General features: G+C 46.5%; 53 protein-coding genes and 1 tRNA gene (2 of these 54 running past the window's edge). 21 read left to right on the top strand and 33 right to left on the bottom strand.

Annotated features, from left to right (window positions below; all coding sequences use genetic code 11):
• Positions 1 to 93 carry the 5' portion of a cupin domain-containing protein gene (locus ICE90_RS09330; RefSeq protein ID WP_323485126.1) on the bottom strand. Its footprint begins 594 nt before the window's first position, so only the first 93 of its 687 coding nucleotides appear in the window; it begins with the start codon at positions 91 to 93; its stop codon lies beyond the left edge, outside the window.
• Positions 94 to 243: 150 nt separating this feature from the next.
• Here ICE90_RS09330 and ICE90_RS09325 point away from each other — a divergent pair, with 150 nt between their 5' ends.
• The 3 genes from ICE90_RS09325 (at position 244) to senB (ending at position 2762) form a co-directional block, all read left to right on the top strand.
• Positions 244 to 939: an SDR family NAD(P)-dependent oxidoreductase gene (locus tag ICE90_RS09325; RefSeq protein ID WP_216192156.1), complete on the top strand. Its 696-nt coding sequence runs from the start codon at positions 244 to 246 to the stop codon at positions 937 to 939.
• Between the two features lie 31 nt (positions 940 to 970).
• Positions 971 to 1642: a DsbA family oxidoreductase gene (locus ICE90_RS09320; protein WP_216192154.1), complete on the top strand. Its 672-nt coding sequence runs from the start codon at positions 971 to 973 to the stop codon at positions 1640 to 1642.
• 163 nt (positions 1643 to 1805) lie between these two features.
• Positions 1806 to 2762: a selenoneine biosynthesis selenosugar synthase SenB gene (gene senB / locus ICE90_RS09315; RefSeq protein ID WP_216192152.1), complete on the top strand. Its 957-nt coding sequence runs from the start codon at positions 1806 to 1808 to the stop codon at positions 2760 to 2762.
• Between the two features lie 11 nt (positions 2763 to 2773).
• Here the strand turns inward: senB and egtD are convergent, their stop codons facing one another.
• The 16 genes from egtD to rpsU form a co-directional block, all read right to left on the bottom strand.
• Complete coding sequence (gene egtD, locus ICE90_RS09310; RefSeq protein WP_370624665.1) at positions 2774 to 3706, bottom strand: L-histidine N(alpha)-methyltransferase; 933 nt, start codon at positions 3704 to 3706, stop codon at positions 2774 to 2776.
• A gap of 29 nt (positions 3707 to 3735) precedes the next feature.
• A complete protein-coding gene (gene phnE / locus ICE90_RS09305) occupies positions 3736 to 4530 on the bottom strand; it encodes a phosphonate ABC transporter, permease protein PhnE (protein ID WP_215320760.1) in 795 nt (264 codons plus the stop codon).
• Positions 4527 to 5303 (bottom strand): PhnE/PtxC family ABC transporter permease, encoded by a 777-nt coding sequence (locus ICE90_RS09300; RefSeq protein ID WP_370624664.1) that lies wholly within the window; start codon positions 5301 to 5303, stop codon positions 4527 to 4529. The genes phnE and ICE90_RS09300 overlap by 4 nt, the downstream gene beginning before the upstream one ends.
• 53 nt (positions 5304 to 5356) lie before the next feature.
• Complete coding sequence (locus tag ICE90_RS09295) at positions 5357 to 6142, bottom strand: phosphonate ABC transporter ATP-binding protein (RefSeq protein ID WP_370624663.1); 786 nt, start codon at positions 6140 to 6142, stop codon at positions 5357 to 5359.
• Entirely contained in the window at positions 6139 to 7011 is an 873-nt protein-coding gene (locus tag ICE90_RS09290) for a putative selenate ABC transporter substrate-binding protein (RefSeq protein WP_216192148.1), read from the bottom strand. Before ICE90_RS09290 ends, ICE90_RS09295 begins: the two co-directional genes overlap by 4 nt.
• A 39-nt stretch (positions 7012 to 7050) precedes the next feature.
• Positions 7051 to 8091 (bottom strand): selenide, water dikinase SelD, encoded by a 1041-nt coding sequence (gene selD, locus ICE90_RS09285; RefSeq protein ID WP_216192146.1) that lies wholly within the window; start codon positions 8089 to 8091, stop codon positions 7051 to 7053.
• A gap of 59 nt (positions 8092 to 8150) precedes the next feature.
• The gene (locus ICE90_RS09280; RefSeq protein ID WP_216192144.1) at positions 8151 to 9299 is read right to left on the bottom strand and encodes an SUMF1/EgtB/PvdO family nonheme iron enzyme; all 1149 of its coding nucleotides are present in this window, start codon (positions 9297 to 9299) and stop codon (positions 8151 to 8153) included.
• A 293-nt stretch (positions 9300 to 9592) separates the two neighbouring features.
• Complete coding sequence (locus tag ICE90_RS09275; protein ID WP_216192142.1) at positions 9593 to 9901, bottom strand: hypothetical protein; 309 nt, start codon at positions 9899 to 9901, stop codon at positions 9593 to 9595.
• A 2-nt stretch (positions 9902 to 9903) separates the two neighbouring features.
• Positions 9904 to 11106 (bottom strand): DUF1501 domain-containing protein, encoded by a 1203-nt coding sequence (locus ICE90_RS09270; RefSeq protein ID WP_216192140.1) that lies wholly within the window; start codon positions 11104 to 11106, stop codon positions 9904 to 9906.
• Between the two features lie 2 nt (positions 11107 to 11108).
• Complete coding sequence (locus tag ICE90_RS09265; protein ID WP_216192135.1) at positions 11109 to 12566, bottom strand: DUF1800 family protein; 1458 nt, start codon at positions 12564 to 12566, stop codon at positions 11109 to 11111.
• Positions 12567 to 12843: 277 nt separating this feature from the next.
• The gene (locus tag ICE90_RS09260) at positions 12844 to 13884 is read right to left on the bottom strand and encodes an STAS-like domain-containing protein (RefSeq protein WP_216192133.1); all 1041 of its coding nucleotides are present in this window, start codon (positions 13882 to 13884) and stop codon (positions 12844 to 12846) included.
• Positions 13885 to 14180: 296 nt separating this feature from the next.
• A tRNA-Ile gene (locus tag ICE90_RS09255) sits at positions 14181 to 14257 on the bottom strand.
• Positions 14258 to 14269: 12 nt separating this feature from the next.
• Positions 14270 to 16837, bottom strand: a complete 2568-nt coding sequence (rpoD, locus tag ICE90_RS09250) for an RNA polymerase sigma factor RpoD (protein ID WP_216192131.1) — start codon at positions 16835 to 16837, stop codon at positions 14270 to 14272.
• 234 nt (positions 16838 to 17071) lie between these two features.
• Positions 17072 to 19048: a DNA primase gene (dnaG, locus tag ICE90_RS09245; protein WP_216192129.1), complete on the bottom strand. Its 1977-nt coding sequence runs from the start codon at positions 19046 to 19048 to the stop codon at positions 17072 to 17074.
• A 49-nt stretch (positions 19049 to 19097) separates the two neighbouring features.
• A complete protein-coding gene (locus ICE90_RS09240; protein WP_215320821.1) occupies positions 19098 to 19544 on the bottom strand; it encodes a GatB/YqeY domain-containing protein in 447 nt (148 codons plus the stop codon).
• 128 nt (positions 19545 to 19672) lie between these two features.
• Complete coding sequence (gene rpsU, locus ICE90_RS09235; RefSeq protein WP_011903537.1) at positions 19673 to 19885, bottom strand: 30S ribosomal protein S21; 213 nt, start codon at positions 19883 to 19885, stop codon at positions 19673 to 19675.
• A gap of 77 nt (positions 19886 to 19962) precedes the next feature.
• Between rpsU and tsaD the strand changes: the two genes are divergently transcribed.
• A complete protein-coding gene (tsaD, locus tag ICE90_RS09230) occupies positions 19963 to 21036 on the top strand; it encodes a tRNA (adenosine(37)-N6)-threonylcarbamoyltransferase complex transferase subunit TsaD (protein ID WP_215320823.1) in 1074 nt (357 codons plus the stop codon).
• Positions 21037 to 21048: 12 nt separating this feature from the next.
• On the opposite strand, the gene folE2 is transcribed toward tsaD, so the two are convergent.
• From folE2 to xseB, 4 genes are all read right to left on the bottom strand, one after another.
• Complete coding sequence (folE2, locus tag ICE90_RS09225; protein ID WP_216192126.1) at positions 21049 to 21876, bottom strand: GTP cyclohydrolase FolE2; 828 nt, start codon at positions 21874 to 21876, stop codon at positions 21049 to 21051.
• 25 nt (positions 21877 to 21901) lie between these two features.
• Positions 21902 to 23803, bottom strand: a complete 1902-nt coding sequence (gene dxs / locus ICE90_RS09220; RefSeq protein WP_215320827.1) for a 1-deoxy-D-xylulose-5-phosphate synthase — start codon at positions 23801 to 23803, stop codon at positions 21902 to 21904.
• Positions 23804 to 23874: 71 nt separating this feature from the next.
• The gene (locus ICE90_RS09215; RefSeq protein ID WP_215320830.1) at positions 23875 to 24771 is read right to left on the bottom strand and encodes a polyprenyl synthetase family protein; all 897 of its coding nucleotides are present in this window, start codon (positions 24769 to 24771) and stop codon (positions 23875 to 23877) included.
• Positions 24772 to 25005: an exodeoxyribonuclease VII small subunit gene (gene xseB, locus ICE90_RS09210; protein WP_216192122.1), complete on the bottom strand. Its 234-nt coding sequence runs from the start codon at positions 25003 to 25005 to the stop codon at positions 24772 to 24774. It lies immediately after the preceding gene.
• Between the two features lie 162 nt (positions 25006 to 25167).
• On the opposite strand from xseB, the gene ICE90_RS09205 reads away from it, so the two are divergent.
• Together ICE90_RS09205 and ICE90_RS09200 are read left to right on the top strand one after the other, a co-directional pair.
• Positions 25168 to 26274 carry an SRPBCC family protein gene (locus ICE90_RS09205; RefSeq protein WP_216192120.1) on the top strand — a complete coding sequence of 369 codons (1107 nt, stop codon included), beginning with the start codon at positions 25168 to 25170 and terminating at the stop codon, positions 26272 to 26274.
• A gap of 70 nt (positions 26275 to 26344) precedes the next feature.
• A complete protein-coding gene (locus ICE90_RS09200) occupies positions 26345 to 27175 on the top strand; it encodes a sulfurtransferase (RefSeq protein WP_216155068.1) in 831 nt (276 codons plus the stop codon).
• A gap of 6 nt (positions 27176 to 27181) precedes the next feature.
• Here ICE90_RS09200 and ICE90_RS09195 read toward each other — a convergent pair whose 3' ends face one another.
• From ICE90_RS09195 to polA, 3 genes are read right to left on the bottom strand one after another with little or no spacing between them, the layout of a single operon-like run.
• A complete protein-coding gene (locus ICE90_RS09195) occupies positions 27182 to 27964 on the bottom strand; it encodes a ZIP family metal transporter (RefSeq protein WP_370624667.1) in 783 nt (260 codons plus the stop codon).
• Positions 27961 to 28836: a dienelactone hydrolase family protein gene (locus ICE90_RS09190; protein ID WP_216192119.1), complete on the bottom strand. Its 876-nt coding sequence runs from the start codon at positions 28834 to 28836 to the stop codon at positions 27961 to 27963. The genes ICE90_RS09195 and ICE90_RS09190 overlap by 4 nt, the downstream gene beginning before the upstream one ends.
• A 36-nt stretch (positions 28837 to 28872) precedes the next feature.
• On the bottom strand, positions 28873 to 31698 hold the full coding sequence (polA, locus tag ICE90_RS09185; protein WP_216192118.1) for a DNA polymerase I: 2826 nt from the start codon (positions 31696 to 31698) through the stop codon (positions 28873 to 28875).
• Between the two features lie 137 nt (positions 31699 to 31835).
• Here polA and ICE90_RS09180 point away from each other — a divergent pair, with 137 nt between their 5' ends.
• The 3 genes from ICE90_RS09180 to ICE90_RS09170 are packed head-to-tail and all read left to right on the top strand — an operon-like array spanning position 31836 to position 33959.
• Positions 31836 to 32186, top strand: a complete 351-nt coding sequence (locus tag ICE90_RS09180; RefSeq protein WP_255533348.1) for a hypothetical protein — start codon at positions 31836 to 31838, stop codon at positions 32184 to 32186.
• A gap of 22 nt (positions 32187 to 32208) precedes the next feature.
• A complete protein-coding gene (locus ICE90_RS09175; RefSeq protein WP_215320843.1) occupies positions 32209 to 33183 on the top strand; it encodes a homoserine kinase in 975 nt (324 codons plus the stop codon).
• Positions 33180 to 33959, top strand: a complete 780-nt coding sequence (locus tag ICE90_RS09170; protein WP_216192117.1) for a BPSS1780 family membrane protein — start codon at positions 33180 to 33182, stop codon at positions 33957 to 33959. The genes ICE90_RS09175 and ICE90_RS09170 overlap by 4 nt, the downstream gene beginning before the upstream one ends.
• An 8-nt stretch (positions 33960 to 33967) precedes the next feature.
• Here ICE90_RS09170 and ICE90_RS09165 read toward each other — a convergent pair whose 3' ends face one another.
• A complete protein-coding gene (locus tag ICE90_RS09165; protein ID WP_216192116.1) occupies positions 33968 to 36334 on the bottom strand; it encodes a UvrD-helicase domain-containing protein in 2367 nt (788 codons plus the stop codon).
• Between the two features lie 24 nt (positions 36335 to 36358).
• Here ICE90_RS09165 and ICE90_RS09160 point away from each other — a divergent pair, with 24 nt between their 5' ends.
• Both ICE90_RS09160 and galU read left to right on the top strand, forming a co-directional pair.
• Positions 36359 to 39250, top strand: a complete 2892-nt coding sequence (locus tag ICE90_RS09160) for a valine--tRNA ligase (protein WP_216192115.1) — start codon at positions 36359 to 36361, stop codon at positions 39248 to 39250.
• Between the two features lie 22 nt (positions 39251 to 39272).
• The gene (gene galU / locus ICE90_RS09155) at positions 39273 to 40163 is read left to right on the top strand and encodes a UTP--glucose-1-phosphate uridylyltransferase GalU (protein WP_215320851.1); all 891 of its coding nucleotides are present in this window, start codon (positions 39273 to 39275) and stop codon (positions 40161 to 40163) included.
• Positions 40164 to 40253: 90 nt separating this feature from the next.
• On the opposite strand, the gene ICE90_RS09150 is transcribed toward galU, so the two are convergent.
• Both ICE90_RS09150 and alaS read right to left on the bottom strand, forming a co-directional pair.
• Positions 40254 to 40499, bottom strand: coding sequence for a sulfurtransferase TusA family protein (locus ICE90_RS09150; protein ID WP_216860890.1), 246 nt, complete (start codon positions 40497 to 40499; stop codon positions 40254 to 40256).
• Positions 40496 to 43120 (bottom strand): alanine--tRNA ligase, encoded by a 2625-nt coding sequence (gene alaS / locus ICE90_RS09145; protein ID WP_216192114.1) that lies wholly within the window; start codon positions 43118 to 43120, stop codon positions 40496 to 40498. Before alaS ends, ICE90_RS09150 begins: the two co-directional genes overlap by 4 nt.
• Before the next feature lie 121 nt (positions 43121 to 43241).
• Between alaS and ICE90_RS09140 the strand changes: the two genes are divergently transcribed.
• From ICE90_RS09140 to ICE90_RS09130, 3 genes are all read left to right on the top strand, one after another.
• Complete coding sequence (locus ICE90_RS09140) at positions 43242 to 43700, top strand: tripartite tricarboxylate transporter TctB family protein (protein ID WP_215320855.1); 459 nt, start codon at positions 43242 to 43244, stop codon at positions 43698 to 43700.
• 18 nt (positions 43701 to 43718) lie between these two features.
• Entirely contained in the window at positions 43719 to 45221 is a 1503-nt protein-coding gene (locus ICE90_RS09135; protein ID WP_215320857.1) for a tripartite tricarboxylate transporter permease, read from the top strand.
• An 84-nt stretch (positions 45222 to 45305) separates the two neighbouring features.
• The gene (locus ICE90_RS09130; RefSeq protein WP_216192112.1) at positions 45306 to 47078 is read left to right on the top strand and encodes a glutamine--tRNA ligase/YqeY domain fusion protein; all 1773 of its coding nucleotides are present in this window, start codon (positions 45306 to 45308) and stop codon (positions 47076 to 47078) included.
• On the opposite strand, the gene ICE90_RS09125 is transcribed toward ICE90_RS09130, so the two are convergent.
• Positions 47059 to 47955: an SDR family oxidoreductase gene (locus ICE90_RS09125; RefSeq protein WP_255533347.1), complete on the bottom strand. Its 897-nt coding sequence runs from the start codon at positions 47953 to 47955 to the stop codon at positions 47059 to 47061. The genes ICE90_RS09130 and ICE90_RS09125 overlap by 20 nt on opposite strands.
• A gap of 27 nt (positions 47956 to 47982) precedes the next feature.
• Between ICE90_RS09125 and ICE90_RS09120 the strand changes: the two genes are divergently transcribed.
• Positions 47983 to 49023 (top strand): 2Fe-2S iron-sulfur cluster-binding protein, encoded by a 1041-nt coding sequence (locus tag ICE90_RS09120; RefSeq protein WP_216192111.1) that lies wholly within the window; start codon positions 47983 to 47985, stop codon positions 49021 to 49023.
• 77 nt (positions 49024 to 49100) lie between these two features.
• Complete coding sequence (locus ICE90_RS09115; protein WP_216155097.1) at positions 49101 to 50294, top strand: acetylornithine transaminase; 1194 nt, start codon at positions 49101 to 49103, stop codon at positions 50292 to 50294.
• Positions 50295 to 50297: 3 nt separating this feature from the next.
• On the opposite strand, the gene ispH is transcribed toward ICE90_RS09115, so the two are convergent.
• Entirely contained in the window at positions 50298 to 51239 is a 942-nt protein-coding gene (ispH, locus tag ICE90_RS09110) for a 4-hydroxy-3-methylbut-2-enyl diphosphate reductase (protein ID WP_216192109.1), read from the bottom strand.
• A gap of 3 nt (positions 51240 to 51242) precedes the next feature.
• Positions 51243 to 51689: a peptidylprolyl isomerase gene (locus ICE90_RS09105; RefSeq protein WP_215320866.1), complete on the bottom strand. Its 447-nt coding sequence runs from the start codon at positions 51687 to 51689 to the stop codon at positions 51243 to 51245.
• A 30-nt stretch (positions 51690 to 51719) separates the two neighbouring features.
• Here ICE90_RS09105 and radC point away from each other — a divergent pair, with 30 nt between their 5' ends.
• The 3 genes from radC to rpmG all read left to right on the top strand — a co-directional run bounded on the left by radC (position 51720) and on the right by rpmG (position 52972).
• Positions 51720 to 52415: a DNA repair protein RadC gene (gene radC, locus ICE90_RS09100; RefSeq protein ID WP_370624662.1), complete on the top strand. Its 696-nt coding sequence runs from the start codon at positions 51720 to 51722 to the stop codon at positions 52413 to 52415.
• Positions 52416 to 52559: 144 nt separating this feature from the next.
• Positions 52560 to 52793, top strand: coding sequence for a 50S ribosomal protein L28 (gene rpmB, locus ICE90_RS09095; RefSeq protein ID WP_011903570.1), 234 nt, complete (start codon positions 52560 to 52562; stop codon positions 52791 to 52793).
• 11 nt (positions 52794 to 52804) lie between these two features.
• On the top strand, positions 52805 to 52972 hold the full coding sequence (rpmG, locus tag ICE90_RS09090; RefSeq protein ID WP_015421876.1) for a 50S ribosomal protein L33: 168 nt from the start codon (positions 52805 to 52807) through the stop codon (positions 52970 to 52972).
• A gap of 89 nt (positions 52973 to 53061) precedes the next feature.
• On the opposite strand, the gene ICE90_RS09085 is transcribed toward rpmG, so the two are convergent.
• The 3 genes from ICE90_RS09085 to purN are packed head-to-tail and all read right to left on the bottom strand — an operon-like array spanning position 53062 to position 56469.
• Positions 53062 to 54255, bottom strand: a complete 1194-nt coding sequence (locus ICE90_RS09085; protein WP_216155099.1) for an acyl-CoA desaturase — start codon at positions 54253 to 54255, stop codon at positions 53062 to 53064.
• A gap of 28 nt (positions 54256 to 54283) precedes the next feature.
• The gene (locus ICE90_RS09080) at positions 54284 to 55843 is read right to left on the bottom strand and encodes an RsmB/NOP family class I SAM-dependent RNA methyltransferase (RefSeq protein WP_215320873.1); all 1560 of its coding nucleotides are present in this window, start codon (positions 55841 to 55843) and stop codon (positions 54284 to 54286) included.
• Complete coding sequence (gene purN / locus ICE90_RS09075) at positions 55840 to 56469, bottom strand: phosphoribosylglycinamide formyltransferase (RefSeq protein WP_215320875.1); 630 nt, start codon at positions 56467 to 56469, stop codon at positions 55840 to 55842. The genes ICE90_RS09080 and purN overlap by 4 nt, the downstream gene beginning before the upstream one ends.
• Before the next feature lie 39 nt (positions 56470 to 56508).
• Here purN and ICE90_RS09070 point away from each other — a divergent pair, with 39 nt between their 5' ends.
• Positions 56509 to 57459 carry a bifunctional riboflavin kinase/FAD synthetase gene (locus ICE90_RS09070; RefSeq protein ID WP_216192107.1) on the top strand — a complete coding sequence of 317 codons (951 nt, stop codon included), beginning with the start codon at positions 56509 to 56511 and terminating at the stop codon, positions 57457 to 57459.
• A protein-coding gene (ileS, locus tag ICE90_RS09065) for an isoleucine--tRNA ligase (RefSeq protein WP_370624666.1) crosses the window boundary here: on the top strand, positions 57434 to 57671 show its 5' end (the start). It continues 2642 nt past the right edge of the window; the window shows 238 of its 2880 coding nt (coding positions 1-238); the start codon lies at positions 57434 to 57436; its stop codon lies off the right edge, out of view. Before ICE90_RS09070 ends, ileS begins: the two co-directional genes overlap by 26 nt.

The raw sequence follows: 57671 nt of genomic DNA, 5'->3' as shown, positions 1-57671 counted from the left end.
ACGCCGCTCAACTCCTGGCTCAGGACTGGGGATCCAAGGCAAATCATGGTGGTTAATGACGACTCGTTGGCTGTAATCAGAATTGATATTCACTTGGTACATCTCGCATGTTCAAACATACCGAAGCATAACAAGCAAATAGAGTATCTGCTTAAGAAACTAAGGCAGGAGCGTACGCTCAGAACCATTCTGAGATAAAGTCTTTGATAGACTAAATTGATTTAACGCCCTTAAAAAAACTGTATGAGCCTACTTCCCAATCTATTTAATGCCCTCATCATTGGGGCCTCGGGCACTATTGGATCGCATTTTGTGAGACTCCTAGAAAGCAATCCATCTTGCTCCAAAGTGATCGGTATACATCGCAATTCTCCCAATGCTATTGACTACCATCATCCAGAGACTATTGAGGCTTGTGCAAACAGTCTGGCTGAGTCAGGACCATTTCAATTAATCATCAATACAATTGGAGCGCTGCACTCGGAACAATGGATGCCAGAAAAGAAATTGGATGATTTGAATCCGGCCCAATTAACGGAAATGTTCAACACCAACACTATTGGTCCAGCATTAACAATTAAGTACTTTTCTAAACTCTTGGACCCAAAACATAGCGTTATGGCGACACTATCTGCCAAGGTTGGCAGTATTGAAGATAATCGACTAGGTGGTTGGTATAGCTACAGAGCCTCAAAAGCCGCACTCAATATGATTATCAACACAGCATCAATCGAGTTCACAAGAACTAAGCCCAATACTGCGTTGATTGCCCTTCATCCTGGCACCGTCAAATCTGGACTGTCACAACCTTTTCGTGGTCAGCAAATTGGCAGGGATCCTCTTGAGGCTGTGACTGATATGTTCAATGTCCTTGCGAACGTAAATAAGGAAGATTCAGGGAGCTTTCTAACATACTCAGGTGAAAAGCTGCCTTGGTAAAAAATATATAGGCTTACGTGGAATAAACCTTATGAAAAAAAAGATCAAAATAGATTATGTATCGGATGTTGCTTGCCCATGGTGTGCTGTAGGCCTAGGAAATCTCAATCAGGCAATCTCGCAATTAAGCGATAAAGTGAATTTTGAAGTGCACTTTCAACCCTTTGAACTCAATCCAAATATGCCCTTAGGTGGTCAAGATGCGATTGAACATCTTACTGAAAAGTATGGTTTAACTGCTGCACAGGTCAAAGCCAACCAATCCAACATTCGAATCAAAGCCTCAGAAGCTGGATTTGAGTTTCATCCGGAAGGTCGCAAGCGGGTTTACAACACATTTGATGCGCATCGTCTTTTGCATTGGGCGGGCATAGAGTTTGGGCTTGAGAAGCAAGCGATTCTAAAAACAGAATTGTTAAACACTTACTTTTGCTTAGCAGTTAATTTGGATGATCAGAAAAATTTATTAGATGCAGTAAGTCGATCTGGTCTCGATATATATAGAGCTCAAGAGATTCTCAAAAACGGTGAATTTACTAAAGAAGTTCGTGAGGCAGAGGCTTTTTATATAAATGCCGGCATAAGCTCCGTGCCCTCAATCATTCTTAACGATCAATATCTTTTGCAAGGGGCCCTACCTTCCGAGTCCTTCATAAATGCATTTGAACAGTTAATCGCCAAAGCAGCTTTAGAAAAAACATAATTGATGTTCATCTATATCTCTAATCGGGTTAGCGAACCTCCAGATTCTTATACCCACAGGCATAAATCATGGCAATGGATTCGCTTCATACGCATCTTTACTATCTACCCTAGAATCACCTAGTACATTACATTTAAACCTAGGCAAACTCGGATTTATTGACTTGAAATTACGTATTGAAATCGTAACGCCTGCACCCCCTGGCACCCTGCACGGAAACCGCATTACTGCTTTACGGTGGCATCGATTCTTGTCACGCCTCAATTACCAAAGCACTGTTACAGAGCAATGGTCTAGAAAGCCATGTGATGTTTTGATTGCACTGCACGGTCTACGAAGCCATGACTCTATTCAAAGGTATAAAAAAGCCTATCCCAATTATCCAGTCATATTAATCATGACTGGTACGGACATCTACCGAGACCTAAAAAACTCCACTAAAGTTATCAAGTCAATGGAGATGGCTGATGCGATTGTGGTTCTTCAACCAGATGCCATCCAATCCTTACCTAAGAAATTTCATCATAAAGTCCAAGTGATTTACCAGTCAGTAAAAGGCATCACTAGAAAGTCGCCACCAAAACGTCATTTTTTAGCCAGCATCATTGGCCATCTGCGGTCTGAAAAAGATCCCTTTTGTGCGGCGCAATGCCTATCTTTGCTACCCTCAAACAGCAAGATTCAGCTGGTACAACTCGGCAAGGCAATGAGTCCTAAGTTTAAAAAGCAAGCACTCTCTATTGAAAAAAACGTTATGCGTTATAGATGGTTAGGCCAACTGAGTCACTCTAAAACGCTTCAGTGGCTCTCCCGCTCACACGTGTTGATCATATCCAGCATTATGGAAGGTGGCGCCCATGTGGTGTCCGAAGCCATTGCTATTGGCATCCCAGTAATTGCATCAGACATTCCAGGTAATCGAGGCTTACTGGGAGATGCCTACCCCGCCTACTATCCAGTAGGCGATAAAGTTGCTTTAAGCAAACTACTAACCAAGGCTGAAACCAATCCAGCCTTTTATGAAAAATTGTGCAGGGCGATTGCCTTGCGTCAGAAGATTGCCAAACCAGAATTAGAGCAAAAATCTATTCAAAAGCTCATTAAAAGCCTGATTAAATAATCAATCAGGCCCTATGCTGTCGCATAAGCTACCAAAAAGTAGCAATTTGGATCAGTCCAGAAGTGTACGGCTTTAAAACCGGCACTCATTAAAAGAGATTCAAATTTTTCTTGCGTGTACTTATAGCTATTTTCAGTATGAATAAGCGCACCGCTATCAAAATGCCTTTCACCACCGGGGAACGAAACCAATTGATCCTGAGTAGATCGAAGATACATTTCGATTCGAGTAAGTTGCTCATTAAAAATTGCGTAGTGCTCCCAATTTTCTAAATTGAAGTCCGTTTTAACTAGGCGATTGAGGTGCAACAGGGTATTTTTATTAAAAGCCGCAGTAATTCCAAGGGCATCGTTATAAGCTCGAGATAGAACTGCGTGATCCTTAACCAGATCAACTCCGATCAATAAACCCCCATCACCTTGGCAAACTTTCACAATATTTTTGAATAGTCCTAGCGCAGCATCTGGGTCAAAATTTCCGATAGAAGAGCCTGGATAAAAGAAGGTTTTCTTTCGACCCACCAAATCAGGAAACGCCATTTCTTCCTGTAAATCACAGGTTTGTGCCTGCATCTGAATTTTTGGAAATTCTTTTTGCAAGCCTGAGATAGCCCGCTCTAAAAATTCTTTTGAGATATCTAGCGCCCGATATTCTTTGGGTAATAGGGTGTCAAATAATGCGCTACCCTTTTCACAGTTACCAGCCCCTAAGTCCAACAAAACATCGCACTTTCCAATCGTCAAAGCCATTGCTTCGCCGTATTGCACCATGATTTGTTTTTCAGTTCGGGTTGGGTAATACTCCTCCAAAAAAGTAATTGCCTCAAATAAGTGCGAACCAATTTCATCATAGAAAAACTTTGGAGATATTGATGGCTGCTCTTGTGAAAGACCAGCAATAATTTCATCAGTTAATTTTTGATCGGGTAAATTGTCTTGACTCACTTCAATATTCCTTTTTCATGTTACCTAATTTAGCCAAGACTGTGCATTTGCACTCTACGAAGCTTGTTGCTAATCATGTCTACAGCTATAACTAAGATAAGCATCGCTATGATCACTGTTGAGGCTTGCTGCTCATGTAATAAAGAGAGTTCGTAGTACAGAATTTGTCCAAGACCCCCTGCACCAACAAATCCTAATATCGTGGCCATACGTATATTCATTTCCCAACGATAAAGACTATAAGAGAGCAGTTGAGAATAGATCCCTGGTAAAGCCCCATAAATAAATGCTTGAGCATTACTTGCCCCAGCCAATCTCAGAGCTTGCGTTGCATTGGGAGAGTGATTTTCCAGGGTCTCGCCAAATAAACGCCCCAGCACTCCTGTGGTGTGCAAGGCGAGCGCTAGGGTTCCAGCAAATGGTCCTAAACCTACTGCTAGTACCATTAATACCGCCCAAACAAGCTCTGGCACCGAGCGCAAAAAATTTAAGAAAAAACGGGTTGCTACTTTTGCGCTACGACCAAACTGTCCAGCTGCTGGTAGCGCCAGAAAAAGGCTCGCAATTGCCGCTAATAAAGTGGCCAAGGCAGAAATGGCCAAGGTCTGCAATACACCACTCCACACCTTCTGTAAAAAAGATGGTGAGAGATCTGGTGGAAAAAAGCGTCCTGTATAAATAACAACATCACTCATAGCTTGTTTAGTAAACAAAGCCAGAGGATTAAATGAAAGATAAACAAAGCTCACCACAATAAAAAGCGCAATCAGCACAAGCGTAATGAGACACTTTAGACAAAATTCGCGAGCAGGATAGTGGTTCATGCGAGTTGCCGACGAATGATGAGACTGATGTAGTCAGCGAGTAAAACAAGCAGCAAAAATACGATGAGAATGGTAGATACTTCACCACCGTTGAGCATCTTCATTGACTGGTCCATAAGCTGTCCTAAGCCACCAGCACCTACAAAGCCCATGACAACCGAGGCCCTAACTGCGCATTCCCAGCGATAGATTGTGTAAGAGGCTAGCTCTTGTGAGGCGCCTGGCAATAACCCATATAAAAATGCATTGATACGGCCGCTACCTAACATTATTAGCGCTTTAGCAGGTAGGGTGTTTTCAGTCTCTAAGATTTCGGAATACACTTTTGCGAGCATGCCACCATAGGTAATAGCAATTGCTAGCACGCCTGCGATTGGGCCCAAACCAAACACTCTCACCAACAGCAAGGCCCATACAATTTCTGGAATACCTCTGAGTAATAACATCAGCATTCGGGCAAGATATCTACCGAGTTTCGCAATGCGATGACCAGAAGCAGGACCAATACGTGAAATCGATAGGCTATAAGTGATGATGAGGCCCAGTGGAATTGCCATCAGCATTGCCAGAGCAATGCCTGCAGTTGCCATGGCTAAAGTCTCTAAAGTGGCCTTAAACACTAGCGCTAAAAATGATGCCTGAAGATTGGGTGGGAAAAACTGAATTAAGAAGTTAGTAAAAACTTTGAGGTTGCTAGCTTCAAATAATGCAAATACATCAAACTGTGCCAATTGCATCATTGGCCATAAGATTGTTAATACAATACACGTCACCACAAAACGCCTGAGCGCATCTGGATCCCTAAAATAGACCACTCTTTTCATGGTTATGTATTCGGACTACCTTGTTTTGGCAGAATACCGCGTTCAGATACATATAACTGTTGTAGCAAGCTCTCACTCACATCGGATGCTGGCAAGTCAAAAAAGACCTCCCCATCCTTTAGCCCAATAACTCTTGGGAACCACCGTAAAGCAATGTCCACTGCATGAAGGCTGGCCACAAAGCAAGCATCCCTGGTGCGAGCATCCTCTAAAAGGCGCTGAATTGTTAAATCAGAAAGAACAGGGTCCATTGCTGATACTGGCTCATCAGCCAGCAATAAATAAGGCTTCTGGTACAGCACGCGCGCGACACCCACTCTTTGCAATTGACCTCCAGACAGGCGGTCACAACGATCAAAGAGGCGGTCGGCGAGATCGAGTTTTTGCAGACATAACTGCGGACCCGCGATATCTACCGGATAGATTAATGACAGAAGAGATTTCCAGAGCGGCCACTGACCAAGACGACCAGCTAAGACGGCGGTAATCACTCTTTGTCTTGGTGGGATCGGAGCTGCTTGATGAACTAAGCCTATTTGAGAGCGTAAACGGCGTAATCGCCCTTTTGAAATCGCCCATGGATCAATGGCCAATACCGATATCGATCCAATACTAGGGCGCAGTGAAGTCGCTATCAAATTAAGCAAGCTCGTTTTGCCAGAGCCAGATGATCCAATAATCGCAATTGATTCACCAGCTGAGGCGCTAATGTTGATATTTTTTAGCGCCTCTTTGCCATTGCTATGACTAAAACTAACTTGCTTAAATGCAAATGCTATTTTTTTCACTTAATTAAACCAGCACCAATTGCAGCCTTTTCAATTTCATCGTAGTTGGATGATTTAGTAGGAATATATTTGCTAGCCCTCTGAAGATCCATTAATTCTTTTTGAGCAGGATCATTGGCATTCAGCTTTAAAAATGCATCGCTAATTTTTTTAGTTACCGCTGCATCCAAACCACCTCGTACGGTCCAGTTGTAATCATGGTACGGAGGCGTTGTATACAGAACTTTTACTTTTTCGGTATTAGGATTTTTAGCATCAGACAATTTATCCCAAACAGATGCATTTAAAGCGCCAGCATCTGCTTTACCGCTAGCAACAAATGCGACTGTTGCGTCATGGGCTCCAGAAAAAGCAATACTCTTAAAGTCTTTATCTGGGTTAATGCCTGCCTTCATTAGGTAAAAACGCGGCATTAAATGGCCTGAAGTAGAGGATGGCGAACCAAAGGCAAAGGTCTTGCCCTTTAAATCTGTCAAAGTCTTTGCCGAGCTAGCCTCAGGAATAATAAATTTACTCGTAAATTTTTCATCTTCAAGACGCTGAATGATCGGCTTGACGGCGCCATTCGTACGAATTTTTGCTTGAATATAAGTAAAACCGCCTAACCATGCCATATCGATTTTATTTGTTGCCAGCGCCTCAACAACTGCGGCGTAGTCTGTCACGGGCGTAAATTCGACTTTCATGCCCGTCTCTTTAGAAAGATATTCGCCTAAAGGAAGAAATTTTCTTTGTAACTCAGTTGGTGATTCATCCGGAATCGCGGAGACACGTAAGACGGCTTGCGCCTGAGCTGGAAGCGTGAACATGCTAAAGCAAAGCGTTGCTAAAACAAGGCCGAGTGAAAATTTCAAAGTGTTTAGTTTCATATTGTTTGGATACTTTCTATTGAATTAAAGAAGTAGAGCTTAGGCTACAGAAACGCCTGAGCCCTGTACAAATTGACCTATTTTTTGAGCTTGGCTAAATCCATCTGCTCTGAGTATTTCTAATACCTGCTCGGTTGCTTCTGGACTGCAAGAGATTAATAAACCGCCACTTGTTTGAGGATCAGACAAGAGGTTTTGCTGCCACTCATTCAAATGAGAGGCCATCTGTATTTCATGACCATAACCCAGCCAGTTACGTGGTGATGCGCCAGTAAAGATACCTTCTTTTACCAGCTTGACCGCCTCAGAAACTACTGGAATAGAGTCCCACTGAATCTGAGCTGAAAGCTTTGCTCCACGGCACAGTTCCAATAAGTGCCCTGCTAAGCCAAACCCTGTCACATCCGTAAGCGCATGCACGCTATCGAGTTGGGATAGCGCGACGCCAGGTTTATTCAGCTTAGTCGTTAAGGCAATCATCTCCTGATAGGCAGAGTCAGAAAGCTGCTCTTTTTTCAGCGCAGCAGAAAGAATGCCTACACCCAAGGGCTTGCTAAGGATGATGCTATCCCCTAACTTTGCACCACTATTACGCTTTAGTTTTTTAGGGTCTACTACGCCAATGGCAACCAAGCCATAAATCGGCTCTACAGTATCAATCGAGTGACCACCGGCAATCATAATCCCAGCCTCTGCACACACCGACTCACCGCCAGCAGTGATTTGCTGAATGACCTCTAAAGGAAGGACATTGATTGGCATGCCCAATAGCGCTAGGGCAAAAAGAGGTTGGGCGCCCATAGCGTAAATATCTGAAATCGCATTTGTAGCTGCAATTCGCCCAAACTGATAGGGGTCATCGACAATCGGCATAAAGAAATCTGTGGTCGCCACGATCGCTTGATGTTCGTTGATTTGATAAACAGCGGCATCTTCATTGTTATCAGAGCCTGCCAGTAGTGCAGCAGGTATCTGGCGAATAGGAGATGATTTCAGAATATCACTCAAAACACCTGGCGCAATTTTGCAACCACAGCCTCCTCCATGAGAGAGGGAGGTAAGACGACCGTTATATGTCATGTTGAAGAACTCAATTTAAAAGTAAGAGGATGGCAGCTAAGTATGTGAGCTTACCTAATTTATGCCAAACAGGTACGAAAGCCGCAAAAAAAATCACTGCGGGAAGGTAGGTAAAAATTACGAAATTGGGGGCGACGCAGATAGTCAGGAGTAAATACACTCCAACCCTTCAAAACCCGATGTCTGCTATCAAACCATGGGGCCGAATAATCTTGATAAGGATCAGCGCTAAAGCCTGCAAATGGCATAAAAGCACTACTTGTCCACTCCCATAAGCCTGAAGGATGCCAATTTGGAGGGGGAGACAGCATTAATGCGGTGAGTTCATTCTCAGTAGGCAGGCGAAGGCCTCGCCACAAACAATACCGCTCAGCATCTTGAGCGGATATATGTCGAACAGGTACTTGCAAATCCATTGCCAACCACTGATGAAACGATCTTTCATACCACCGACCGCCCTCTTGTTTCCAATGCAATGGTGGGTCCACTAATGAGCTCATACCCGAATCTCGATGCGCCTCTAAAAACTCTAGATACTGCCCGTTACTTACCGCATGACTAGAAATTGAAAAATGGGGAACCGTCACTTCGTGCTGCCATTTTTCATTATCGAAAATAAAGCCTGAATGTGGAGCTGATCCCAGTTGAATTTGACTTGCAGACATATCAATATAAGTTGGTTCTAAGCCATTCGCCCGCAGAAAAGCTTCTGACCCCCTCTCAACCGGCCATGCATATGCCAAATGCTGCCATGTATAAGCAAATGCCTCATTGTGCATATCTTGATGAAAAAGCGCTAACTGCAGAAAATAGGCCTGTTCAGGAGTCAAAGATCCTGATCTAAGAATGGCATAAGACCGCTCGGTCACATCTGAAAAATAATTTAGGAGGATATCAAGTGATGGCAATTGAACTTGCCAGCGATCATCATGAACGATTCCAGATGAATTAAATAAAGCATCCGCATCTGGGAGGAGGGATGGATTGGATTGAAGCCCATGTCGATGCACCCAAAACTCTTGAAACCAAATGAGATGGCCAAACTCCCAATGCGGGGGATTTACATTGGATGAAAGAGAGACCGTTTCTTGCCCTTTGCTTAGATTGCTAATGACGGTGCGCGTAATCAGCGCCGAGTGCTCCAAGGCATTCAATAGAGTCTGAGCCGACGGCCATGGATCGTACTGCAGAAAGTCGGGTTTGGTCATTTAGCTGAAATTGACATTATTAAGAGAGCTTATTGGTACCTAATTCTACTGAATTCATCCATTATTGCGTAGCCCATCCGCATGAGAGCAATCGAGGAATAAATAAATGTAATGCTAAAAAAATACCAACCCGAAGGTTGGTATTTTCATTTCTGGTGGACCCACCAGGACTTGAACCTGGGACCAAAGGATTATGGGAGCAGAGACCCATGATAGAGCCATATAAACAGGGGGTCTAAGGGTGGTCAGCGTCGGCGTGTAAGCACTTGTGCGATAAAAAACACATCCCCCAATTAATCAAATGTAAAACGCTTTCGTAGGGCTGCATTACCACCAGCCGCGCGATTGGTCGAGCCACCATTGCCATTAATTATCAAACTAGTGTCTTTGGTTTGTGTTTTACTGGCTGGAGTTGAGAAGGATAAAGCTTGGCTTTCATTGGTATCCCCCTCATTCTTGGAGGCACTATGAATCACGGTGTTATTTTTTTGAACAGGAAATACCCTTGCTTTATCCACATCCCCGATTTCATCATTTGCTGATGCAGCCCGTATGACTTGAAAAAAGAAAAAAGTAGCAACCTTAAATCTATTGATTTTCATGATTACGCTTTTTGATAACTGAAGGCTTGATTTAAAAACTTTTGGTAATCTGTAGTAACAGCTAGGTCAACGCCTCGATCCAGTCGTTCGGTACTCAGCCCAGGCCACAGACCCATTACCCGACCGCCAGGAAAATTACTACCCATAATGAGTCCAAGAGATCCGTGGCCATGATCAGTTCCGTTACTTCGATTACTGCGCAAACGTCTTCCAAACTCAGTCATTACCACCAATGTATAGGGTTGTTTTTTAGCTTCCATATCTTCAGAAAATGCCGCAAGACTTGTGCTCAGATTTTTAATCTGTCCATTGAGCCTACTGGGCTGATTTTCATGCGTATCCCACCCTGACTGATCTACCCAAGCATACTGAAGACCTACGTTCGCATCTATTAATCTAGCAACAGATCGAAGCCCAACACCTGGATCAGCATTCGGATAAGCAGTTTTCCCAGCGCTTTCATATGGCATCGGTTTATTAGATCCTTTGGTGAGAGTTTGATTAATGAAATCTAAATTACTCAGATGATCTTTGATCCAAGGTGCAGATACTGTGTTGGAGTCTGCATTACATAATGCACTGACAGCATTGAATCCCCCTATGCCATTTGGCAATGCGACTCCATTTTGAATGTCTCGCACCGCAATAGCTCTATGGGCACCCTGCATTGATCGTGGTGAATTATTATTCCCTGCAAATAGCGGAACTAAATTTTTCTGAAATCGATCTTTCGTAATAATTTGCCTTGCCATCCACCCTAAATCATCAGGCAATGTATTTAGGGAATTTACACCGCGCTCCATAATTTCTTGGGCCTCAAAGTGCGAGCGAGTCTCGTCCATAATGCCCAGAGCCGGCCATGCAATCAATTTTCTCTGAGCAAATAAATTAGCTAAAGGCGCCGCCTCCGGATGCCAAAATAAATTAGCACCCCCTACTTTGACCTTTCCGCTGCTTGCTTCTAAAGAAAAACGCATCTCTGGCGGCCTTGCTGCCAAGAAATTTTCATCCTCGAGCGGCGACAAAATAGACAGTCCATCAGCACCACCTCGTAAAAATACCACGATGAAGGGGTGCAACATCTGCGGAGGCACCAATACCCCATTAGGTTTTTTTTGATCTAGCGAGAAAGCAACATCACTAATACCGAAAAGAGAAGTGGTTAGGCTTATTTTTAAGAACTCACGGCGGTCAATATGACTCATATTCATATCTGCTCTCCCGCTGAAAAATCCGGTTCAATTGCCTCAGTCTGAAATGATGGCGAGCAAGCAAGGTAACCCACCATTTTTCTAGCTACTTTTGGATCGCTTATGCGCTCAAATCCAGTTAAGCCTTGTGAACGGATAAGCGCCTGAGATAATTCTGGTCTTGGTTGACCAAACAATGGGGTTTCCCAGCGCGCTAAAAGTTGGCTATAAGTAGGGCCAGAAGAAAGATTGGTGAAAGGATTCCATTCACCAGTACCCCACCAATTTTCAGAAATCCCTTGAATCAATACGATCCTCTGTTTGAGATATGCGGCAGATAAATTCCATTGCAAACCATCTGGCGGACCTTCAGGCGAAACCCAGCCATATAAAGCAGGGCCCGCAGACTCGACTTGAGACAGAATTTTTCCATCAGAGATGTCAAATGGCAGGTTTACTGCATTCACGAAAGCAGCAACAAGGCGCATGGGTTTTCTTACTTTTTGACGACCCTCTTTGGGTATGGATGAGGCTAGCTTTGCAATGTGCTTAGAAAGAAGGTTTAATTGATTTGGCGTGTTTCGATGCTCTACAAATACAGCTTGTGCACTTTGAATCATCTTTTCTGATGGCTCGTCATTAATCATTCGCTTAATTAACTTACGCATTAAATGTTGTGCAGTAGCAGGATGAAAAGCGCATAAATCCAAAACTTTTTTACCATCCTTCATGGGCCCGCTATAGGGATTAAATTCACTTGCCAGAATTCTTTTCTGGTAGTTGTCGTGCCATGACTCTAGATAAATAAATTGGCCCGTCTTTGGAAGACTTTGTCCGCCGCCAATACCGGTACCATCCTCTACTGTCCAGCCAGTAAAAGCCCGAGCAGCCTCATATACATCTTGATCTATATAACCTTTTGGCTTGCCCTGAAGCGCCCCAGGCACTTCGCGCCACTGAGCATATAGATTATTCAAATAGGCATGACGCCCTAAGGTGTGTAATTCAAACAATTCTCTTGCGTAATTCTCATTCGCACTTCCTGCGCGAGAACTTTTATTATTTAAGTAATACAGCATGCAAGGATGGGTCGCGGTCTCTTCTAGAAATTTTCTAAAGTTGCCAAAAGCATTCCTCCGAATGACTTCTTTCTCCCAATGCGGAAGAAAGGCGCCGACATTCTGCTCATACCCATAGACAGAAAAATGATCTCGCCAAAAACCGATCCACTCTTCTTCCCAATAGCTTTTTGATTGAATAGCCTGCAGCAAGGCAGAAGCTTGAATCTCTTTTCTAGGACGAGATCTCTCGGGGGGCGGCAGCAAATCATCCTTACCCGAATATTGAAAAAGCATTGGGATGCTGGCGTTTAGTAAACTGAGAGGGCGCAATTCATCAACCGCAGGATAGTCTCTACCATCCCTAAATTTGCCTGCAGGATAGCGCTCCCGAAGAAGCACTTGGTTGATATTCAATTTAAGCGCCTTTTACAAACCGACAACTAAGTATCCAACAAAATGACAAAAGTGGATACCCTATGGGAACTCAACGTTAATGTAGGTCGCCAAGTTTACGTCTGCAGCTTAATGGTTGAAAAAAATACCAACCCTTGGGTTGGTATTTTCATTTCTGGTGGGCCCACCAGGACTTGAACCTGGGACCAAAGGATTCCAGTTTGTGTAATTTTCATTACCCCCTAGACTGTGCCCTCATCATATCGATTGCTCGACTTAAATGGGTGCCGTCTAGTCTCTACCCTAAATTACTTTGGGCGGCTTTAATCATTCTTTTAACCTCCAGACTCTCATTAATAGAGTGAATAGTAATTTGAGGATTTTGATTTACAAAAACACGAAATACTTCATCTGCGAATGCCTGACCAATTGACTCAACACCCTTAAAGTCCAATAACACTGTCTTAAAACGATCCACGCGATTTAGAATTCTTTTCGCCTGCGAACGCGAAATAAGCTGCCCACCTTCATATAGAGCTAGTTTCACCGGAACAATGGTTTTATTAAATGCGTAATCCTCGTCTTCCGTTCCGCTAAAACTATCAAATACTTCACGCAGCGTTCTTTGGGAGTTGAGTGCAATTTTCATGATCACCCGCGTGCCTTTATGACTCTTTTCGTTATGAAGCAAGAAGTTCATATCCGAACCATCAGCATGCGTAAAAACTAAATCGCCAGAGAAAATAAAAAATTCATCAAAGGCTCGGGATGAGAAAAAGATTCCTTGCCCAGTATGATTACTTGGATCGGTAGTGAGCTTACCTTTACTCAATTCCAAAATAGACTCTCGTGGATCGTGTAGCTTTAATAATCTAGCAATATGGTTAAAAATTCCCTCGCCATTATCAACAATTGATATTGAAACAAAATCAGGCGTTCTTTCTACATTGATGTAGACCTCAGTGCCCTCCGAATGATCAATGGCGTTGTTTAGCATTTCAGTAAAACCGTAATGACAAATATTGGCAATTTCTTTAGGCAAGCCATTAAATATTTCACCAAAATCACGTGAATAGACTTCAGACTCCTCTAGCCCCTTTAATTTAAATAGGCCATCATGAAATCGTTTTACGCCTAACTGATATACACGCGCCTTCGTGCTGCCGCTGGAAGCTAAAAATCCATCCTTAACTAATGCTGCAAAATGAGCATGGATAGCCTGCCTAGTAAGACCAAACCTTTCCATTGCGACATGAGCTAAATCGTGTTGATTGGCTTTAACGCCATCTACCAAAAACTGACGTACTTCTTGGGAGCGCTTTGTATTGGCAAATTTCATATCTATTTTTGTAAAGTTTTATGAAATTATTGTAAAGTTTTATGAAATTATTGTAAAGTTTTTGGTTATGGATTGACAAGAAATCCCGAATAAATAGCATCCATATGCGCTCTGAGGCCCTTTTAACCTCATTCACCATCAAGTCAAGCTGAGTCTCTTTGGTGGTTGCCCGTATCCACCTGTTATCCACCTTATAGCGACATTGCCATACGGCACTATGCTCGCGTTGATAAGCGTTACTTAAAGCATCGCTCAAATGACAAACCCCCATCATTGCTGATGAGGGTTTGCTTTTCTGGTGGGCCCACCAGGACTTGAACCTGGGACCAAAGGATTATGAGTCCTCTGCTCTAACCAACTGAGCTATGGGCCCGTTAGTCTTGGATCAATCTTCCTCGAGGAAGGTCTTGAGTTTATCGCTACGGCTTGGGTGACGCATTTTTCTCAGGGCCTTAGCTTCGATCTGACGGATACGCTCACGAGTCACGTCAAACTGCTTGCCGACTTCTTCGAGAGTGTGGTCAGTGCTCATCTCAACACCAAAGCGCATACGCAATACTTTTGCTTCGCGTGGTGTCAATGAATCGAGAACGTCTTTCACCACATCACGCATAGAGTCATGCAATGCTGCTTCTGCTGGAGCCAAGGTATTGCCGTCTTCAATGAAGTCGCCCAAATGAGAATCTTCATCGTCACCAATTGGTGTCTCCATAGAGATAGGCTCTTTAGCAATCTTCATGATCTTGCGAATCTTGTCTTCAGGAATCTCCATCTTCAGCGCCAAAGTTGCTGCATCTGGCTCATGACCAGTTTCTTGCAAGATCTGACGGCTGATACGGTTCATCTTGTTGATCGTCTCGATCATGTGAACAGGGATACGGATCGTACGTGCCTGGTCAGCGATAGAGCGAGTAATCGCCTGACGAATCCACCATGTTGCATAGGTGGAGAACTTATAGCCACGACGGTATTCAAACTTATCTACCGCTTTCATCAAGCCGATGTTGCCTTCTTGAATCAAGTCCAAGAACTGCAGGCCACGGTTGGTGTATTTCTTAGCGATGGAGATTACCAAGCGTAAGTTGGCTACTGTCATCTCACGTTTCGCTTCACGGGCACGCTTCTCGCCAGCGATCATCTGCTTGTTTACTTCTTTTAATTCTGGAAGTGGAATAACGACATTCTTCTGAATATCAATCAACTTCTGTTGCAATTCTTGAATTGCAGGGACGTTACGCTCCAAGAGCGCGCTGTAAGGCTTGTTCTCTTTAAGCAACTTCTCAGTCCAAGTCAAATTCATAGACATCTTAGGGAAGTCTTTTAATACTTCGCTACGATTAACGCCGACTTTGTCCACCAACAGGCTAACGATGCCACGCTCAAGTTTCCATACCTGGTCCACTTGGGAACGCATGGTGTCGCATAACTTCTCAACACTCTTCGCTGTCAAACGGAAACCAAGCAACTCAGCGCGAATTGCTTCTTGTGCCTTCAGATACGCAGGACAGTTATAACCATCCTTATCAAACGCACGGCGCATCTTGTCAGCTTGTGTACGAACGATGGCAAACTTCTCTAAAGAAATCTGCTTTAACTCTTCTAATTGCTTGGCATTCGCTGTTGCAGCACCGCCACCACCGCCGCCGCCTTCGTCTTCGCCGCCCTCTTCATCGCCTTCTTCAGCATCCGGATCAATTTCTGGCTCTTCAGGTCCAAGCTTAATATCTTCTGCGTTTGGATCAACCAAGCCATCAACAAACTGGTCAATCTCCATCTCGCCACTAGCAATCTTGTCAACGTTGCTCAGAATCTCCGCAATCGTTACAGGGCAAGCAGCCAAAGCCATCACCATATCTTTGAGACCGGCTTCAATCTTCTTCGCAATGACGATTTCGCCTTCGCGAGTTAGCAAATCGACTGTACCCATCTCACGCATATACATACGTACTGGATCGGTAGTGCGTCCGAATTCTGAATCAACTGTAGATAAAGCAGCTTCAGCCTTTTCTTCAGCCTCTTCTTCGGAAGCTGCAGCTTCTGTGTTGTCAGACAGGATTAAGGTTTCGGCATCGGGCGCTTGTTCGTAAACAGTAATACCGATGTCATTGAGCAGGCTGATTAAAGTCTCTAATGCATCCGCATCAGACAACTCGTCAGACATTACATCATTCATCTCACCATGGGTTAAGTAGCCCTTGGACATACCCATCTTGATCAAAGTCTTCAAACGAGCACGACGTAACTCTTGCTGCTCTTCAGTACCCAATTGCTGTGCTGCGAATTCCTTTAAAAGCGCCTTCTCTTTAGCCTTACGCTCACGCGCTTTTTGACGATCCGTTAATACTGGCTCTGCATTTTCTGCAGGGGCATCCGCCTTGGCTTTACGGCCACGCTTCTTCTCTTCCTCAGCTGCTGGCACCTCAACTTCAGCAACCTGGGCTTTTTTACCTTTGGCTTCTTTAGTTTCCTTTACCGCTTTAGTTGGTTCAGCTTTGGGTGCAGGTGCAGGCGTAACCTTATCTTTTTTTACTGACTCAACTTTGACTTCTGCTTTTGCTGCTTTCACAGGAGCTTTGGCAATCGGCTTTGCAGGTACTTTTGCCACTGGCTTTACAACTGCTTTTATTGGTTTTGCTGGTGCCTTAGCTGGGGCTTTAGGAGCTGGCTTTGCAGCAGCTTTTACTGGTTTAGCTGGTGCCTTAGCTTTTGGAGCTGGCTTAGCAGGTGCCTTAGCTTTAGGCGCTGGTTTTGCAGCCGCTTTTACTGGTTTAGCTGGAGCTTTCGCTTTTGGAGCAGGCTTGGCTGGTGCTTTAGCTTTAGAAACTGGTTTTGCGGCAGCCTTTACTGGCTTAGCTGGGGTTTTTGCTTTGGCCACAGGTTTTGCAGCGGCTTTTATTGGTTTAGCTGGAGCTTTCGCTTTTGGAGCTGGTTTTTTGGTCTTGGTATTCGGCATTTATTAGCACTTACTCACATTACTGTTATTGATATCGACTGATGAAACACAGCCCCGTAGTAATTCACTTACCCACTTACCCCAAATTTCATCAAAATAAAGCGCAAGTGGCTGAATTAAATCGGTTTTTTCTTGGGAACAGAGGATTATAGTCGATTGCAACTTTTTTACCCCCGTAACACTTAAAAATATGGGGTAATTTCAGTGGATTTCTAGAGGTGCTTAGGGAAATTCTTAGGAGAATTTCAGCTTTTCGCCCAATTCTCGATAACGGGCTTTGTCTTGCTCAGAAGCAGTGCTTCCGGAGATCTTTTGGGCGATTTCGGTCATTTCTTGCTTGAGATGGGTTAATTCCAGTTTTTTGAATGCCCCCTCAAGATCTGCAGCTGCACCCTCTAACTCCAAATCAGAGCCCATTACGCGGTTTCTCAAGACTTCATACAAAGGAGCCAACTCGCTACGAGAGAGTTGATCTTGGAACATCGCAAATGCACCGGCACCTGCGATCGCTGGTTTATTACCTTCACCTGGAATGAGCTCAATCAAATCACACTGCGATAAAAGATCTTGCATCAATGCATGGGCTTTTGCTGATCTTTGCTCTGCTGCCTTCAATGCAAGCGCGCGCTTGTTTCGATCCAAAGCTTTCCCTAAATGCGGAAACTGAATAATGACTCGCAACATTTGCTCGGCTAAATCGGTTGGCGCTTTAGGTGGTTCAATATTTTGAGCAGCTACTCTTTTTGCAGAACCTTTAGATGCTTGCCAAGGGGCGCCCTGACGATTGCCATTATTAGAAAAATTATTTTGGCTATTTGGGTTGCTTTGATTACCTTGTCCACCTTGATAGCGCGCCTGTACTGGCTGATACGTAGTTTGACGAACCGGTGCAGGCGCTACTGTTAAACCACAAAATGCTTCTAGTTCCGCAGGGGTGGTATTGGTACGAATAGCAAGCTCACGCAAAATTTGCGTACGTAAGGCAATGGGGGGCATCGACAGTAAAAGCGGCTTAGCAGCATGATGCGTATGGGCTCGACCTTCTGGGGTAGTTTGCTCGTGACCTTCACTAACAACCTTAAAGAAGAAGCTAGAGATAGACATGGCTTCTTTAATGATCTTCTCAAAAGCAGGTGCGCCATAAGCACGAACATAACTATCAGGGTCATGCTCCGTCGGCAAGAATAAGAAACGAATTTCTTTATCGTCAGACATGAGCGGCAAACATGCTTCAAGTGCACGTTGCGCAGCACGTTGACCGGCGGAGTCACCATCAAATGAGAAAACCACTTTATCGGTTTGTCTGAGTAGCATGCGCACATGGTTTGCAGTACAAGCTGTACCTAAAGTAGCAACCGCATTAGGGAATCCCAATTGCGCTAAAGCAACGACATCCATATAACCTTCGCACACCAAAACATATTCTTGCGCACGAATCGCTTGTCTGGCCTCAAACAAGCCATAGAGCGTATTGCCTTTAGAAAACAATGGCGTCTCAGGAGAATTTAAATACTTTGGTTCACCTTGATCCAGAATGCGCCCACCAAAGCCAATGGTTTGACCTTTGGGATTACGAATAGGAAACATAATGCGGTCACGGAAACGGTCGTAACGCTTTACATTCGCGCCTTCGGACTGCTCACCCTGAATAAGCAAGCCGCCTTCCACCAAGGTCTTCGCTATCTCATCGTTGGAGTAAGCGCCAAACACCGCCTCAAGACTCTGCCAGCCGTCAGGCGCGTAACCCAAGGCATAACGCTTAGCAATCTCACCGGTAAGTCCGCGACCTTTTAAATACTCAACTGCCCTAGTGTTGCCCTTCAGCTGCTGGCGATACCAATCGGCAGCAGCGCTCATCACCTCACTCAATGCCATTGCTTGCTGCTGTCTTGCTACATCATTTGCAGTGCGCTCTTCGCGAGGCACATCCAAGCCTGCGGAACGCGCAAGATCTTCAATAGCATCCACATATCCAAGCCCGGAATATTCCATTAAGAAACTAATGGCAGAGCCATGAGCGCCACAACCAAAGCAGTGATAAAACTGTTTAGTAGGCGATACCGAAAAGGAGGGGGATTTCTCTGAATGAAAGGGGCACAAACCCTGAAAGTTCGCGCCCGCTTTTTTTAACTTAACGTGCTGCCCAACCACATCAACGATATCAACCCGATTTAAAAGATCGGCAATGAAGGATTGTGGAATGAGCGCCATGTAGCCAGTATGAAAGGATTTTGCTTTCTTGACTAGCTACTGAGTTTGCTTACTTCGCCAATGCGGCTTTTACCAAGCCAGATACTTTTCCCATATCTGCTTTGCCAGCCAATTGACCTTTGAGTACGCCAATGACCTTACCCATATCCTGTGGGCCTACAGCGCCAGTCGAAGCAACGGCAGCAGCTATTGCAGCCTCTACTTCAGCATCGGATAACTGCGCAGGCAAGTAGGTTTGCAAAATCACCATCTCAGCAGTTTCAATCGCAACCAAATCGTCGCGATTGGCTTTTTCAAACTGAGAGATCGAATCTTTGCGTTGCTTAATCATTTTTTCGACAGTCGCAATCACACCAGCATCGTCAACCACAATGCGCTCATCGACTTCGCGTTGCTTAATCGCCGCCAACAAAAGACGAATCGCTCCTAGGCGCTCAACTTCTTTAGCGCGCATAGCATTTTTCATATCTTCGGTGATTTGATCTTTTAGACTCATGGCTTTATTCCTGGTGTTGAATATAAAACGTCGAACATTTAATAATGGTGATTAAAAAGCAAAAACCCGCTGCGTTTCACCGTCAGCGGGTTTCAAAGCCTCTCGGTGAGGAGAGCTTTTAAATTCTATTAGTAAAGCTTCTTAGGCAACATTTGGCTGCGAATACGCTTGTAATGGCGTTTAGCAGCTGCAGCTTTCTTGCGCTTACGTTCAGCCGTTGGCTTCTCGTAGAACTCGCGTGCTCGCAAGTCTGTCAAAAGGCCATTCTTTTCAATGGTGCGCTTAAAACGGCGCAATGCCACTTCAAATGGTTCGTTTTCGCGGAGGCGGACTGTAGTCATACTTATTTAACTCGTATATGCTCGATAGATATCGAAAAATTAACTGAATTGTGATTCTAGCACGGCTAAGTAAAAAAATGATTGTTTTAGGAATAGAAACTTCTTGTGATGAGACCGGGGTGGCTTTATACAACACCACGCCTTGGGAAGAGGGTAAACCGGCCTTCCAGGGCATATTAGGCCAGGGCTTGCACTCCCAGATCGCCATGCACCGGGACTATGGGGGTGTTGTCCCCGAATTAGCCTCCCGCGACCATATTCGTCGTGTTTTACCCCTCTTAGACCAATCCTTAGCCCAATCTGGTCTCAAATTGGCCGATATTGACGCCGTGGCATTCACTCAGGGCCCCGGATTGGCTGGCGCCCTCCTGGTAGGAAGCGCTTTTGCTAAATCCCTAGCCCAAGGCCTCAATTTACCGTCTATAGGGGTACATCACCTCGAAGGACACCTACTTTCCCCGCTTTTGGGCCAAACCGCCCCTCAATTCCCCTTTATTGCCCTACTGGTATCTGGTGGCCACACGCAACTCATGAAAGTCTCCGGAATTGGTCAATACGAGCTCCTTGGCGAAACCTTGGATGATGCGGCGGGAGAAGCCTTTGATAAGACGGCCAAATTACTAGGCCTGGATTACCCCGGTGGCGCAGCTATTTCTAAATTGGCAGAGGAAGGTCGCCCAGGTATTTTTGATTTACCTAAACCCATGCTGCACTCTGGTGATTTAGATTTTTCTTTCTCGGGATTAAAGACGGCCGTCCTCAATCAAGTGAAAAAGTTTGCAGAAAAAAATATTGCGAATCCTTCAGAGGTCGCACAATTTCATGCGGATCTTGCGAGAAGTTTTGTTGACTCCATCGTGGCAGTTCTTGTCAGCAAGTCCGAGAAAGCGCTCAAGCAAACGGGTTGTAAACATTTAGTGCTCGCAGGTGGCGTTGGCGCTAATTTGCAACTACGCGCCGCACTCAATGACAAAGCGAAACGCAATGGTTTTGAGGTACATTACCCACCGCTTGAGCTATGCACCGATAACGGCGTGATGATTGCTTTTGCTGGGGCACTGCGGATGATCGAAAAAAATAATGGCTCCACAACTTCTGGGGCCTTTGACATCAAACCCCGCTGGGATTTACAAAGCAACAATCTGAAATAGATTTATTGCTTGTTATTTCTGATGACTGATTCTGGCAAATGCACTGTGGTTGTGAATAGATTCAAAATTCTCAGCCTCCACTACAAAAGAGCGAATACGCTGATCAGCCTTGAGATTGCCGGCCACATCACGCACTAAGTCTTCTACGAACTTCGGGTTGCTATAAGAATGCTCAGTAACCCATTTCTCATCAGGACGCTTCAGCAATCCCCACAATTCGCTAGATGCTTCACTCTCAGCAGCGGCAACTAAATCCTCCACCGTCATCTGCGTTCTGGAATCCAATGCCACAGTCATGGTGACGTGCGAACGTTGATTATGGGCGCCGAACTCAGAAATCTCTTTTGAGCAAGGGCACAAACTCATTACTGGAACTTGTGCACGCAAACCCAATTCAACATCAGAACCGCCTGTTGCATTTTGCTTGGCTGTTGCCATCCAAGTGACTTCGTAATCCATCAAGCTTTCTACGCCAGAGACCGGTGCCACTTTTTTAACGAAGTGCGTATAAGTAAATTGCACGTGACCTTCTTTAGCGTCGAGCAAAGGCAACATATCGCGTACCAAGGCAACAATGGTCGTGCTATCCACAGCCGCATCTTGTTTTTGGAGAAGCGCCATGAATCGTGACATGTGCGTACCCTTTATATGCGCGGGTAATGCCACATCCATCTCAAAAGTTCCAACCGATGGAAAGCTACCTGTCTTGCTACGAATGGTCAGTGGATGACGTACGCCACGAATGCCAACTTGCTCAATAGGTAGTGCGCGCTCATCCAAGGTGGATTGCACGTCAGGCATTGCGCTGGCTTTCAGAAATGCGGGATTCAAGTCATTCATAGCTCTATTTTCAGGCAAAACCGGCTTATTTGCCTACCAGCGCAGAATTTACGGTCAATATTGCTGGAAAACGTTGTTTGATAGAGTTGGCAATACCCTCAACGTCCAAGCCACACTTGGTCATTAGCAGACTGTAGTCACCATGCTCGATAAATTGATCAGGAAGACCTAATTGCAAGAGGGGTTTCTGAATACCAAGGTTCGAGAGCGCTTCTAAACAAGCACTGCCAGCACCGCCAGCAATAGCCCCATCCTCAATCGTCACAAAATAATCATGATCGGCTGCTAACGATTGGATGAGATCCATATCGAGCGGCTTTACAAATCGCATATTGGCCACCGTTGCATTAACCCCTTCGGCCACTTCAAGCACTGGGTAGAGCAAAGTGCCAAACGCCAATATCGCCACACGTTGACCAGCAGGCGCAGTGGATTTACGACGAATCTCACCCTTACCAAATGGCAGAGTGCGTAATTCTTTAGACGGGATAGTGCCAACACCTGCACCACGCGGATAGCGCACCGCGCTTGGATGTGGCTGATGAAAGGCAGTGGTCAACAAGTCGCGGCATTCCGATTCATCTGCCGGCGTCATCACCAGCATATTTGGAATACAACGTAAGAATGGAATGTCATAAGCGCCAGCATGAGTAGCACCATCAGCACCAACGAGACCAGCGCGATCCAATGCAAACAACACCGGCAAATCCTGTATCGCCACATCATGAATCAATTGGTCATACGCGCGCTGCAAGAAAGTAGAGTAAATCGCCACCACTGGCTTCATACCTTCGCATGCCATACCGGCTGCAAAAGTGACCGCGTGCTGCTCGGCAATACCGACGTCGTAATAACGCCTAGGGAAGCTCTTCTCAAACTCAACCAAGCCGGAACCCTCTCGCATTGCTGGAGTAATGCCAACCAATAAAGGATCTGCATGCGCCATATCGCATAACCACTCACCAAATACTTGAGTAAACGTTTTTTTGCTGGCAGCTGATTTTTTAACGCCCTCTTCAGGATTAAATTTACTAGGACCGTGATACAGCACAGGATCGGCCTCAGCTAACTCATAGCCCTGACCTTTTTTAGTAACTACATGCAAGAACTGCGGACCACGACCTTCTAAAGCTAAGCGACGCACGTTCTGCAGCATCGGGATCAAGGCGTCTAAATCATGGCCATCAATCGGGCCGAAATAATTAAAGCCAAACTCTTGGAAGATTGTTGATGGAGAAACCATCCCCTTGGCATGATCCTCAAGGCGTTTTGCAAATTCACGCAAAGGGGGTGCAATTGATAAAACACTATCAATACCTTTTTTAGTCGCCGAATAAATATTGCCACTAAGTAATCTAGCCAGATGGCGATTGAGGGCGCCCACGGCAGGGGAAATCGACATGTCGTTGTCATTCAGAATCACTACGAGCGGTAAGTCGTCATACACACCAGCATTGTTCATGGCTTCGAAAGCCATACCACCGGTCATGGCACTATCGCCAATCACTGCTACAGCCACATGTCGTTCACCCTTGGTTTGAAACGCACGCGCCATACCCATGGCCGCAGAAATACTAGTGGATGAATGGCCGGTACCAAAAGCATCAAACTCACTTTCAGAGCGATGCGGAAAGCCTGATAAGCCCTTGTGCTGACGCAAGCTACCCATACGTTCACGACGTCCAGTCAGAATCTTATGTGGGTAACTTTGATGTCCAACATCCCAAACGATACGATCGTGCGGGGTATCAAATACGTAGTGCAAGGCAATAGAGAGCTCTACCGTTCCCAAGTTGGATGACAGATGTCCGCCCGTCTTGGATACAGAATCCAAGACAAACTCGCGCAACTCATCCGCTAAAGCCGGTAGCTCTTCGCGGGAGAGTTTTTTGAGATCGTCGGGGGAGTTAATGGAATGTAAAGTCATTGAACCTAAATAATCTGTACTGATGAATTTCTCTTATTTCTCTTATTTCTCTTATTTCTCTTATTGCTCTCTTACTTGCCGCGATTGACAACCAAGAGAGCTAAATCTTTTAATGCTTGTGCAGATGCACCAAAGCTATCTAAGCTAGCGATTGCGGTTTCTTGTAACTCTTTAGCCTGCTTCTGTGCATAGTCTAAACCCATCAAGGTCACGTAGGTCGGCTTATTGGCAGCGGCATCCTTGCCAGCTGTCTTACCCAAGGTGTGACTATCCGCAGTGGCGTCCAGCACGTCATCCACAATCTGAAACGCCAATCCCAGGGACTTTGAGTAATTTCCCAAATGCGCCATTTGCGTTGGCTTTAGGCGGGCAGCAATACCGCCTAATTCCACGGCGCATGACAACAAAGCGCCTGTTTTCATAGCATGCATTTGGTTTAGACCATTCAAGTCTAATTTCTTGCCAACACTTTCTAAATCAATTGCCTGACCGCCGGCCATGCCGCGGGAGCCTGAGGCAGCCGCTAATGCAGAAATCATGTTGAGGCGAACTTGCGCATCATAATTTGCATTAGCCAAAATTTCAAAAGCGCGCGTTTGTAATGCATCCCCAACGAGTAATGCTGTTGCTTCATCAAAAGCTTTGTGCACTGTCGGACGACCGCGACGCAACTCATCATCATCCATGCATGGCAAATCATCGTGTACCAATGAATAAGCATGTATACATTCAATTGCGACAGCCGCAGCATCCAATGATTCGGTACTTTCGGCGTTATTGCCAAGTTGTCCTGCGGCATAAACCAATAAGGGGCGAATACGCTTGCCGCCACCTTGCGCTGCGTAACGCATAGCCTCATGTAAACGATGTGGCGTAGTTTGGGCGGAATCGAGCAAGCGATCTAACGCCAACTCAGCTCGCTCGGAGTGAGAAGTAATCCACTCCTGAAATTGAAAAGCAGTGCCCAATTAAGCCTCGAACACTCGAACCTGTTGCTCAACCAGGGCCAACATCCCCTGACATTGCTTTAGCAAGGCTGCGCCGCGTTGATAGGCTAACAGGGTTTCTTCTAGGGAAAATTTGCCAGATTCCATATCGGAAATGAGCTTTTCAAGCTCTTTAACGGCTTGCTCATAGCGCAAATCGGGGTCAATTAGGACCTCAAGACCGGGTTTTTGACTCTCTGACTTCTTGGCTGGCATAAGCTGGATTCCTTCGCATTTCCCACACGGATAGCCCTATATATTAAAGCGAGAAGCCGTTTGGATGGGTATAATCCACCCCTTCCTTTCCAATATCGATCCGTCGATGGTTGGATTGGTTATTCCGCTTAGCTTCGGCTGACGTTTTCGGGGGTGGGGAGAATGACTAATCTGGCTACCGCGCAGAAGCTTGCGCCGTCCAATTTGCAATTGCCGGTTTCGGCATATTTTGACGCTGACCTGTATCAGCGGGAAATTGAACTGCTTTTTAAGCAGGGCCCCGGCTATGTTGGTCACGAACTGATGGTTCCTGAAATGGGCTCCTATCAAACTTTAAGCGCAGAAAACGAAGGTCGCATACTTGTTCGCAATGAGTCTGGAGTAGAACTGCTTTCCAATGTTTGTCGCCATCGTCAAGCATTGATGCTCAATGGTCGCGGTAAAGCTGACAATATTGTTTGTCCATTACATCGCTGGACCTATGACTTAGGCGGCAATTTATTAGGCGCCCCTCACTTTGAGGATAAGCCCTGTTTAAATCTTGGTAAGTCCCCGCTACAAAATTGGCAAGGCTTGTTATTCGAAGGTCCTCGCGATGTGCGCACCGATCTTGCCAAGCTGGGTGTTGCCGATGACCTCAAGTTTGAAGGTTATGTTCTTGACCATGTTGAAGTACATGAATGCAACTACAACTGGAAAACATTCATCGAGGTCTATCTCGAGGACTATCACGTTGTGCCATTTCATCCGGGTCTTGGAAAGTTTGTTTCTTGCGAAGATCTGCACTGGGAGTTCGGCGATTGGCATAGCGTTCAAACCGTGGGCATTCACAAAGATTTACAAATTCCAGGCTCACCAACCTATCGCAATTGGCATGAAGCTGTACTTCGTCAGTTTGACGGCAAAGCCCCACGCCATGGTGCCATTTGGCTTACTTACTATCCAAATGTCATGGTGGAATGGTACCCAGGCGTTCTGTGTGTATCAACACTGCACCCAATGGGTCCCGGTAAAACGCGCAATATTGTTGAGTTCTACTATCCAGAAGAAATCGCTTTGTTTGAGCGTGAATTCGTGGAAGCAGAACGTGCTGCCTATATGGAGACTTGCATCGAAGATGATGAAATTGCTGAGCGCATGGATCAAGGGCGTGCAGCACTACTAGCTCGCGGCATTAATGAGGTCGGCCCCTATCAAAATCCAATGGAAGATGGTATGCAACATTTTCATGAGTGGTATCGCCGAGTCATGAACTTCGAAGGTGCATAATTAAAATAAGCTTCACGGTTACATTAATACCCTTTATTAATAACCCTCATCACCAAAAATAGGAAGCATCATGACTCCTCTAATCTCAGCTAACCAGTTAGAAGAAATCATTAATAGTGGTGAAAATGTATTGCTCTGTGACTGTCGCTTTGATTTAGTCGACCCACTGATCGGCAAAAAATCCTACGAAGAAAGTCATATTCCTGGTGCCATTTATGTAGACCTCGATAAAGATCTCTCAGGAAGCAAGACTGGCACGAATGGCAGACATCCCCTGCCTAGTCCAGAGGCCTGGGCTCAAACTAAAACGCGTTTGGGCATCAACCCCAATACCTTAGTGGTTGCCTATGACAAACAAGGCTCCGTCTATGCCAGCCGTTTGTGGTGGATGCTCAAGGCAACAGGGCACGCTAATGTTCGGGTACTAGATGGCGGCTTAGATTCTTGGAATGGCCCCATGGGTTCTATTCCAAGAGCGCCCACCCCTTGCACAGAAGCCATTGGAGTGATGCCTTATGCGGGGCTAGTTCTAGTTGATGATGTAGTGGCTGATCTAGAGACAAAGAAAAACAAAATCATCGATGCACGCACTGAAGATCGCTTTCATGGTCAAAATGAAACGCTTGATCCAGTTGGTGGCCATATTCCGGGAGCGATGAATCGCTTCTTTAAAAATAATCTCAATGCGACTGCATTCAAAACTCCTGAGCAATTATTCAAAGAATTTTCAGAATTCCTCGGGACCACTAAAGCCTCTGCAGTGATTCATCAATGTGGATCTGGCGTCACCGCTTGTCATAATCTTCTAGCGATGGAGCTTGCTGGCTTTAAAGGCTCGCGCCTGTATGCAGGTAGCTGGAGCGAATGGTGCGCAGACCCCAAAAGGCCTGTTGAGCTTTAAAGCTTGTTAGTGCAATAAGGACAATAGGATCACAAACCCTACGCCACAAGCAATCAAGACCGTCTGACGTAAAGACTCGACCCAGTGAGGGCGACGGTGCATTTGCGGGATGAGATCACTCACTGCAATATAAATAAAACTACTAGAAGCAATCACCAATAAATATGGCATCGCTGCATGCGCTTTTTCTAAGAAGAAATAAGCCAATACGCCACCCACTACTGCTGATAAACCGCAGATAAGGTTGTACAACAAGGCTCGTGCACGGGAAAAGCCAGCATTTAACATGACAATGAAATCACCGATCTCTTGCGGGATTTCATGGGCAATGATCGCAATGGCCGTAAAAATACCCACTTGATGGTCGGCCATAAAGGCTGCAGCAATCAAGATGCCATCTACGAAGTTATGAATACCATCGCCAACCAAAATCATCCAGCCACTACGCCCAGCATTTTCTGCATCATGGCCATGGTGATGGTGGTGCCCATCACCTTCGTGATGGTGGTCGTGTCGCAATAATGCGATCTTCTCAAGCAAGAAGAAACCCAATAACCCAGCAAGCAAAGTAGCAAATAAGAACTGAGGTTTTGCACCTTCCATGCTAAATGCTTCAGGCAAGGAGTGGAGTAAAGCGGTTGCTAGCAATATGCCGACCGATAGGCTCACCATATTGTTGACCATCTTGGAGAGCATGGCCAAAGAACAGCTTGCGGCCACCAAGACGCTAGCAGTTCCCGCTAACGCAGTCACCAGGAGAATACTTTGTAAAACAGTCATCGAGCTTATGCCACTCCGTTTTTCTGAAACCAGGCTAGGCACTTTTCCCAACCATCTTTCGCAGGACCTTCACGATAGCTTGCGCGGTAATCAGCATGGAATGCATGGGGGGTATCTGGATAAACTACAAATTCACAAGCCTTGGCGACAGGATTCTTGGGGGCGGCCTCTGCCAAAGCTGCGCGCATTTGATCAATACTCTCCAAAGAAATTCCGGTATCAGCGGCGCCATACAAGCCGAGCACTGGCGCCTTTAAATCAGCAGCAATATCTATAGGATGGCGAGGATTGCCCTCAGTCTTCTCGCCGATCAGACGACCGTACCAAGCTACACCGGCACGCACCTGCGGCAAGGTTGCGGACAACCAAGTAATACGACCACCCCAACAGAAGCCAGTAACACCGACGCGCTTTAAGTCACCGCCATTTTTGCCAGCCCACACTAAAGCAGCTTGTAGATCATTTAAAACCTGAGCATCAGGAGTCTTGGCCACAATATTAGTCATAATTTCAGCAATAGTGCCGTAAGTATTAGGGTCGCCTGCGCGCGTAAAAAACTCTGGGGCAATCGCAAGATATCCCAACTTTGCAAAACGTCTGGTGACATCAGCAATGTATTCGTGCACACCAAAAATCTCGCTCGCCACAATAATAATGGGCAAAGAGCCTTTCGCTTTTTCAGGTCGAGAGACATACGCTGGTAACTGAAAGCTACCAACGGGGATCATCTGCTCACCAGCTTTAATGCCTTTGAAATCCGTTTCAATAGCCGCAGCCATGACAGGCTCGGATGCCCCTACAAATCCAACCCCAATAGCAGTCACGCCAATTGCAGATGTTTTCATAAAATTGCGTCGACTATTTTGAATGTCTTTACTCATTACCTTATCTCCTGGCCTGCATTTCTCATTGAATACTTAGTGCGCCTCTTCCCAATTATCGCCAATCCCAATACTAACCACCAAAGGCACCTTTAACCGAGCGACATTGCACATCAAACCGGGTAATTTGGCCTGTACTACTTCAAGCTCATCAAAAGGCACATCTAGGACCAACTCATCATGAACCTGTAGTAGTAGCTTGGTTTTGAGCTGCTCTTTTTCGAGCCAATCCTCAACTGCGATCATGGCCAATTTGATTAAGTCAGCTGCGGTGCCTTGCATAGGGGCATTAATTGCTGCCCGCTCAGCACCTTGGCGTCGCGGACCATTGGAGCCCTTGATCTCTGGCAACCAAAGACGTCGCCCAAAGACCGTCTCTACATAACCATTCTCTCTTGCTTCGAGACGTGTACGCTCCATATATTGAGCCACCCCTGGATAACGATCGAAGTATTTGGCTATATAGTTTTGCGCAGCAGAACGCTCAATACCTAAGTTGCCAGCTAACCCAAAAGCGCTCATACCGTAAATCAGGCCAAAGTTAATTACCTTGGCGTAACGACGTTGCTCAGAGTTGACATCATCCAATGGAACACCAAAAATCTCTGCTGCAGTGGCTTGGTGAACGTCCTTACCCTCTTTAAATGCCGTTAAGAGATTTTCATCTTCGGCGATATGTGCCATGATGCGCAACTCAATTTGGGAATAATCTGCCGACAACAATTTACATCCGTCTGCTGGAACAAAGGCCTCACGAATACGACGCCCCTCTTCTGTGCGCACTGGAATATTTTGCAAGTTTGGATCGCTTGATGCTAGGCGACCTGTGACTGCAGTAGCTTGAGAAAAGTTCGTATGAACGCGGCCCGTCTTGGGATCGGCCATGCGAGGAAGCTTCTCAATATAGGTGGACATTAGCTTTGCTAAGCTGCGGTAATCCAAAATGCGCGCAGGCAAGGGATAGTCTTCCGCTAACTTCTGCAACACTTCTTCATCGGTAGAGGGTGCGCCTGAAGGCGTCTTTTTAATTACCGGAAGCTCAAGTTGTCCAAATAAAATTTCTGCGATCTGCTTAGGTGACTGAATATTAAAAGGCTGACCTGCTAGCTTGTGAATTTCGCCTTCTAACTCAAGCAAACGTTTGCCCACCTGCTGGCCTTGTTTGGCCAACAATCCTGAATCAATCCGAATGCCGTTACGCTCCATGATTCCGAGCACACGCATAGCGGGCATTTCTACCTTTTCGTAGATATAGAGCAAGCCTGAGTTTTCCTGAATCTGCGGCCATAACTCCAAATGCAGGCGCAAAGTTATGTCAGCATCTTCTGCCGCATAGTCTGTTGCTATTTGGAGATCGACTTGATCAAAACCAATTTGGTGAACACCTTTGCCGCACACCTCTTCATAGCGAATGGTTTTCATGCCCAGATGGCGTTCAGCCAAGCTGTCCATATTGTGGGGCATGTGCGACTCAAGCACATAAGACTCCAGCAAGGTGTCAAATGCAACACCCTTTAGGGTAATGCCATAGTTTGCAAAGATATGGGCGTCGTACTTTAAATTTTGGCCTACTTTTAAACTCGTTGTGCTTTCCAACCAAGGCTTCATACGCGCAAGCACTAGGTCACGATCAAGTTGTACTTCACCGTTGCGGTGAGCAACTGGAATGTAACAAGCTTCACCCGGCTTTACTGATAAAGAAATTCCAACAAGTTCTGCCGCAAGCGCATCAAGACTAGTAGTTTCCGTATCAACTGCTGTTAATTCAGATGCCTCAATCTTCGTTAGCCACCTCTCTAAACTCGCTTCATCCACCACGCATTCGTAGTGACGCTCAACTGCATCTTGCGAGTCTCGAGTTGCTTGTGATAAATCCTTGGTCGGCGAGCTGGCAATCACGCGGGTCTTTTTTTCCTCATCAGTACCTGTGCCAGAAGAAGAAATTGGACTGCCTGCTAAATCAAATTCGGCCATCTCACCTTTATTCTCTGGGCTTGTAAGCTTCTTTTCAACGTCACGCAACCAAGTCTTAAATGCATAGCGCTCAAATAATTCACGTAATAAAGGAGCATCTTCAGACTTAGCATGCAAGTCATCTAAGCTTGGTAAATGGGGTGATAAATCACAATCAGTTTTTACCGTAATGAGTTGACGAGCTTGCGGCAACCAAGGAAGCGTTACGCGTAAGTTTTCACCAACTACGCCTTTAACTTGATCTGCATTTGCCATCAAGTTATCGAGATTACCAAATTCCGCTAGCCATTTATTGGCTGTCTTTGGTCCCGCCTTTGGAACACCTGGCACGTTATCAACGGTATCGCCGATGATGGATAAATAATCCACAATCAATTCTGGTGGTACACCAAACTTTTCTTTGACACCTTCAATATCGAGCTTCTCATTTGTCATCGTATTAATAAGGGTGACCGAAGGATTTACCAATTGCGCTAAATCTTTATCACCAGTAGAAATAATGGTTTCCCAACCTGCTTGGGTAGCTTGGCAAGCCAAAGTCCCAATCACATCGTCAGCCTCTACACCAGATACCATCAATACCGGCCAACCCAAGGCCTTCACCATGGCATGAATTGGCTCAATCTGTTTAACCAAATCCTCAGGCATGGGGGAGCGATGTGCCTTGTATTCTGAGTACATTTCGTCGCGGAAGGTCTTCCCCTTAGCATCAAAAACACAGGCAATATGGTCGGCCTTAAGCTCAGACCGAGCCCGGCGCATCATATTCACCATGCCATAAATAGCCCCAGTGGGCTCTCCAGCCCCATTTCTGAGGTCTGGCATGGCGTGGAAGGCGCGATAGAGGTAGCTAGAACCGTCTACCAACAAGAGTCTATGTTTAGTCATACCGCAATCGTACAATCTAGTTGTGAATTGCCTACAGGTCTGGTTAAGGAACCGTCCGAGAGTAGGCTTAAAAAGGTGAAAAAATGCATTATTTAACGAACTTAATTAGCCACTCAATAAGCCAAAGCCTAACCCTAATGAGTTTTTTGGTGGTTTTTGGACTTTTTGGCACGACTGCAGCCCACGCTCAGAATAACAGCCAGGCACTGAGCCCATCGGAATTAAACCGTATCAATAGTCAGCCACTCGCACCTGCGGTGAGCGCAAGTGGCGCGACATCCAACCCTGAGCAACGCAAGCCAAACTATCAATACCGAGATAAAAACGGCACCACTGTAACCGAATACAAAGATGTCAATTCTCCAACGCAGGTAGATGTAAAAACGCCCTATACCAGTTATGAAATGGCGCCACCTACAACAGTAATGCCAGGACCCCCAAAAGATACCGATCTGATCAGCGTTCCTAGCGTCAGCATTCCCTTTTAACTTAAAAAGCATTTACTGATTTATGGCTGTATTTACCCCGATCGAGCTTGAGGATATTTCTCAATGGATTGCTCAAGACTTTGATATCGGCCAAGCCACTGAAATTCGTGGCATTCATGGTGGTATTGAAAACTCTAATTTTTTCTTAGATACCACTAAAGATGGCAAGAAGCAGGAATATGTTTTAACAATCTTTGAAAGATTATCTGCGGAACAACTTCCTTTCTACTTAGAGTTAATGCGCCACCTAGCAAACAAAGGTGTGCCTGTACCCAAGCCGATCGAGAATAAACAGGGCAACATTCTTTTTGCCCTCAAAGGCAAGCCGGCAGCCATTGTTACCAAGCTACCAGGCCTTTCCAGACTCCAACCAGAAGCCAATCATTGCGCTCTTGTTGGCGAGATGCTAGCGAAGATGCATTTGGCTGGAAAAGATTTTCCAAAGTCCCAAGAGAATCTTCGTAGCCTTGCTTGGTGGCAGAAAACAATACCTTCGGTATTACCAAACTTAAGCACGCCCCAGAAAGAGCTCATTACTCATGAGTTACAAACTCAAGAGGAATTTTTTGCCTCAGGCACCTATGATGGATTGCCGCAAGGGGCGAGTCATTGCGATCTCTTTCGCGACAATGTTTTATTTGATCCCAAAGGATCTGATATCTCTCAAGATCATTTGGGTGGCTTCTTTGATTTTTACTTTGCTGGCACTGATAAATGGCTATTTGATATCGCCGTCACTGCCAATGATTGGTGTCTTGCAGATAACAAGCAAGATTTAGATCCTGCTCGCTTAGACGCGTTCATGAAAGCCTATCAGTCAGTTCGCCCTCTCACCAAAGAAGAGCAAGCTAGCTGGCCACTCATGTTGCGTGCAGCAGCTTTACGCTTCTGGGTTTCAAGACTCTGGGACTTCTATTTGCCGCGTGATGCGCAGATGCTAACCCCGCATGACCCTACGCACTTTGAACGCATTCTTTTAAGTCGCCGCTCACTATGAAACTGAATTCCGTAGCACCCAAAGAAGGCTACACCTGGATTAGACAAGGCATTTGGCTCTTTAAACAAAATCCCTTGGGCTTTTTAATGCTGGTCTTTATGTACGTCTTTGCAGCGCAACTAGCAGTCGTCATTCCAGTGATTGGCGTCTTTGCAGTTCTTCTGCTCACGCCAACTCTTTCTGTTGGATTCATGACCGCTTGCCGCCAAGGCATTCAAAAGGAGCGCATTAGGCCGATGGTCTATTTGATCGCCCTGCGGTCAAGTCTTATTGTGCGAAAGAGAATTCTGCAATTAGGCCTGGTATATGCCGGCATGATTTTGTTGCTCAGTTTTATCTTGAGTCTCTTGGTTGACTTTGAATTACTCTTGCCATTAATGACTAGCGATAAACCCATCACACCCGAGGCTTTACGTCAGGTTTACTTGGTGCTTTTATTTGGCGCCATACTGTACATACCAGTAGCAATGTTGATGTGGTTTTCACCAGTCTTAGTTGCATGGGCCGATATGTCTGTGCCACAAGCACTCTTCTCTAGCGCATTAGCGTGCTGGGCCAATAAAGCCGCGTTCTTTCTGTATTTAGCTATTTGGAGTGCCATTCTGATTGCCATTCCGCTAACAGTGGGAATGATTTTTGATGCGCTTGATCTGGGGCAGGCAGCCTCGTTCATCATCGCCCCGATTTCTATGGCGGGCTTGACGATAATGCACTGCTCTTTTTATGCGACTTGGAAAGCTTGCTTCACAGAAGATGAAGTGGTGTTGCCTATTTAATTGATTTATCAGTCAATCGCAGCAAGCTTTGCAATACTCAGCTGTAACCACTTGATGCCATGACGCTTGAAATTAACCTGCGCCCTTGCATCGGCATCCACACCCTCTAAACCAGTCACGCGTCCTTCACCGAACTTCGTATGAAACACATTCTGCCCAATGGTGAACGGGTAATTTCCGCGAGGCGGAGAGGCCAGTCTTTTCACTTCCATCGAAGCTGAACCAACTCGCTTCGCCGGTCTTTGACGTTCAGAACCTGAATCAAAAAAATCATTCGACTCATATTCGCGTTGACGGGTATAGCCATCTTGCCACGTGGATCCCGATCTTGAGCTGCCACCACCCCAGCGAGCATCTCTTGCTTTAGGGGTGAGCCATTTCAATGAATCGGATGGAAGCTCTTCTAGGAAGCGGGAAGGCATGTTGTAGCGTACCTGGCCATGCAACATCCGTGATTGAGTGTGTGAGAGATACAGACGCTCCTTGGCACGTGTAATCGCCACATACATCAAACGTCGTTCTTCCTCCAAGCCGTTTTGCTCATTCACACTGTTCTCATGGGGAAATAAACCCTCTTCAAGACCGGTAATGAACACTGAAGTGAACTCTAAACCCTTGGCTGAGTGCACCGTCATTAACTGCACAGCATCTTGTCCGGCTTGGGCTTGATTATCGCCAGCCTCTAATGAGGCGTGGGATAGGAAAGCGGCCAAAGGTGAAACCTCGATAACGCCGGGAGCATTTTCCCCCGGCAACATTGCGGCGGCTGCATCTTGACCGTAACCTTCCTCAGCAATAAAGGCAGTGGCAGCGTTAATCAATTCCTGCAAGTTCTCGACGCGATCTTGTCCTTCACGCTCAGAGAGGTAGTGCTGAATCAAGCCACTATGCTGAATTACAAATTCGACTGTTTCTGGCAAAGTGTTGTGACGGGTGGCTTCACGCATGTGGTCTACTAAACGCACAAATCCACTTAGCGCAGCACCGGCTTTACCTTCTAAAGTAGAGGCAGCTAGGTATAAAGAACATTGTTGTGCCCTGGCAGCATCTTGCAAGGCTTCAATTGATCTCGCCCCAATTCCGCGGGTTGGAAAATTCACTACTCGAGAGAATGAAGTGTCGTCATTTGGATTCTCGAGCAAGCGTAAGTAGGCGAGCGCATGTTTAATTTCAGCGCGCTCGAAGAACCGCAAACCGCCGTACACACGATACGGAATACCCGCAGAAAATAATGCGTGCTCAATAATGCGTGACTGTGCATTGCTGCGATAGAGTAAAGCTACTTCAGTGCGCTTGATGCCACTATTGACTAAAGCCTTGATCTCGTCCACCAGCCAAGCTGCCTCGGCATGATCACTAGGCGCCTCATAAATACGGACTGGCTCGCCATGACCAGCATCGGTTCGCAGGTTTTTACCAAGGCGCTCGGAGTTATTCGCAATGAGGTGATTAGCTGTATCTAGAATATGGCCGTGTGAGCGATAGTTCTGCTCTAACTTCACCATCAATGGGTGGTATTGCTTTTCATAGAGACGCATATTTTCAACATCGGCGCCACGGAATGCATAAATACTTTGATCATCATCGCCCACCGCAAAAACGGAACTACTACCCATGCCACTGACATTGATGCGACTTGCGTCATGACCAGACAATAATTTAAGCCATGCATACTGCAAGGCGTTGGTATCTTGAAACTCATCAATCAAAATATGACGGAAGCGCTCTTGATAGTGAGTCCGAATCGCTTCGCTATGTTTGAGTAATTCATAGCTGCGCAATAAGAGTTCAGCAAAATCCACCACGCCTTCGCGTTGGCATTGTTCATCGTAAGCCGCATACAGTTGCGCCATCTTGGCTTGGAAGTCATCGCCAAGCGCTAAATCTTTTGCGCGTTGACCGCGCTCCTTGGCGTGGGCAATAAAGTATTGCAACTGCTTTGCAGGATATTTTTCATCATCGACTTTTAAGCCCTTCAACAGGCGCTTAATTGCCGATAGTTGATCTTGGGTATCCAAGATTTGGAAAGTCGACGGTAAACCCGCTTCCTTGTAATGAGCACGCAATAAACGGTTACAAAGACCATGAAAGGTGCCAATCCACATTCCACGTGTATTAATCGGCAACATGGCACTGAGACGAAGCATCATCTCCTTGGCAGCCTTATTGGTGAAGGTCACCGCTAGGACGCCAATAGGGGATACCTGGCCGGTCTGAATCAACCAGGCTATACGGGTGGTGAGGACGCGGGTCTTGCCGCTCCCTGCCCCAGCCAAAATCAAGGCTGATTGGGCTTGGCCATTTTCGTGGACGGGCGGGAGGGTCACTGCCTCGCGCTGTTCTGGATTGAGGTTCGCGAGCAAGTCTGAGTACATCAGCCCAATTATAATTTGCCTCTTATGCCAAATGCCTCAAATACCCCTAATTCACCAGCGGCTAGCTCAGCGGACGAGCTCGCTAAATCCTACGAACCCGCCCCGATAGAGGCCTACTGGGGTCCAGAGTGGGAACGCCGAGGTATCGCCGACTCCACCATGGATGAGGGCAAGGGGGACTTTTCTATTCAGCTGCCCCCACCTAATGTGACCGGCACTCTGCATATGGGTCACGCATTCAATCAAACCATCATGGATGGCCTGGTTCGTCATGCTCGTATGACAGGCAAAAATACTTTATGGGTACCGGGCACAGATCATGCCGGTATTGCGACTCAAATTGTTGTGGAGCGTCAACTCGATGCTCAAAAAGTTTCTCGTCATGATTTAGGTCGTGAAAAGTTTTTAGAAAAAGTTTGGGAGTGGAAAGAAACTTCCGGCAACACGATTACCCGTCAAATTCGTCGCCTAGGCGCTTCGATTGATTGGGGCAAAGAATATTTCACGATGGACAGCAAGATGTCCAAGGCAGTTGTCGAAGTCTTTGTTCGCCTACATGAACAAGGTTTGATTTACCGCGGCAAGCGCTTGGTGAACTGGGATCCTGTTTTAGGTACGGCAGTTTCTGATTTAGAAGTAGTGAGCGAAGAAGAAGATGGATCAATGTGGCATATCCGCTATCCATTGACCGATGGCTCTGGCCACCTCACTGTTGCCACTACCCGCCCAGAAACACTATTGGGTGACGTTGCCGTCATGGTGAACCCAGAAGACGAGCGCTATAAACATCTCATCGGCAAGTCAGTGGGTTTGCCTTTGTGCGATCGCCAAATCCCCGTGATTGCTGATGACTATGTGGATTTGAATTTTGGTACTGGCGTTGTAAAAGTCACTCCTGCGCATGACTTTAATGACTATGCAGTAGGTCAACGCCATCAGTTACCAATGATCAACATCCTCACTTTGGATGCCAAGATCAATGAGAATGCTCCGGCTGCGTATCAAGGTATGGAAAGATTCGCAGCACGCAAGCAAGTCGTTTCTGATTTAGAGGCTGCTGGCTTATTGGAAAAAGTTCAGCCCCATAAATTAATGGTGCCACGCGGTGATCGCACCCAAACCATTATTGAACCCATGCTCACTGACCAATGGTTTGTGGCGATGTCCAAACCTAGTCCCGATAACAAGTATCAACCCGGCTCCTCGATTGCTGGCGCCGCCTTAGATGCAGTAACCAAGGGCGATATCAAGCTGGTTCCAGAAAACTGGATTAACACCTATACCCAGTGGTTAGAGAATATTCAAGACTGGTGCATCTCCCGTCAACTCTGGTGGGGCCATCAAATCCCCGCTTGGTATGGCGATGATGGGCAAATTTTTGTGGGGCGCTCCGAGGAAGAGGCTAAAGCGAAAGCTGCTGCGGCTGGTTACACCGGCAAACTCAACCGTGACCCTGACGTTCTGGATACTTGGTTCAGCTCTGCGCTCGTACCATTTAGCTCTTTAGGTTGGCCAGAAGAAACGCCTGCCTTAAATCACTTCTTGCCTTCATCTGTTTTGGTGACTGGCTTTGACATCATCTTTTTCTGGGTAGCACGCATGGTCATGATGACCTGCCACTTCACCGGAAAAGTACCTTTTCATACCGTCTATGTTCATGGCCTGGTTCGGGATGCTGAGGGTCAGAAGATGAGCAAATCTAAAGGTAACACTTTGGATCCAATTGATTTGATTGACGGCATCAAGATTGAAGAACTAGTAGGCAAGAGAACTACTGGCCTCATGAATCCAAAACAAGCCGAGAGTATTAGCAAGAAAACAAAGAAAGAGTTTCCGGATGGTATTCCTGCGTTTGGAACTGATGCACTGCGCTTTACTTTTGCCTCTTTAGCTTCGCTGGGTCGCAATATTAACTTTGATCAAAAGCGTTGTGAAGGCTATCGTAATTTCTGCAACAAGCTTTGGAATGCCACTCGCTTTGTGCTCATGAATTGCTCTGGTGGCGATGAAGACAATGGCTTTGCGCCTTGTGATCATCAGTGCGGCCCTGATGGCTATTTGGATTTTTCGCCGGCTGATCGTTGGATAGTTTCTCAACTACAAAGGGCTGAAGCCGAGGTAGCTAAAGGCTTTGAAGCTTATCGCTTTGACAATATTGCCAGCAGCATTTACCAATTTGTTTGGGATGAGTATTGCGATTGGTATCTCGAGCTTGCTAAGGTGCAATTACAGACCGGTACGCCAGCACAGCAACGTGCCACTCGCCGTACCCTCTTGCGTGTCCTGGAAACCATTTTACGCATGGCACATCCTTTAATTCCCTTCATTACCGAAACACTTTGGCAGACTGTTGGCCCTAAATCTGGAAAAGTTTTAGCACAGCAAGAAAAACAAACCATTGCGCTCCAACCTTATCCTGTTGCTCAGCCTGAAAAGATTGATGAGAAGAGTGAAGCCTGGGTTGCGCAGATCAAAGCAATCGTGGATGCCTGCAGAAATCTTCGTGGCGAGATGCAGGTTCCTCCCGGTCAAAAGGTGCCGCTCTGGATCTGCGGTCCAAAAGAGTTTCTGGAAAAAGCGACCCCTTATCTCATGGCGCTTGCTAAATTAACTGAGGTCAAAATCTACAGCGATGAATCTGCTTTAGAAAAAGATGCTCCAGGCGCGCCAATTGCCTTGGTGGGCGATATCAAGCTCTTACTCAAGATTGAAGTGGATGTTGGCGCCGAAAGAATCCGTCTAGGCAAGGAAATTGAGCGCTTAGCCATTGAAATCAATAAAGCCAAGGGCAAATTGACCAATGAAAGCTTCGTGGCTCGCGCGCCAGCTGATGTTGTTGCTCAAGAAAAACAACGTCTTGCTGGCTTTGAGCAAAATCATGAGAAGCTTGTTGCACAATTAGAGCGTCTTAAATAAAAACGGTAAGAACGGACCACCCATGTCAATCCATTTCGGCTCCAAAAAAGTAACTAAGGCTGTATTTCCTGTTGCGGGATTTGGTACGCGCTTTTTGCCCGCCACTAAAGCCAGCCCAAAAGAAATGCTCAATGTGGTGGACAAGCCGCTGATTCAGTACGCGGTAGATGAGGCTGTTGCGGCCGGTATTACAGAGCTCATTTTCGTGACGGGCCGTAGCAAACGCGCGATTGAAGATCACTTTGATAAAGCCTACGAGCTAGAGGCAGCGCTAGAAGCGAAGAACAAACAGGACCTCCTCCAACTTGTTCGCAGTGTTAAACCCGACAATGTGGACTGCATCTACATTAGACAAGCCGAACCATTGGGATTAGGTCATGCAGTTCTCTGCGCCGCCCGGGTAGTGGGTGACGAGCCGTTTGCAGTGATCTTAGCTGATGACCTTTTGGATGGTCAGCCACCAGTACTTTCACAAATGCTCAAAGTATATGAAGAGCAAGAAGGATCGGTATTGGCAGTAGAAAAAATCGACCCCGCCAAAAGTAGCTCATATGGAATTGTCTCGGGGGATGAGGTTAGCAAAGGTATTTATCGCCTCAATGGCATTGTCGAGAAACCGAAGCCAATAGATGCGCCTTCTGACCTGGCGGTAGTTGGGCGCTATGTGCTCTCAGCAAAGATTTTTGATCACATTCGTAATGTGAAGCCTGGCGCCGGCGGAGAAATTCAACTCACCGATGCCATTGCTGCATTACTAAAAGAAGAGCCTGTATTCGCTTACGAATATGATGGCGTTCGCTATGACTGCGGTAGTAAGTTGGGCTACCTCAAAGCTTCTGTAGATTTTGCTCTACGGCACAAAGAAGTTGGCGAAGAATTCGCTGAGTATTTAAGAGGCTGGTCTTTAAAGTAACCCTCCGAGGCTAGATATGCAAAAGGCAGAGATGAGTCTCTGCCTTTTTGTTTGGTCCCTTACCAAGAAGTATGAACGCCAGACTATTTTTTACCTACGCTTCATAAAGAAAACCAGTACATCACCTTCCGTAGTGCTTGCAAGCAACTCATTTCCAGTTTGCTTGGCAAATGCAGGGAAGTCATGAGCGGCGCCCGCATCGGTTGCCTTAATCTTTAAGACTTCACCTGACTGCATCGTTGCCAATGCTTTTTTAGTACGCAAGATAGGCAATGGGCAGTTCATACCAATCGCATCTACCTCTGCATTAAAAGCAATATTCACTGGCTCACTCATTTGCTTGCTATCCAGTCTTTAACGCCCTCTAAAGCAGCGCCCAGCCTACTAGGATCAGTTCCGCCGGCCATCGCCATTTCTGGTTTACCGCCGCCTTTACCGCCCACTTGTTGGGCAACAAAATTCACGAGATCGCCTGCCTTTACTTTGCCAATCGAATCAGCCGTTACACCAGCAATCAAACTCACCTTATCGCCCTGCACCGAGGCCAACACAATGGCAGCAGTCTTCAACTTTGCCTTGAGAGCATCCATGGTTTCACGAAGCACGCCAGCATCAGCGCCATCAAGTCGTGCAGCAAGGACTTTGATGCCATTCACATCAATGGCTTGACCCGCCAACTCATCTCCCTGGCTTGCCGCTAACTTAGAGTTCACTTTTTCTAATTCGCGCTCCGCTTGACGCAGGCTTTCTTGAAGTTGCGTAACGCGATTAACCAAATCACCAGGATGGGTTTTGAGAATCGCCGCAGCTTCATTAATCTTGTCTTCTAAACCTTGCAAGAAATGCAGCGCGTTATTACCAGTAACAGCCTCAACACGGCGGATGCCGGCTGCAACACCGCCCTCCGAAACAATCTTCAAGCTACCGATATCACCAGTACGTCCTACGTGAGTACCGCCACAAAGTTCTTTAGAAGAACCTATCTCCAGTACTCGCACTTCTTCGCCGTACTTCTCGCCAAACAACATCATGGCTCCAGTCTTTTGCGCATCATCCAAAGACATGACTTTGCCTGAAGTGGCTGTGTTTTCCAGAATCTCTTGGTTTACGATATCTTCAATACGGCGAATTTGCTCAGCAGTAATAGGCGCATTGTGCGTAAAGTCAAAACGGGTCTTAGTGGCATCTACCAGTGACCCTTTTTGTTGCACATGATCTCCCAGTACTTCACGCAAGGCTTTGTGCAAGATATGAGTAGCACTATGGTTGCGCATCGTATCGGTTCTTTGCTGGGTATCTACTAGAGCATTGATCGCATCACCTACTTTGAGCTCACCCTCAAGCACTTCACCCTGATGACCAAATACATCAGCCTGAATCTTGAAGGTATCTTCCACTGCAAAACGAATACTTTCGTTGCGCAGCTCACCTTTGTCCCCTACTTGGCCACCAGATTCAGCATAAAAAGGGGTGTTATCCAAAACAATCACGGCCGCATCGCCCGCCTTCACTGACGGAACGGCAGAACCATCCACATAAAGCGCAGTCACTTTGGCGCCATCATGCTTTAAGGTGTCATAACCATGAAACTGCGTAGATTGGCCCTTGTAATCTAGGCCCTGAGCCACCTTGAATTTGCCTGCGGCTCTTGCTTGATCGCGTTGCTTCTGCATCGCTATTTCAAAGCCATCTGCATCAACAGTGACACCACGTTCACGACAAACGTCAGCCGTTAAATCCAACGGGAATCCAAAAGTGTCATGTAAACGGAAAGCAGTTTCTCCGTCGACTACTTTTGCGCCGCCAGCTAAAGCACCATCCAAAATTTCCATGCCATTGGCAATCGTTTGGAAGAAGCGCTCTTCTTCTTGCTTAATAACTTCGCTGACTTTATCTTGTGCGGCGCGCAACTCCGGATAGGCTTCGCCCATCTCTTTAACGAGCGCAGGAACCAACTGATAGAAGAATGGTTTACGTGCACCCAGCTTATAACCATGACGAATCGCGCGACGTGCAATGCGGCGTAATACATAACCACGACCAGCATTACCTGGAATGACACCATCAACGACAATAAAGCTACATGCGCGAATATGATCTGCAATCACTTTGAGTGATGGGCTTTGTGCGTCACAATTCTCGCCACCAGCAGCATCTACAGCCCCCTTGGAAGCTTTGAGGAGATTGACAAAGAGGTCAATTTCATAATTGGAGTGAACATGCTGCAAGACTGCTGCAATACGCTCAAGACCCATGCCTGTATCAACACTAGGCTTAGGTAGCGGATGCATTACACCGGCCTCGTCACGGTTGTACTGCATGAATACGTTATTCCAAATTTCGATGAAGCGGTCACCATCTTCATTAGGACTTCCAGGAGGACCTCCAGGAATATGTTCGCCGTGATCGTAGAATATTTCAGTGCAAGGTCCGCAAGGACCTGTATCACCCATCATCCAAAAATTATCCGATGCGTAACGCGCACCCTTGTTATCTCCAATGCGAATAATGCGATCGGCGGGCACACCAATTTGCTTATTCCAAATGTCATAAGCCTCGTCATCTTCAGCATAGACAGTGACTAGGAGTTTTTCTTTTGGCAACTTGAAAACTAGGGTCAATAAATCCCAGGCAAATTGAATAGCGTCCTTCTTGAAATAATCTCCAAAAGAGAAATTTCCTAACATTTCAAAAAAGGTATGGTGACGCGCGGTATATCCGACGTTATCCAAGTCATTGTGTTTTCCACCGGCCCGGATGCACTTCTGGGCAGTCGTCGCGCGGTTATATGGGCGCTTATCGAAGCCCAAAAACACATCTTTAAATTGATTCATGCCTGCATTAGTAAATAGCAGGGTTGGGTCATCCCCCGGCACTACTGGGCTGGAAGGGACGATTTGGTGACCTTTTTGGGCAAAGAAGTCCAGATAGGCTTGGCGAATTTGGGAGACTTTCATGGCAATAATTATCGCATTGGCACCTCTCTAGGGCAAACCCTAGACAAGATCCCCATATCCTGCCTTACAATCGCTCAACATCAATAAATCGACAAATAAGTCGGTAATTAAGGAGCGCAACTTGGAAATCCGCAATCAAAAAGATTTTGGGGCTGGCCTAATGTATATGGTCATTGGCCTTTTTTTTACCATCATGGCTACCCAGTACCCAATGGGAACTGCCGCCAAAATGGGGCCTGGATACTTTCCCTTCTGGCTAGGCCTAGTAATGACAGCCTTGGGTTTACTTATCTTAGTGAAGTCACTCAGCGCTAAAGCAGCGATTGAAAAAATCCCTCCTTTCAATTGGAAGGTCATTGGCCTCATTACAGGATCTGTCATTGCATACGGCGTCCTTTTGCCAACGATGGGTTTTATCGTAGCCGTGTTCGTTTTGGTGTTTATGTCAGCCAGCGCAAGTCATGAATTTCATTGGAAAGGCACTTTAATCAATGCCACATTTCTAATTGTTTTCACTTATTCGGTATTCGTTTTGGGTCTGAAATTACAGTTCCCATTACTGCCTTTCTTTCTTCAATAACGTACCGGGATACTGAAAATGGACTTATTTGCTAATTTAGCTCTCGGTTTCGATACCGCGTTTACATTACAAAATCTTCTTTACTGCCTGATCGGCTGCGTATTGGGAACCCTGATTGGTGTACTGCCAGGCTTGGGTCCAATCGCCACGATTGCAATGCTGTTGCCAGCTACTTATGCCTTGCCTCCAATCGCAGCATTGATTATGTTGGCTGGTATTTACTATGGCTCACAGTACGGCGGCTCTACAACAGCAATTCTGTTGAACATCCCAGGAGAAACATCCTCGGTGGTGACGGCGATTGATGGCTACCAAATGGCCAGAAATGGTCGAGCTGGTGTTGCATTGTTCACCGCTGGCATGGGCTCATTCTTTGCTGGTTGCGTTGCAACTTTGGTATTGGCTGCATTTGCTGCACCACTCTCACAGCTGGCATTTAAGTTTGGTCCAGCAGAATACTTCTCCCTCATGGTTCTCGGTTTGATCGGCGCAGTTGTGTTGGCATCAGGATCCTTGATCAAAGCGATTGGCATGATTGTCTTAGGTCTCTTAATGGGCCTAATCGGCACTGACGTTAACTCTGGTGTTTCGCGTTATGCGTTTGATATTCCTGAATTAAGTGACGGTATTGGTTTCGTTGCTGTTGCTATGGGCGTATTCGGTTTCGCAGAAATCATGGGCAACCTTGAGAAGACGGATGAGGATGAAGGTTTCCTCAATAAGATGACCACCATGATTCCTACCAAGGAAGACGTCAAGCGCATGATTCCTTCCATCCTGCGCGGCACAACGATTGGTTCGATTCTTGGAATCTTGCCAGGCGGCGGCGCAGCACTTGCCGCATTTGGCGCTTACTCTGTTGAGAAAAAATCATCCAAGTACAGCCATGAGTTTGGTAAAGGCGCTATTGAGGGTGTTGCTGGTCCTGAATCAGCTAATAACGCTGCTGCTCAAACCTCATTTATTCCATTGTTGACTTTGGGTATTCCACCAAATGCAGTGATGGCCTTGATGGTTGGTGCGATGACTATTCACAATATTCAACCAGGTCCTCAGGTAATGACCAGCAACCCAGCTTTGTTCTGGGGTCTGATCGCTTCCATGTGGATTGGTAACGTCATGTTGATTCTCTTGAACTTGCCCTTGATTGGTATCTGGGTAAAGTTACTGAAGATTCCTTATCGCTTCATGTACCCAGCCATTCTGGTTTTCTGCTGTATCGGCGTCTATACCGTAAACAACACCGTGTTTGATGTATACGTGACCGCTGCCTTCGGCATCATTGGTTACCTCTTCTTCAAACTGGGTTGCGAACCGCCTCCATTGCTTTTGGGCTTCGTACTTGGACCAATGATGGAAGAGAACTTCCGCCGCGCTCTATTGTTATCTCGTGGCGATTTCACAACCTTCCTGACTCGTCCACTTTCCTTGGGATTACTGATTGCATCAGCACTCTTGGTGGTCATGGTTACCTTGCCGGCAGTCAAGAAGACTCGCGAAGAGGCATTTGTCGAAGACTGATAGTTTTACACCTCACAGAAACGAGCCCGCAGCTGTTTGCGGGCTTTTTCTTTATGGGCTGAGGGTTTTCTCTACAATGTGGCAATGTCCCAAGATAGCAAACCTTCCAAAGCAAATACCGGCGCTGTAGCCGAACCGTCTAATTTCTTGCGCCAGATCATCGATCATGATTTGGCAAGCGGGGCTTTTGCACAGCGCACTAACTTAGCTGGGGAGCCCATCCCATCGATCATCACCCGCTTTCCGCCTGAACCTAATGGCTACCTGCATATTGGTCACGCTAAAAGTATTTGCCTCAATTTTGGTTTAGCAGCTGATTACAACAATCAAGCTGGGGGTGCGCGCTGCAATATGCGCCTAGACGACACCAACCCAGTTAAAGAGGATGTGGAATACGCCGACAGCATTTTGGATGCAGTGAAATGGCTAGGTTTTGATTGGGGAACCCATCTTTATCACGCAAGCGACTACTTTGACAAACTATATGAGTTTGCTGAAATTTTGATTCAGAATGGCAAAGCGTATGTCGATAGCCAAAGTGCTGATGATATTCATACCAATCGCGGTAACTTTGGCCAAGCCGGAAAAAATAGCCCTTATCGCGATCGCAGCCCAGAAGAAAATCTCTCCTTATTTCGTGAAATGCGTGCCGGGAAGTTCAGAGATGGCGAGCATGTATTGCGGCTGAAAATTGACATGGCGCATCCCAACATCGTGATGCGTGATCCCGTGGTTTACCGTATCCGCCATACCGATCACCACCGCACGGGCAGCAAATGGTGTATTTACCCTTTATATGACTTCACACATTGCATCTCAGACGCATTGGAGAATGTCTCTCACTCTATCTGCACGCTAGAGTTCGAGAACAACCGTCCCTTGTACGATTGGATTGTGAACTCATTAAAAGAATTGGGTGTCTTTAAAGACCCAGTGCCACATCAATATGAGTTCGCACGCCTCAACCTGACTTACACCATCACCAGTAAACGTAAGTTACTGCAGCTTGTAGAAGAAAAGCATGTTGAGGGTTGGGATGATCCTCGAATGCCAACCATCGTCGGCATCCGTCGCCGCGGCTATACCCCAGAAAGTATTCGTCTGTTCTGCGAGCGCATTGGTGTCTCTAAAGCTGATAGCTGGATTGATATGAGCACCCTTGATCAAGCATTACGTGATGATCTAGAAGTCAGAGCTCCACGCGCTACTGCAGTACTCAAGCCACTCAAGCTCGTAGTGGAAAACTTTGATGCCTTAGCAAAAGAGGCTTGTTCTGCGCCGCGTCATCCCAATCACCCAGAGTGGGGTAATCGTGAATTTCATTTCACGCGCGATCTATGGATTGAAGCGGATGACTTTATGAAGGAACCCATCAAGGGATTCTTCAGACTATATCCACCGATTGGAGATCAGCCAGGTAGCCGTGTTCGCTTACGCCATGGCTTTGTAGTGGAATGCACTGGTTTTGAAACCGATGCACAAGGAGATGTCACCCAAGTCAACGTGACACACTTTCCCGATAGCAAGAGCGGTACTGCTGGCTCCAATAACTACAAGGTCAAGGGCAATATTCACTGGATCAGCGCGGCTGAAGCGATTCCTGCAGAAGTGCGTCTATATGATCACCTGTTTAGCGACCCCCACCCAGATAGTGGTGACAAGAATTTCTTAGAAGCAATCAATCCCCACTCTAAGCAAACGATTTCTGCCTACTTAGAGCCCAGCATGAAAGATGCCACAGCGGAAGATTGTTTCCAGTTTGAACGTCACGGCTACTTTGTTGCCGACAAGAATGACTCCAAACCTGGCAAGCCAGTATTTAACCGTACGGTTGGCCTCAAGGATTCTTGGAAATAGTTTTTAGAAAATGTCCTACGCTGGGATAGCGTAGTGGTGTTTTTAATTCCGGCAAGCGCTGATTGGTCACTCTGCGTGACTCACGCATAAAGGACCAAAGCATCGGACTGACGATTTTTTGTAACTCGTTACCAGGCAATCGAGCCGGTCTTTCTAGCCCAAAGGCATCGGCCACTTCATCAAAGTAATCACCCATTTTGGTCTCACCGCCATCACAGGCATTAATGATGCGCTGAGGCTTGCCATAGTAGACCGCTGCGCAGACTAGCCTCGCTAAGTCATCGCTGTGAATATGATTCGAATAAGCGTCTTCTTCTGGCAGTAATGCGGGTGTTTGCGCCTGAAGCCTCTCAATCGGTAAGCGGTCGGCTGCATAAATTCCCGGGACGCGCAAAATTGTCAAAGCTACTCCATGGGCGGGCGCCCATAAACGGAGAATTCTCTCGGCATCAACCCTTCTTTGGGCTCGCTCGCTTTGGGGGCTTACTGGGGTAGCCTCACTCACCTTTCCACCCCTATGATCACCGTAAACACCGGTAGTGCTGATATAGATCAGGCGCCTGACGGCATTGGAGCCTTGGGCTAAAATTCGGAGAAGGTTGCGGGTTCGGCAATCACGATTTCCACCATTTTGAGGTGGCGCTAGATGAATGACGGTTTGAGCTAAACCGCTAAGGCGCCATAAAGACTCTGGATGATCCAGATTACCCAAAACAGGAATCGCGCCAACCGCCCTCAACTCCTGAAAGCGATTTTGTTGAGAAGTGAGCGCAAAGACACGGTGGCTTCGCGACATTTGTTTAGCTACCCGAAGACCGATGTCTCCGCAGCCAATAATCAGGATTGAAGGCTTACCAAAAGATTGCATAAGTAACATCGTAACGATTTATTGAAAGGAATGAGAGTGTCTTATCAGGTCACGCTCAAAACGAGCGGCAAACAATTCACCGTCAATCCAGATGAGAATCTCCTGGAGGCTGCTCTTCGTCAAGCCATCAACCTGCCCTATGGCTGCAAAAATGGTGCTTGCGGCTCCTGCAAAGGTAAAGTTCTAGAAGGTCAAGTCACCCATGGTCAGCATAGTGAAAGCGCCCTGAGCAAGGCCGATGAGACTGCGGGTGGCATTCTATTTTGCTGCTCCCATCCCCAATCAGACCTGCTGATTGAAGCTCGTGAAGTCCAAGGGGCGGGTGATATTGCGATTCGCAAGGTGCCATGCCGAGTCAACGCGATTACCAAACCTAGTGATGATGTCGCCATTCTCAAGCTGCAACTACCCGCTGCAGAGCGCTTTCAATTCTTGGCTGGGCAGTATTTGGAGTTTCTCCTTAAGGATGGCCAACGCCGCGCTTACTCAATCGCCAACGCGCCCGAGCAAGAAGGTCCGCTGGAGTTGCACATTCGTCATTTGCCAGGCGGCCTGTTTACTGACTTTGTATTTGGCGCCGTCACACCCGCATTAAAAGAAAAAGACATTCTTCGTTTTGAAGGCCCCTTGGGGAGCTTTTTCTTGAGAGAAGATTCCAAAAATCCAATTATCTTTGTTGCCGCTGGCACAGGTTTTGCTCCAATCAAATCGATCATTGAGCAAATGCAAGCAAAGAAGATAGAAAGACCCATTCACCTCTATTGGGGTGGACGTCGCCCTAGTGACTTGTATTTAGATGACTTGTGCAAAGCCTGGGAAAAAGAAATTGCCGACTTTAAATACATCCCAGTGATTTCGGACGCCTTGGCTGAAGACGCCTGGCAAGGTCGCACTGGCTTTGTGCATCAAGCTGTTATGGCGGACCATCCTGATATGAAAGGTTTCCAGGTCTATGCCTGTGGCGCCCCAGTCATGGTCAATGCTGCCAGAAATGACTTCTTAGCCAAGTGTCAACTGCCAGAGGAAGAGTTCTTTGCTGACTCCTTCACCAGCGCTGCTGATTTAGCCACCGCATAAGTCCTGTGCCATAAAACCTATTCGGTTAGATAATAGAAACTTCATTTCACCCTGTCACCCTCACCCCTTAAATCAGCATGAATAAGACAACCCAGACGATCGATACCCACTCAGTCATGTTTATTACACCGCGCCCTGATGTGATCATGGTCGAAGGTAAGGGTTCATGGCTCACTGATAACAATGGGAAACGCTATTTGGATTTCTTGCAAGGCTGGGCCGTGAATTGCTTAGGTCACTGCAACCCAGGAATGATTGAGGCGCTCAATAAGCAAGCAAAGACACTCATTAACCCTAGTCCGGCATTTTTTAACGAGCCGATGATTGGCTTATCCAATCTACTTACTGAAAACAGCTGTTTTGACAAAGTCTTCTTTGCCAATAGCGGAGCTGAAGCGAATGAAGGCGCCATTAAGTTAGCGCGCAAATGGGGTCAACTCAATAAATCTGGCGCATTTGAGATCATCACGTTTGATCACAGCTTTCATGGCCGCACACTAGCAACGATGAGTGCTTCCGGAAAGCCAAACTGGGACACGATGTTTGCCCCACAAGTGGCGGGCTTTCCGAAGGCGGATTTGAATGATTTGGAATCCGTTAAAAAACTCGTAACCGACAAAACCGTTGCAGTCATGCTTGAACCTGTTCAAGGTGAAGGTGGCGTGATTCCAGCGACTCAAGAATTTATGCGTGGGCTACGTAAATTCACCAAAGAAAATAATATTCTGTTAATTGCCGATGAAGTGCAGGCTGGTTGCGGACGTACCGGTACGCTCTTTGCTTACCAAAACTATGGCATTGAGCCAGACATCATGACCTTGGGCAAAGGGATTGGTGGAGGCGTTCCTTTGGCAGCCCTATTAGCAACTGATGCGGTAGCTTGCTTTGTACCTGGCGATCAAGGTGGGACCTATAACGGCAACCCACTCATGACTGCTGTAGGTATTAGCGTCATTGAGCAACTACTAGCTCCAGGATTTTTGGACAGCGTTAAAGCCAAAGGTGCATTACTCAAGTCTGAATTACTCAAGCTTTGCGCAGAATTTAATCTTGAAGGTGAGCGTGGCGAAGGATTGCTACGCGCATTGATGCTTGGAAAAGATATTGGCCCAAAACTGGTTGATCTTGCCAGGGATCGCAGTCCTGAAGGCTTGTTGATTAATTCACCAAGACCAAACTTGTTACGCTTTATGCCTGCTTTAAATGTATCGGACGATGAAATTCGTGAGATGTGCAATATGCTGCGTGAGCTGCTAAAGCAAGTTGGCTAAGCTCTACCCAATTAGGTTTTTAGGTAGAGAGAAAGTCACTTCCTCTATTACTCCATCAAGCGCCCTTACCTGTCTAGGGCCAAACTCCTGAATTTGGCTAACAATCGATTGCGCCAAGCTCTCCGGCGCTGATGCGCCCGCAGTTAAACCAACCCGTTTTTTACCAGCAAACCATTCTGGCTTGAGCTGTTCCGGAGCGTCCACCATGTAAGACGGAACGCCAAGCTTTTCAGAAAGCTCACGCAGGCGATTGGAGTTCGAGCTTGTCGCACTTCCCACCACAATAACGACCTCAACCTGAGGCGCCATGAATTTCACAGCATCTTGACGATTCTGAGTGGCATAACAAATATCTTGTTTGCGGGGCTGAACAATATTGGGAAACTTCATCGTTAGCGCATCGACAATTTCTTTTGTCTCATCTACTGAGAGTGTTGTCTGGGTAACAAATGCAATCTTTTCATCGGGCGGGAAAGGCAAAGAACCCACATCGCCAACTTTTTCGATTAAGAAAACGCCTTCTTTCACCTGCCCCATCGTTCCTTCAACTTCAGGATGTCCAGCATGACCAATCATCAATACCGTGAAGCCATCTTTACACATCTTGACAACCTCAAGGTGAACCTTGGTAACCAGAGGGCATGTAGCGTCATACACCTGCAAACCTCGCGCTTCAGCATCCCTACGAACTTCCTGAGAAACGCCATGAGCACTAAATACAACAATGCCCCCTTTGGGAACATCATGCAATTCATCTACGAATACCGCACCCTTCTCGCGCAACTCATTGACTACATAAGCGTTGTGCACAATTTCATGGCGCACATATATTGGTGCACCAAAACGAATAAGTGCCTCATTGACGATATTGATAGCACGATCTACGCCCGCGCAAAAACCACGCGGCTGAGCCATCAAAATTTCTGGGTTATTAAAGTCGCTCATGGTTTACAAAATCGCCACAATCTCTGCTTCAAAAGTTACCGGTCTGCCTGCCAATGGGTGATTAAAGTCAAACCAAGCGCCCTCTTCATTGATCGATTGCAGCACGCCTGCATATTGAGCGCCACCAGGCGCGTTGAACTCAATCACATCCCCCGGATTAAATTCCACGTCGTCATCGCGACCTTCTTTAAGCGCCTTCAAAGATACCCATTGCACTAAATCCTCTTTGCGCTCACCAAAACTTTCTTCCGGCGCTAGCAATGCACTTTTTTTCTCACCAATACCCAAGCCCAACAATACATTCTCAAAGCAAGGAGCAAATTGTCCAGACCCCATCAAAACCGTCGCAGGACGATCGACAAAAGTGTTGATGTAATCCTCCCCACTGGGCAAAGTGAGCCGATAGTTGAGGGTCAGATAGGAATTAGGCAAAACAGTAAGCTTAGTCATAAGGTGATTGTATCTAGGCCTGCGCTGGCTGTGCATTCCCCCATTACGGGCTGGCCAAAAAATGAGCAGCCTCGAGAAAAACTGCGCTTAAATGGCGCAGCGTCACTTTCTGATGCAGAACTACTTGCCATCTTTTTGCGGGTTGGGGTTAAGGGTAAAAGTGCGGTTGCACTAGCTAAAGATCTACTGCATCACTTTGGGAGCCTCCCTCGACTATTGGCCAGCACCCCCGAAGAATTCACGCGCCTCCATGGCATGGGGCTTTCCAAATGGTCTCAAATTCAGGCGGCATATGAGCTAGTTAAGAGAAGTCTAGAGGATGGCTTGACCCATGACCCTATCTTTTCATCGCCCAACCATGTCAGGGAGTTCTTGCAGGCCAAAATTGGCCGTCTCCCCCATGAGGTCTTTCTGTGTCTCTACTTAGACTCCCGGCTTCACCTGATTGAGTGTGATGAGCTTTTTAGGGGGTCTATTACCCAAACAGCCATCTACCCCCGTGAAATCCTAAAAGAAGCCCTTGCTAAAAATGCTAGCGCCCTCATCGTGGCCCACAACCACCCCAGTGGCAATCCATTACCGAGCGAAGCAGATCAAAAACTCACCAAAGTATTAGCAAATGCCTTGCAACTGGTAGATATTCAGCTCTTGGATCACTGTATTGTGAGTGGCAGCGGTTTTTTCTCTTTTTCTGACTCTGGGCTTATGGATATTGGTCTTAAATGATAGTAAATGCTAACTTTATAGGTAATTTTCTACCTAGATACCCCCTTTATACTGAATTCCCCCCAAACAAAGCCATTTAGGGCTAGCCGAAAATAGGCTGAGACTGATACAATCTTCTTTTTTCGCAATTAATGGAGTTATGTCATGGCAAAAGTTTGCCAAGTCACTGGGAAGAAGCCGATGGTTGGCAACAATGTATCCCATGCAAACAATAAAACGAAGCGTCGCTTTTTGCCGAATTTGCAAAATCGTCGTTTCTGGGTTGAATCTGAAAACCGTTGGATTAGCTTGCGCTTAACCAATGCTGGTTTGCGCGTTATCGACAAGAACGGCATCGATGCTGTGTTGTCTGATCTTCGTGCACGTGGCGAAATTTAAGGAGCGCACAAATGGCTAAAGGCGGCAGAGAAAAAATCAAGTTAGAGTCATCAGCAGGTACTGGTCACTTCTATACAACTTCAAAAAACAAGCGTACAAAGCCTGAGAAAATGGAGATCATGAAATTCGATCCAACCATTCGCAAGCACGTTGCTTACAAAGAAACAAAGCTGAAGTAATTTTTACTTCAAGCAATAAAAAACCCGCTGAAGTAGCGGGTTTTTTATTGCCTAGAAATTCTTCCAAGCGCTTGGTTTGCAATTTATCTTTAGGCGTAACGACGCAATCTCAAAGAGAACTCACGCAGACTTGTTAAGCCACTGTCTTCAGCGCGCTGACACCAAGCATGCAGCTGAGAAAGTAATTGCTCTTTAGTGGCGTTAGAGCGACCCCAGATAGCCTGTAGCTCACGACGCATCTCAATCATTTTGCGTAGCTGAGCATTACTCGCCATGAGCTCTTCAAGCTTTGCTTTCTCTTGCTCAGTTAAACGAGATTCATCCTTAGCTAGCCAAGTACGCGCATCACTTAAATGCGTTGCCAAGACTTGCATGTGCTGCACTTCATTGCCAAAGAAGTTACGCAATGTCTTGCTATAACGAGCCATGATTTCATAACGGTTTGCAATGATAGCCTCTAGGGTGCTTTGATCAGCAGGACGCAAATCGCTTAGTACCGGCTTAGGCGGCGTCTTCTTCACAGTAGCCAAGCCAACTGCGCTCATGATCTGAATATACATCCAACCAATATCGAACTCATACCACTTGTTCGACAGCTTCGCACTCGTTGCAAAGGTGTGATGATTATTGTGCAGCTCTTCGCCACCAATCAAAATACCCCAAGGCACAATGTTTCGGGAAGCATCTTCGCAATCAAAATTACGATAGCCCCAGAAGTGACCAACACCATTAATGATGCCGGCTGCGGTAATTGGAATCCAGAGCATTTGCACTGCCCAAACTGTTAGGCCAACCGCGCCAAACAAAAACACATCGATGATGAGCATGATGGCAACGCCCTGCCAAGAAAACTTAGAGTAGATGTTGTGCTCGATCCAGTCATCTGGAGTACCGTGACCAAATTTATTCAAGGTCTCTTGATTGGCCGCTTCTTTTTTATAGAGCTCAGCGCCACGAGAGAGCACTGTATTGATACCCAAAACCTGTGGGCTATGAGGATCATCAACCGTTTCACATTTAGCGTGATGTTTGCGATGGATGGCCGCCCACTCTTTGGTAACCATGCCGGTTGTTAGCCAAAGCCACAAACGGAAGAAGTGAGAAACAATGGGATGCAGATCCAAAGCCCGGTGGGCTTGGCAGCGGTGCAAGAAAATCGTTACCGCAGCAATCGTGATGTGCGTAACGATTAAGGTGAAAACAACTATCTTCCACCAAGACCAATCCAAATATCCATTAGCAAGCCAATGGAGGAACAAATCAAAACCTGAAGCTGTATTCAAAAGGGAATCCCTAAAGAGGTCTAAAACTTTATTTTAGTTCTTTAGGGGCCTTCTTGTTTTTGACCTTAGTCTCTTTTTGAGGGTCTTTTTCTGACTCGGCAACTGGGGCAGCAGCTTTTTTCTGGAATACAGCCCCAAAAAAGCCATCGGTTCCATGAATATGGGGCCATAACTGCCACCAAGGATTATCCGAGCTACAACCTACTGGTAATTTATCCTTAGGAAACAATGGCTTAAGAGCTTCAGCTGCCGGAACAGCCTCAAATTGAGGATGTTTTGCCAGAAAATCTTCGGCAATAGCTTGATTCTCCTGGGGTAACAGGCTGCAGGTGGCATAAACCAAGCGTCCGCCTGGTTTTAGCAAGCGCGCAGCAGAGGCCAAGATATTCATCTGCTTCTGATTGAGCTCCAAGACTCCAGCGGGGGTCTGGCGCCATTTCAGGTCGGGATTGCGGCGCAAGGTACCCATGCCACTACAAGGGGCATCCACTAGGACACGATCAATCTTGCCGGCCAAGCGTTTGATCTTGGCGTCATTCTCACTATCAATCCACACTGGATGCACATTAGAAAGGCCACTACGGGCCTGCCTTGGCTTCAAATTCGCTAAACGACGCTCTGATGTATCTAAAGCATACAAACGCCCTGTAGAGCGCATGATCGCCCCAATCGCCAAAGTCTTGCCGCCAGCTCCAGCGCAAAAGTCAACAACCATCTCACCACGTTTAGGTGCAAGTAAGTAAGCCAAAAGCTGACTACCCTCATCTTGAACTTCAAACATACCGGCTTTAAAACCAGCAGTATTTTGCAGAGCAGGTTTGCCCATAATGCGCACGCCATCAGGCGCGTAAGGAGTTGGAATTGCTTGATAGCGACCGCCCAATGCATTCATCTGCACAAGCAGTTCTTCGCGATTGGTTTTCATGGTGTTCGCACGTAAATCTAACAGTGCTGGATGCATTAATGACTTAGCCAACTCTTCACGAGTCTCTTCACCAGGATATTTTCCAAATGCATCCCATAACCACTCTGGCAAATTGTTGCGCACGAGAGGATTTAATGCCGAAGGATCAACCGTTGCAAAACGTTGCAGCCACTCATATTCACCAGGCTTAAGAACGTGTGCCAAGTCGGCGATAGCGCTCTCTGCACGATTAGCAGAACCCAATCCACCCTCCGACAGAGCAGACAGCAAACCCAATAGGGCTAAGCGTCTAGGCTGAGAGCCTTCGCCGCTCGAAGCAAATTGAGAGAACTCATTTTTACGACGCAAAATGGCGAACGCACTCTCAGCAATCAAAGCACGATCGCGATTTCCTAGTTGTTTTTCTTCTCTGAAATAACGACTGACTACTCGGTCAGCTGGCTGTTCAAAACTCAGCAATTCGGGAAGTAAGCGCTCAAGATGAATTGCATGCTGCGGCAATGCTTTTGCATTGGAAAAATTCTTTTGGCCTTCTGGCGCAATTAAATTACCACTGGCATTGCGACGCTCAGGACGACGCAGCGGATCTTTCGATTTCGTTGCATAACTTTTATGGGGGGCTAGTCTGCTGCCAGATCTGCGGGGTGGACGTTCTGCACTCATAATTTAAAAAATTGCGACTCCGGGGGTTGTAACTTCACTTGATTACCTTCTATGCGCAATCGTCCATCGAGGAACCATTTTACGGCCCGCGGGTAAATTTGATGCTCAGCAGCTAAAACACGAGCGGCCAAGGTGTCTGCATCGTCACTTTCCAGCACTGGAACTGAGGCCTGACAAATTATCGGACCCTCATCCACACCCTCATTCACGAAGTGAACGGTGGCGCCATGCTCCTTCACGCCAGCCTCCAGAGCCCGCTCGTGGGTATGTAAACCAGGGAAGGCAGGCAATAAAGCTGGGTGGATATTGATCAAGCGGCCCTCAAAATGGCGAATAAAGCCTGGAGTCAAAATTCTCATAAAGCCTGCAAGAACCACCAAATCAGCCCCTAAGGCATCAATCTGCGCAATTAAGGCAGCATCAAAGGATTCACGGGTCGCGTGCTCTTTATGCTCAATGGTAAAGGCCGGAATACCCTGCGAGCGAGCAAAATCAAGGCCCTTCGCCGCCGAGTGATTCGCTATAACCCCAGCAAAAGTGACTGGCCATTGCTCTTTTTGAGCTATTTTGACGATGGCCTCGAAATTAGATCCGCGGCCGGAGATTAAGGTGACGATAGAAGGCATGCCCACAATATAATTGATGGCTACCCTGAAAGCGATTTTGTGAACGTATTCCGTGGCCCCACCCAGTTTTCTGCAGGACCTGCTTGTGCCCTAACCATCGGTAATTTCGATGGCGTGCACAGGGGTCATCGCGCCCTGCTCAAGGAGTTGGTTGATGGCGCCAAGGATCAAGGTCTGGTCAGTTGCGTAATGACCTTTGAGCCACATCCAAAAGAATTCTTTTCACCCGAACAAGTCCCTCCCCGCATTCTGAATTTGCGAGACAAATTAGCCGCACTTGCCGAACTTGGTATAGATCGTGTTGTTGTAGAGCACTTCAACTCTGCTTTTGCCAAACTGTCGCCCGAAGAATTTGTTTCAGAAATTATTGTCAAACGACTGAACGCTAAATGGATTTTGATTGGTGATGATTTTTGCTATGGCGCAAAACGTGCAGGGAACTTTGCCAGCTTGAAAGCTGCTGGTGAAAAATATGGCTTTAAAGTCTCTAGCATCCAAACCATTCAAGAAAATGGTGAGCGTATTTCTAGTTCTGCACTACGCACTGCGCTAGCTTGTGGTGATATGCAGTTAGCGGAAAAATTGTTAGGTCGTCCTTATGGAATTTCTGGCCACGTGATTCATGGTCAACAGCTTGGACGTCAGCTTGGATTCCCCACTTTGAATTTAGCAGTTGCCAATCATCTCCACCATCGCAAGCCAGCAACCACTGGGATATTTACTGCACAGGTTTTAGGTCTAACCGATAACCCCCTTCCAGCAGTGGCTAGCCTGGGCGTCAGACCAACAGTAGAAGATGAAGGCAGAGTGTTGCTGGAAACTCACATCTTTGATTACAACGCGGATGTTTACGGAAAAATTATCACCGTAGAGCTATTAGAAAAAATCCGTGATGAGGCGAAGTACCCAGACCTCGAAACCCTTACACAAGCGATTGCAGCAGATGCAGCGCATGCCAGAAATTATTTCCAGAAAAAAGCTTATGTCTGAAAAAGAAAACTCTTATCCCGTTAATCTTCTAGATACCTCCTTCCCAATGCGAGGAGATTTAGCTAAGCGCGAACCACAATGGGTCGCTGGCTGGCAAAAGAATAAGCTCTACGAAAAGATTCGTGCGGCCCATGCCAATCAACCAAAGTTCATCTTACATGATGGCCCTCCTTATGCAAATGGCGATATTCATATCGGACACGCAGTAAACA

The sequence above is a fragment of the Polynucleobacter sp. AP-RePozz3-80-G7 genome (assembly GCF_018882145.1).
GTDB lineage: Bacteria > Pseudomonadota > Gammaproteobacteria > Burkholderiales > Burkholderiaceae > Polynucleobacter.
This window is presented reverse-complemented; position numbering and strand designations above follow the sequence as displayed.

Bases quoted from the DNA above. Each gene is read 5' to 3' on its own strand.
- ICE90_RS09325 (WP_216192156.1), top strand. From the start codon at position 244: ATGAGCCTACTTCCCAATCTATTTAATGCCCTCATCATTGGGGCCTCG.
- ICE90_RS09320 (WP_216192154.1), top strand. From the start codon at position 971: ATGAAAAAAAAGATCAAAATAGATTATGTATCGGATGTTGCTTGCCCA.
- phnE (WP_215320760.1), bottom strand. From the start codon at position 4,530: ATGAACCACTATCCTGCTCGCGAATTTTGTCTAAAGTGTCTCATTACG.
- ICE90_RS09290 (WP_216192148.1), bottom strand. From the start codon at position 7,011: ATGAAACTAAACACTTTGAAATTTTCACTCGGCCTTGTTTTAGCAACG.
- selD (WP_216192146.1), bottom strand. From the start codon at position 8,091: ATGACATATAACGGTCGTCTTACCTCCCTCTCTCATGGAGGAGGCTGT.
- ICE90_RS09280 (WP_216192144.1), bottom strand. From the start codon at position 9,299: ATGACCAAACCCGACTTTCTGCAGTACGATCCATGGCCGTCGGCTCAG.
- ICE90_RS09275 (WP_216192142.1), bottom strand. From the start codon at position 9,901: ATGAAAATCAATAGATTTAAGGTTGCTACTTTTTTCTTTTTTCAAGTC.
- ICE90_RS09270 (WP_216192140.1), bottom strand. From the start codon at position 11,106: ATGAGTCATATTGACCGCCGTGAGTTCTTAAAAATAAGCCTAACCACT.
- ICE90_RS09260 (WP_216192133.1), bottom strand. From the start codon at position 13,884: ATGAAATTTGCCAATACAAAGCGCTCCCAAGAAGTACGTCAGTTTTTG.
- rpoD (WP_216192131.1), bottom strand. From the start codon at position 16,837: ATGCCGAATACCAAGACCAAAAAACCAGCTCCAAAAGCGAAAGCTCCA.
- dnaG (WP_216192129.1), bottom strand. From the start codon at position 19,048: ATGGCGCTCATTCCACAATCCTTCATTGCCGATCTTTTAAATCGGGTT.
- ICE90_RS09240 (WP_215320821.1), bottom strand. From the start codon at position 19,544: ATGAGTCTAAAAGATCAAATCACCGAAGATATGAAAAATGCTATGCGC.
- rpsU (WP_011903537.1), bottom strand. From the start codon at position 19,885: ATGACTACAGTCCGCCTCCGCGAAAACGAACCATTTGAAGTGGCATTG.
- tsaD (WP_215320823.1), top strand. From the start codon at position 19,963: ATGATTGTTTTAGGAATAGAAACTTCTTGTGATGAGACCGGGGTGGCT.
- folE2 (WP_216192126.1), bottom strand. From the start codon at position 21,876: ATGAATGACTTGAATCCCGCATTTCTGAAAGCCAGCGCAATGCCTGAC.
- dxs (WP_215320827.1), bottom strand. From the start codon at position 23,803: ATGACTTTACATTCCATTAACTCCCCCGACGATCTCAAAAAACTCTCC.
- xseB (WP_216192122.1), bottom strand. From the start codon at position 25,005: ATGCCAGCCAAGAAGTCAGAGAGTCAAAAACCCGGTCTTGAGGTCCTA.
- ICE90_RS09205 (WP_216192120.1), top strand. From the start codon at position 25,168: ATGACTAATCTGGCTACCGCGCAGAAGCTTGCGCCGTCCAATTTGCAA.
- ICE90_RS09200 (WP_216155068.1), top strand. From the start codon at position 26,345: ATGACTCCTCTAATCTCAGCTAACCAGTTAGAAGAAATCATTAATAGT.
- ICE90_RS09190 (WP_216192119.1), bottom strand. From the start codon at position 28,836: ATGAGTAAAGACATTCAAAATAGTCGACGCAATTTTATGAAAACATCT.
- polA (WP_216192118.1), bottom strand. From the start codon at position 31,698: ATGACTAAACATAGACTCTTGTTGGTAGACGGTTCTAGCTACCTCTAT.
- ICE90_RS09180 (WP_255533348.1), top strand. From the start codon at position 31,836: ATGAGTTTTTTGGTGGTTTTTGGACTTTTTGGCACGACTGCAGCCCAC.
- ICE90_RS09175 (WP_215320843.1), top strand. From the start codon at position 32,209: ATGGCTGTATTTACCCCGATCGAGCTTGAGGATATTTCTCAATGGATT.
- ICE90_RS09170 (WP_216192117.1), top strand. From the start codon at position 33,180: ATGAAACTGAATTCCGTAGCACCCAAAGAAGGCTACACCTGGATTAGA.
- ICE90_RS09165 (WP_216192116.1), bottom strand. From the start codon at position 36,334: ATGTACTCAGACTTGCTCGCGAACCTCAATCCAGAACAGCGCGAGGCA.
- ICE90_RS09160 (WP_216192115.1), top strand. From the start codon at position 36,359: ATGCCAAATGCCTCAAATACCCCTAATTCACCAGCGGCTAGCTCAGCG.
- galU (WP_215320851.1), top strand. From the start codon at position 39,273: ATGTCAATCCATTTCGGCTCCAAAAAAGTAACTAAGGCTGTATTTCCT.
- ICE90_RS09150 (WP_216860890.1), bottom strand. From the start codon at position 40,499: ATGAGTGAGCCAGTGAATATTGCTTTTAATGCAGAGGTAGATGCGATT.
- alaS (WP_216192114.1), bottom strand. From the start codon at position 43,120: ATGAAAGTCTCCCAAATTCGCCAAGCCTATCTGGACTTCTTTGCCCAA.
- ICE90_RS09135 (WP_215320857.1), top strand. From the start codon at position 43,719: ATGGACTTATTTGCTAATTTAGCTCTCGGTTTCGATACCGCGTTTACA.
- ICE90_RS09130 (WP_216192112.1), top strand. From the start codon at position 45,306: ATGTCCCAAGATAGCAAACCTTCCAAAGCAAATACCGGCGCTGTAGCC.
- ICE90_RS09125 (WP_255533347.1), bottom strand. From the start codon at position 47,955: ATGTTACTTATGCAATCTTTTGGTAAGCCTTCAATCCTGATTATTGGC.
- ICE90_RS09115 (WP_216155097.1), top strand. From the start codon at position 49,101: ATGAATAAGACAACCCAGACGATCGATACCCACTCAGTCATGTTTATT.
- ispH (WP_216192109.1), bottom strand. From the start codon at position 51,239: ATGAGCGACTTTAATAACCCAGAAATTTTGATGGCTCAGCCGCGTGGT.
- ICE90_RS09105 (WP_215320866.1), bottom strand. From the start codon at position 51,689: ATGACTAAGCTTACTGTTTTGCCTAATTCCTATCTGACCCTCAACTAT.
- rpmB (WP_011903570.1), top strand. From the start codon at position 52,560: ATGGCAAAAGTTTGCCAAGTCACTGGGAAGAAGCCGATGGTTGGCAAC.
- rpmG (WP_015421876.1), top strand. From the start codon at position 52,805: ATGGCTAAAGGCGGCAGAGAAAAAATCAAGTTAGAGTCATCAGCAGGT.
- ICE90_RS09080 (WP_215320873.1), bottom strand. From the start codon at position 55,843: ATGAGTGCAGAACGTCCACCCCGCAGATCTGGCAGCAGACTAGCCCCC.
- purN (WP_215320875.1), bottom strand. From the start codon at position 56,469: ATGCCTTCTATCGTCACCTTAATCTCCGGCCGCGGATCTAATTTCGAG.